Origin of the sequence: Companilactobacillus sp. HBUAS59699 (genome assembly GCF_036913575.1) — a bacterium.
GTDB lineage: Bacteria > Bacillota > Bacilli > Lactobacillales > Lactobacillaceae > Companilactobacillus.
In genome coordinates, this window is record NZ_JAYKTV010000004.1 from 1 (window position 1) to 57,671 (window position 57,671).

Consider the following 57,671-nt stretch of genomic DNA (forward strand, 5'->3'; position numbering starts at 1 on the left):
GAAAAAGGATTGAAAGAAATAGCTTAAATAAACAGTCCGTTCGGCAACTTGCGGACTATAAAGACCTTGGTAATTACCATGTAAGACCTAAGTTAATTAGGCAACGGCGTATCTAGGTAAATCGTAATGTACGATTCTTAGGATTGCGTATTCTTACAAGCTCGTTACTTTAGTGACGAGTAGTTGACGCCACAACTGAATCACCAAATGTTCAAAAGACAACTAAAAACTGGAAAAAATCTTCTACAAAAGTAGAATTTCCAATTTTGATGTATCATTCAATAGCTGCAACTGGTAATTCACTGAATGTTCCCATTGAACAATTCGAAGAGGAAATTTCTTATTTAAAATCTCACGATTATTATTTTTTGAGTCCCCACGAAGCTTATGCTGTTCTAAAAACCAATAAAAAGCCGCATCGAAATATTGTTTGGGTAACGTTAGATGATGGATACAAAAATAACTTTGACGCTCTAAAAAATATTTATAAAAACTATCATGCAAAGGCCACCGTCTTCGACATTATTAACAGTCAGAACGGTGAGAGTTTTTTAAGTCAGTATCAACTCAAACATTTAAAAAACAGTCATATTTCCATTCAAAATCACACATTTCATCACGTTGATCTCGATAAATTAAGCTCACAAAAACAATCTGAAGAAATAAGCACGGGTAAAAACATCCTAGATAAGTTACTACATCAAAAAACTATCGCTGTCGCATATCCGGCCGGACATTACAATCAATTAACTCCTAATTTAGCAGCCAAATCCGGTCATAAATTAGCAGTCACAACTAATGAAGGACTAGCAAGCAAAGATAATGGCCTGCTCTCTTTAAATCGTGTCCGAGTAAATAAAGGTATTACCTTGGATGAATTTCAAAAAATAATTATTAATGGATAATTCACAAGCATAAAACTAGAGTATATTTCATTATCATGGCATAGTATAGATAGATACAAAAGGTATTTGTATCTACCCCCCGTACCAACCTATTACTCAACTGGAAAGAGTCCCTGCCCCAGATACCTGGTAGGAACTTTTTCACTTAGTAGGAGTGATGTCATGCGTAACACGAGGAGAAGATATCAGCTACCAATGTTTTTCTTAATTATTGCTTTGATTCTCCCTTTTGTAGGATTTGAACACACAATGAAACAAGCTACCAGGAAATAATCCTGATAGCTTGTTTTATTTTTTGCGCCAAAACGTGTCACAATCTTTTTTATCTTCAATATTGAATTCAATTACATCCTTAAGTAAATCATAATTGACCTCTTGGTCAAAACCTATTCGGAATATTTCTTTACCATGACTATAACCAGCATCTTCAGCCTTAGTAGCGAATAGTTCCACCCATTTGCCCTCTGGAGCGACTGAAATGTGCTTTTGAGCAACACTGAAACCAATGATAAAAGTCCCATGATCAGTGAACATTGGTTGTCTCCAAGCAAAACGCTTCTTTAAATTAGGAAAATTTTCTTGTACCCAATCAATGATCTCAATCATTCTTTTGCGATGTGATTCATCTTGAATATTTGCTAAAAATTCTTCAAATACATCCATGGCATATTCTCCATATAATTAAATTTTCTTAAGTATATCAGAAATTTAATTTGCATCATATGCTTCTTGATACAATTGAATCAATTCTTCTTTTGTAGCTTTTCGAGGATTGGAAAAAGCATTTCCATCTTTCAAAGCATTCTCAGCCATCATTGGGAAATCTTCGATTTTAGCACCGATTTCCTTGATACTCTTAGGAATACCGACATCGATTGCCATTTGTTTCATTGCTTTGATCGATAACTCTGCAGCATCACGAATTGATAATCCCTCAGTATTCTCGCCCATGATCTCAGCTAATTTGGCGAATCTCTCTGGGCAGGCGATCAAATTGAATTTTTCAACATATGGTAATAATAAGGCACAACATACACCGTGTGGCGCATCGTATTGTCCACCCAACTGATGAGCCATGGCATGAACATAACCCAGATCAGCATTATTGAATGCCATCCCGGCTAACATTTCAGCTTCAACCATCTTTGTTCTAGCTTCGATATTGTGACCATTAGCAACGACTTCACGCAGACTCTCTTCAATCAATTGAATGGATTTCTCACATTGACTGTCAGTAATATCATTACGATTGGTTGAAACATAAGGTTCGATTGCTTGAACAAAAGCATCCATTCCTGTTGCAGCGGTCATACCGCGAGGAACATCTAGCATCAACATTGGATCATTAAATGAAACCAAGGGAATATTGCGCCATGATACAACAACAAATTTTAAATGAGTTTCAGTATTGGTAATAACACAGTGGCGTGTTAATTCGGAACCTGTACCAGCTGTGGTATTGACTGCCATCAGTGGTGGCAATGGATTATCGAGAGTTTCAATTCCCGCTAGCTTAGTAATATCATCACCATTTGTCAAAATAATTCCGGTACCTTTACCAGTATCATGAGCTGATCCACCACCGACAGTAATAATACTGTCACAGCCTTTTTCAATATATAATTTTTTGGCTGCTTGAATATTTCTCACTTTGGGATTAGGTTCTACACCATCATAAACAACAAAATCTACCCCAGCTGTTCTTAATGACTTAGCAGTTTGCTCAAATGGACCATTAGGAAGTTTCTCTAAAAATGTATCTGTTACTATCAATGGACGCTTCATATTCAAAATTTTAGCACGTTCCCCAATCTTCTCAATGACACCAGGGCCGAAGAAATTAACACTTGGCATTAAAAAATCAAAATTTCTCATAATCTCATAACCTTTCGATGACTCTTTTGATGTTTTTAATAATATCATTTATGTAAGCGATTTAGAATACAATGCTTAAATATTGAAAATTTATAGCTATAAAGTGAAAATACCAGAGTTTAGCGCTATATATCATAGTGAGATAAGCATAATTACAGAAATATTATTTTTTAGATTTAAAAATCAATAATTAAATAATATACCGTTGTATTTATGAAAATATAATTATAAATAACAAAAAAATTCAACCTAAAAGATTGAACTTTTCGTATTATTTATCAGAATTAACATTATCAACTCCATCAATGATCTGATAAATATATATATAATCATATTCAGTCGGCGTAACAAATATTGGAACTTCTTCTGAATATGATATGTATCTGTATTTTCTACTATTGAGAAGCGCCAATAATGTTAAGAATACAGTGATCAATGAAATCATCAAACTCAGTCGCTGAATAAAGGTATTAACGTACTGGATCTTGACTGTACCATTGCCTGATAAATAAATATCAGTCAAACCTGATTTGGAGATTTTCGGAACAGTCGACTTACCTGGTCCATAGATTTCCGCCTGATAACCTTTATAGTAAATCAGTGGCAATTCAATCTTTGCTGGCTTCCCAAAAGTATCAAAATTAAATGCAATATACTGACGATTTATCGTTGGATCGGCAATTGAAATATCTGATTTATTATATGCCAGTGTTCTATCCTTATGTTCCAATACTTCCGGATAACTAACCTCACTTGGTAAATACTCGTGACCAGCACCAATATAGTAACTATCAATGGTATTAAAGTTAGCGTACGTCTCTAATTTATTGGATGAATCAGAGACTGTATAACGACCGAGACCAATTGATAATAATAAAACCATTCCTACGAAAGTACATTCAAAAGTTTTATTTTGAAAAATCCGTAAGTCATCATTCGCCAAGAAATATGCGACTATCAGAGAAATAATTGAGAAGAAGCGCCATGGAAATTGAATTACTGCAAAAATAGAATGGTTAAAAAACCTCCAGGGAAAAATATTCGTACAAGCTATAAAAAAGAGTAAGGCAATTAGTGTTAAATCAATATTCTTGTGATTGAACAAATTGTAAAATGAATACACTAATAAACTCAGTAAAATGACCGCACCTATATTTACTGTATCAGCACTAAAAACTTGGTTGGTCAAAGAATTATGCAGTAGTGATTTCAGCGGTAAAATTTCGTTAATAATGTTGATCAAAGGATCTGTAGTCAAAGCATATTTTTGTCCATTCATTTGTTCTAGAATTGGCAAGTAAATACCCGCCGTGATTCCAATAGTCAACCCCGCAGCTTTTACTATTGCCAAAATCTTCTTACCATTCCAAAATGATTTGATATTCAATAGAACATACAGAGCAGAAAAACAAATTATCATAAACAAAGAAATTGTGTGAGCACAACCGATCCCGATCATAGCAAAGGCTAAAACGTACCACTGTTTAAAATTATTATTTTTGAAATTGATCAGTTCTGATAATACCAATGGGAAAAACATCATTCCCATTAGTTCACCAATATCTTGTCTACTGAATAAAGTCTGCAATCTATAAAAATTAAAGGCATATATGAAGGTAAATAATAATGCTCTCGAATTGGAAAACTTCAATCTTTTACCAGCAATGTATCCAATCCATAATGTGAAAAAATTGATCATAATTAATGTGAATAAATACGAAACTGTTGGTGTCGCACCAATTATTCGGAGCAGTGCGGCTGGATATAAAAAGATATCTGGATAAAATAAACTGGAAGCATAACCATAACCACCGATGAAATGGCCGTCAACTTTAGGCCAAAAATTCAAATGTTTGATAGAACCCGCTAACGTTTCAATTCGATCAAGATGATAATGAAAATCACCGGTCGCAAAAATATACCCAAAGTGCCAATCGACCATACCAATCATGAAGACACTAATTATCAAAAATAATATTAAGATTAAATAATTTTTCTTTATCAACTTTTTCATAATTATTCACGCCTTGATTTTTTATCCATTTTCAATGAATTTTAACTATTAAATTACAAGGAAGCGAATAATTAGCCATGAGTAAAATTATTACTATCGCAACAAATGCCTTCATAGCAGCTTTTTAGAAAAAACCTTATACAAAATGTACTATCGTTAATAATATTCAAAAATCGATATTTCTCATGAAATGCCAAACTAATGTTATTCTAGTAAGTAAGAGAAGTCTTACCAAAAAGAGGTCAAAAATGAATTCTACAATTGAAAATATGCTTCAACACGTATCGGTCCGTGATTTTAAAGATCAACCGATCACTCCACAACAAAAAAATGATTTAATTGCTGCTGCTCAACATGGTTCAACTACTGAATTTGTCCAAGCATTCTCAATCATTGAAATTACTGATCCAAAACTACGCAGTAAATTAGCTGACATAACAATTAGTTCGCCTCATGTTAAAAAAGCTGATACGTTTTATGTATTTGTTGCTGATCTTCACCGCCAAGCTAATATTTTGCGTGCCAATCATGAAAGTCTCGACAGTGTTAAGAATATGGAAGCATTACTGCTATCTACTATCGACACAACGATTTCCGCCCAAAATATGGCGGTTGCGGCTGAATCCATGGGCTTGGGAATTTGCTACATTGGCAGTTTACGTAATAATATTGCTCAAGTAGCGGAATTATTGAAATTACCAGACTTCACGATTCCACTGTTTGGTATGACAGTGGGAGTTCCCAAATCAAAGAATCAATTAAAGCCACGTATGTCACCAGCCAATCAAGTTTCAATCAATTCATATGACGAATCACAATTCAACAACTTATCTGAATACGACCAAACTGTCAGAAATTATTATATAAATCGTAAAACTAACCCCGCTAATACATCTTGGACTGAAAAGAACTTAGCCATCTTCAAAGAAGTACATCGTGCAGATGTTGCTGACTTTTTAAAAAAGCAGGGATTCTCATTAAAGTAGTTATAGTACCAAAAAAAGGTCTAGAACAATTAATATGTTCTAGACCTTTTTGATGTATAAACTAAATAATATTAAAGTATAAAACTGCCATAACAATTCCTAAAGTAACAGTAATTTTTGTAAAAACATTAGAAAATGATTCTTTCTTACTTATAGAAATCATTCGCCAACCTGTAAAAGCAATCAGTATCATTAAAATTATCAATGTTAAATTAATAAGCATCCTCATTACTTCCTTATAACATACTAAAAATTCAAGGCAAAATATGGTTCACTGATAGCAATACTTGGAATTGCATCACCATCGCCGTAAGACATATCTACTTCACTAAGTTTGATCCACTCATTATTTGACACGCGTCCCCAAAATACATTCTTACTGTTACGGAATACCTTGCTGACCTTCCATGATGATCCATTTGGTAAAGTTCTTCCCAAAGAATTTGTGGCTGTATCATAAATCTGTTGATTGGATGTTAATGTTACCGTAATAGGATTTTTCACTGGTGTATAAATACGTTTGATCCATTGATTAGTAGCAACACGATAATATCTTGTACTACCGATGACTTTGATTTGATCAACTTTCCAAGATGTTCCTACTGGCAATGTTTGTCCTGTAACAATGCCACTATCATTAACAATCGCTGTTTCATTAGTACCAACTGTTACTGTGCTGTTTACATTTGCGACTTCAACATTGTTATTTGTACTGCTATTTGAACTATTATTTGTAGTCTTGAAAGCAATTGCTAATGCATATTCGTTAGTAGCAACTTTGTAGTAATTATGACCTTGAATACTTACTAGCTTACCCAGTTGCCAAGAGGATCCAGATGGTAATACAACTCCTGTAGCATTGCCATTGGCATCAACAACTTTAACTGTATAACCAAGGGTACCAACTTTGTTAGTCTGAGTATTAGCCGCTGGCGTACTCGGTGTTTGTGGTGACGTCACACCGTCACTCAATGTGGATCCAGAAGCAATAACATATTCACTTCCACTTACTTGGTAATATTTTGCGCCGTTAATTATTACATTAGGATTTAAAACTTTCCAGGCTGAACCAATTGGTAATGTTCTGCCAGTTGCAACTCCATTAATATTATAAACAGTTCCTCCATTTTGTTTGATAGTTACGATTGGATTATCTAACGTCAAATGACTGTCACTATGAATGTAATTTTGAACTTTGCCATCGGGACCAGTAATATCAATTCCGTCTGCTACAACATATTGATTAGTTGCAACTTTATAATACGTAATCCCATTCTTAGTAAATGATGATCCTAACTTCCAAGAAGTAAAATTAGGTAATGAAACACCTTTCAAAAGGTTACCATTACTATCATAAAGAGCGTTTCCTCCACGACGAACGATACCGGTTAAGCCGGTTGTAGCGGCATTAACTGGTACTGACGAATTAGGCATCGATCCAAGAACTGTTGGTGCAATTAAGATTGCTAATGAAGATGCTAAAACTAGTCTCTTCTTATTCATTATTATTTCCCCTTTTATACGACCAAATTATTAATAATCAAAATATTAAATAAATTTTGCCTAAATTAGTACAGAAATCACTCATGTTATGAATACACCCACACTATAACATCAAAATAAATAAGAAATATGGCTTTAAAGATATCTTAAACAATACTTTAAATTCTATTATTTTAGTCACTTACTGATTTCATTTTTTAGATTACTATCTTTTTTATATTAATAATTAACTATTTTATGTTTAAATATCGCAGCATTGAATTCGATCATAAAAAAACTCCTCAGCCTGGATTCATATCCAAACTAAGGAGTTTTTTTATCTTATTATTAAGCCCTATGCCATGCAGCGTAACCAATCGTTGGAAAGAGACTAGTCAATCGGCCAATTTGTTGTGGATCTAATTGGAATTCAATTGCAGGCAACAGTGCATTAACGGCATCTTGTGCCTGATCACTGATCTCTGTAACTCCTAGCAAGTGACCTGATTTATCATGAACTTGCTTACTTTGTGCAATTGGTTCTTTGTCAACTTTGTAATACCAATAATTTGCTAGATCATTTTCGGAAATTTCATAGCCATTTCTTTCAGCCTCTTCGATCGACATTCCCGCTTTGGCAATTCGTGGAGATGTGAAGACAACTGCAGGAATGACAGGCATCTCAATCGGTTTGATTGTTTGACCGGAGAACAACTGCATCAAATATTTTGATTCAAAATACGCTGCTGGTGTAACTTTTGGTAAATCATTAGCGACCACATCTCCAGCTGCATAAATATTCTCAATATTGGTTTGTAGATAGTCATTCGCATAAACACCCTTTTGATCATGTTTAACACCAACATTCTCTAGACCCAAATTATCAACATTTGGAATTCTTCCTGTCGCATCCAAAATCCACTCGGTTTCTAGTGTTTGCTTATCACCATAGAGTATTTGATATCCGTCTTGGTTTTGCTCAAAGGCTTGCACTCTAGCATTTTCGATAAATTTAACACCACGTTTTTTCAAATCAGCCACAACTAATTGAACATATGGTTGATAAAAATCACGTAAAATTTTATCAGAATGCAGCATGACTGTCACATCAGCTCCAGCAGCATTGGCGATTGTTGCAAACTCCATTCCAATATAACCTGATCCAATAATCGTGATATGTTTAAGCAAGTTTTGTAAATTCATGAAGTCTTCACTATCATGTGCATATTCAGTACCCGGAATATCCAAACGATGTGGACGTAAGCCTGTGGCAATGACTATCTTTTCAGCTGTAACTGTTCGGTTGCCATCGATCATAAGAGTATGGTTATCCTTAAACGTTGCATAACCTTTGATAATCGTAGCTCCACCATCTTCTAGGCGTTTAGTTAAATCAGCTGGCAAATCATCGATTATTTCTTGCTTGTGTTCGACATTTTTCGTCCAATCAATTTTTAAATCACCTTTAACGATTCCTTGAAGTCGTTCAGCTGCACGAGTTAATTTAACAGGTTCATCCAACGTGATTTTAGCGTTACAACCGCGATTTGGGCAAGTTCCACCGACTAGTCCACTCTCAACAACACCGACTCTAACGCCAGTCTTGGCTAAAGGTGCCGCCCCGTCAAACGTAGCATGTCCTGCTCCAATATAAAGAACATCGTAATCATACTTTTCAACCATTCTGTTGACCTCCCTAGTTGTTATATATCTAAAGTAAAACATTAAGAAAGTCGTGGCAATTAATTAGAGCTCGTTTGAGAACTACTCGAATACAAATAAAAACGGACCCGACAAAATTGTCAGGTCCATTTATTTGCTCAATTTTCTTTTGAAGTACAACAAGATCAGTAATATCAAACCGATCCTAATTATCTGAATAATCAAATAAGAACTGAAAAAAATCGTGAATAAATGCTCTATTTCAATAACTGTCATATTTCAGAAGAATCCTTCCTTGAGAATGAGTATCCCTCGAAAGAGTTTGCGCTTGAATTACATCCCTATAATCAAACACTTCCTGAATGTAAGAATGCAATTCTCCAGTTGATAACATCTTCAAAAGATTCTGGTAATCACTCGGATAAATATTAGGATGAATAAAACTAAATTGCTTGGAGTTAAAGTTAGTGATTGCTACTGAGATTATTGCACTCGCTGGAAATATATTTGAAACCATCTCCAAAATCCTAATACTTCCGGCCGTATCAATTACTTTAGTTACACTACCAATTTTTTGTAATTGTTGAAAAATATCATCAGTATAATCAACGACCGCATCTGCTCCTAACTGTTCTAGAAATTCAATATTAGAACTGTGACCAACTGCGATTACTTTTGTACTCATTTGTTTCAATAGTTGAATCAAATAAGTACCAATTCCGCCTGATGCTCCAGTTAATAATACAACATCACTTGATTTAATATGGGTTCTGTTAATAATCCCTAGTGCAGCATCTGCTCCTCCAATTATTGTAGCGGCATCTTTTAGTTCCACGTTTTCTGGAACTGGAAACAACAGCGGTGGAATTCGTGAATCAATCAGCGTACTTGCCGACCCACTCATCGAAGCCCCGATAACCTTTTTCCCAACTAGATCACTATTTCTCAAGCCACCGACTTTTTCAACTATTCCAGCAAAACCATAACCGATAACAATTGGTAATTGCACTGGCCTTATTTGTTGCAATTCACCAGTTTCAGTGCGCCAGTCATATGGCAAAACCGGTGTATACTTCGTCCTCACCAAAGTTGACAATGGGCTGATACTTGGATCAGATACTTCTCGAATTTTTAAATCTGAAATTCCATTATATGTATCCTGAATGATTGCTTGCATCTTTTCCTCCTTTAAGGTTTAAAGAAAATATAGCAAGTTTCATTCAATCAAGATAATAAGAGTTCTTATATAATTTAAGAATCAATAAACTTTAATTGTCCTGTAAAGTTGCAGCAATGTCGACTTCACGAATATTAACCTCTTGCGGCATCTCATACATAAACTTGACTGTTTCAGCGACATGCTTAGGATCCAGAGTGATTCCACCCATCGATTGCTTCCAGTCTTCATATTCACTTAAAGCATGGTCATCCGTAACGTGAGTCAGCAGTTCTGTTTCAGCTGCACCAGGAGCAACTAGCATAACGCGAACGTTCTCACCAGCGACTTCTTGACGAACAGTTTCACTCAAACCGTGAACCCCAAACTTGCTTGCTACATAGGCAGCGTGATTTTGAAAAGCCTTGAAACCTGCAATCGATGAAATATTGATAATTGTCCCATGATGATTCTTCTTCATTTCAGGCAACACAATTTGCATCCCATTTAACACGCCCATAACATTAGTATCAAGCATCGTTTGCCATTCTTTAGAAGATTGTTTCCAAACATTGCCTAGTAACATCACACCAGCATTGTTAACAAGTAAATCAGTAGCACCATATTTTGCTTCAGCTTCGGCAATTGCATTGGACAATTCTGATCGATCAGTAACATCAGCGTGGCGAACCATCACTTCACCAGTCAAATTCAAAGCTTCGATCTTTTCCGTACGACGACCTAACAACAATAATGGATAACCATTCTCATTAAATAACCGAGCCATAGCAGCGCCAAAACCAGAACTAGCACCAGTAATAACTATTAATTTTTTCATATTATCTATAAATCCCTCTCCTATTTGATTTCAACGATTTCTTATTATAGACTGAGATAGCAAATTTAAAAGTACGCACTTTTTGGTTACCAGAGAGTGAAAGAAACCGGGAACTCCTGAGCATTACCTAGATTAGTGAATTTGCCACGGAGTGGTGAAGTCACTAATCGTAGTAAGCGCAGGGAGTTGGTTTCTGCAACTCGTTTTAGATAAAAGGAACCGGGAAATAGGAGAAATAAGATGTACGTAAATGAATTCGATGCAACTATGCAATTGATCCGAGGAAAATGGAAAATACGGCTACTATACCAGCTAAATGGTAACGAACATTCCAGATTCAATACTTTGGAACGGAACATGAAACCAATCACTCACAAGATCCTAGCTGAGCAGATCCAACAAATGATTACTGACGGGCTAGTTGAACGTCACGATTTCCACGAACAACCTCTCCATGTAGAATATAGTCTCACCAAAAAAGGCCAATCCTTAATACCAGTCGTTGATGTTATCTGTGACTGGGGATTGGCCAATATTGATCCTAAAGAATTAAAAGAAACTCTCTGCAATTAATCAAAAACAGTCTGCCAAGTTTCACTATGATGACACTCAAATGCCATCTTCAAATCTTCAGGTAAATTACGGTTTAAGGACAAATTAAGTTTTAAAGCTTCATCCAATGTAAAGTATTCAGCATCGTCTGTTTCAGAATTATCGACATCAGTTAATTTGTTGTTATCTGGTACGCATTCAATAATATTCTTATAAATATAACTCAAATTTTTCTTAGCATAATCATGCTTTTGCATATCTCTGACCGCAATCAACTGTTTAGGCGTAACATGAATGCCGGCTTCCTCACGAGTTTCTTTAACTGCAATTTCACCGATCGAATAACCAATATCGGCCCAGCCACCAGGAATAGACCAAGTATTGCCACGCTTCTCATTAACTAGTAAGATTTTATCTTCAGTATTAAAAGTAACAGCACGCACGTCAACTTTTGGTGTAACGTATCCATTATCTGAATCAAAGAATATATCTAACTGTTTGGCATTAGCGCCAGTGTATTTGGCCGTTAATTTCTTAGCCACATCTTCCAGTTGTTCGTAACGTTCCATATCAAAAACATCTTTGGTGTAATGCTTACCAGATTGTGCGATTGCTTGTAATTGTTGAATCAATAATTCCAAATTATCCATACTGAACTCCTTACATTGGTTAAATAACGTTTCATATTCATAGTATCATAATATATTTCATAAATTACTAGCCATATATGTATTCAAATAAAAAAACGTCACCGAATAAATTTCGGTGGCGTTTTGCATATATTCAAATGTTAGTAGATCGCGTAGTTAACTCCTTTAGCAAGGTAATTGATTTTTTCTTCATAATCCTTGCCTTCATCCATTTGTCGTAGTGTTCGTGTAACTTGTGAATCATCTTTTAATCGGCCAAATAGATAATTGTATGAGTAATTTTTGTCTAATAAATTATAAGTCCTCAATACTAAGTTCTTAGTATAATCATCACGATCAAGATCCTTATATTTATTAATGTCCGTGTATAATTCTGATAAAATTTTCTTTGCTTCTGTATCATCTGTCATTTTCATAAATATACACCTGCTTTATATTTTTTTACTGTCCGTCAAACACATCATTAGCTGAAAGTGCGGTAGTGTACTTCTTGTCTATTTCCTCAATTTGTTCATAGAAGTTCTCGCCCTCACCGGTTAACTTGAAATCTTCGAACAATGATAGTCGACCCAAGTACGATTCCAGTGATATCAACGTTCTATCACTCATATCGTTGGAATTATCTAATTCTCTATAGACATTCAATATGGCCTTACCGGCAAGTTTATTGCTTTCTAATGACATGTCAAGAGTTTCGTACAATTTTGAAAGAATTAGTTTCAATTCTTCCAAATTTTCTAACTTCAATGGGCTTCACTCTCCGTCCCTCTAAGATTTATAGCAAATCATACAACATAGCAAATTCTATGTCTATTTATATGATACCGCTTCCACAAAAATACTTAAATAGAGCATTATACTTTCCTTAAATAATTTTGTGTGGCATTATTTTAGTCAAAAGATAAAGAAAATGAGTGGATAAAATGAATAATTTGGGTACGGTTCTTAAAGAAAAAAGATTATCATTAAAAATGTCACAAAAAGAAGTTGCTGATGGAATTTGCACACAACCGATGATATCTTCCATTGAAAAGAATAAATACATTCCTAATTCTCAAATATTAATTTCTATTTGCAAAAAGCTGAAGATAAATCTGAATATACTCAATTTAGATGATAACTATCAAATTAGCTCGGTTGAGAAATTCAACAAAAAGGTCGGTCTTTATTGTAATAACCACGAATATCAAAAGCTAAAAAAGTTTTTACTTCAGGAATCAACTGTCAGCATGATTGAAAATGATCAGCAAACTCAAGCATACTACTACTACCTCGGAGTTTGTCACCTACAAGCTGACAAAGATCTTAAAGCAGCTAAAATGGACTTACAAATGGCTATGTCAAAGATCGACAATCAAAGAGAATTAACAACTCTCGACAGATTGACACTGATATCTATGTCTTTGATCTTCGCTAATAAAAATATTGAGTATGAATCAAAAAAATACCTCAAGTTAGCTTTTACAGATCTCGACAAATCACAATTTGAGACAAATCAAATTGCGTTATTTTATCTAGCAGCATACACAAATATTTTATTAGGTGAGAATATCGATGCAACTAACTGGATAGTTCAAGGGATTGAATTCGCATCTGCTCACGACTCACATTATATGCTTGGAAATATGTATTATTTATTGGCAAGATTAGCAAGCAATGCTCATAAAAATGGTATTGCTAATATTTATCAAAGTAGAGCTAATATCTTCGTTGAATTATTCAACGAGAAGATTTTTAAATCATATTGATCGATAACAAAAAAATATCTTTGGGAAATGTAATATTTCTCAAAGATATTTTTTTGCTTAATTATTTCGATTGTATGCCCAAACCGTCAATGGAGCAAAAACAATTACAATTGCCACTCCAAAAATCAAAACTAATAAAGCATCATATGTCAGTCTACCTGTCGACAATATTTGTCTAATAGCTGTAATTACATAAGTTATTGGGTTCATATAAGCAATTACCTGCATCGTTTTCGAAAGTGTCTTTATGGGTATGAAGGCATTGGAAAGGAATGACAAAGTCAGCATTATCATTAAAGAAAAGCTCTCAACAGTTGTAGCATTTTTGGCTAGCAATCCTAACAGTGCGAAGATCCATGATAATGACCAGCCGATAAAAATGGCTAATAGAGCACTAACAACAATTCCTCCTAAACCAGAAGCCGGACGCCATCCCATCGCGTATCCGGTAGCCAATGAAGTAATAGCGGCAACAGTCAAACGCAGTACATCAGCAAATAATTGCCCTGCTAATGGTGCAATGTGTGATATTGGAAGTGACTTGAAACGGTCAAAGACTCCTGAATCTAAGTCTTCTCTAATCTGTGAACCTGAACCCGATGCCGCGGAAAGCATCGTCTGAATCAAAATACCAGGGACGATTATTGGTAAGTAATTTTTAACATTACCAGAAATAGCTCCCCCAAATAAATAACCGAACATCAACATGAACATAATTGGTTGAATAATAACATCCATAAATCTATCCGGATTATGAATTGTCTTAAGTAAATTTCGAAATGCCATTGTTGCTGTATTCATAAATAAATTGCCGCGATGTGTTTGTAAATCCATAATCAAAGATCTCTTTTCTTTTAATTTTTACCAACAGTCAAATTCATAAAGACATCATCCAATGATGGCTCTTGAATTGTTAAATTACTGATTGTGATTTTGGCCTGTTCAATAGCAACCAATAATGGTGTCAACTGCTCAATATTCTTTAAGTTGATTTCAAATTGTTGTCCCACTCGTTGTATAGCACTAGTTACGCTTGATTGAATTATTTTCGTTACCGATAAAATCTGACTATCATCATTAATTGCAAATTTCAATTTTATACCGCCAATTTGCTGTTTCAATTCTTCTGGTGTACCTATCTTTATCAATTTACCGTGATCGATCACAGCCACCCTGTCAGCCAATTGATCAGCTTCATCAAGATATTGTGTCGTCAATAAAATCGTTGAACCGTTATCAACCAGCTTTCTAATTGTTTGCCACATTTGAGTTCTCGTCCGCGGATCTAATCCAGTGGTTGGTTCGTCCAAAAAAATCAATGCTGGTTGACTGATCAAACTAACAGCTAGATCCAAACGTCGACGCATCCCTCCAGAAAAATCTTTCAATGGTTTGTCAGCTGAATTCACTAATGAGAATTCTTTCAATAGTTCTTCTGTTCGACGCTTGGCATCCGAGTGTGATAAGCCGTTGAGTCGGGAAAAAATCATTAAATTCTCTCTAGCGGAAATATCTTCGTCCACTGATGCATATTGACCAGTTAATCCAAACATTGATTTAGCTAGTTTACCTTCGGTGGCAGTATCGTGACCAAAAATTTTGACACTGCCGCTATCAATTTTTAATAAAGTCGTCATCATTCGCAATGTAGTAGTTTTACCGGCACCATTGGGCCCCAGTAAGCCAAAGATCTCACCTTTTTTAACATTAAAGGAAAGATCATCAACGACTGTTTTGTTATTAAATCTTTTTGTTAAATGATTAACTTCGATTGCATTATTTGTTGTCATTGTTTGTTACCTCGATATTTAATATTAATCAGGTTCCCTGACTAAAGCCAATTGTAAGGGTACCTGATTAATATTGCAAGTATTTTATTCAGGTATCCTGACTATCATTTTTTTAATCATTCAGTATAATAGTTTTTGGAGGTTCAAACCTATGTCAAATTTAATGAAGCAAAAAAATACTACTGGTAAATTATTAGAATTCGATATGGTGCGGCATATCGTTGAGAACAAAGTCCGTAAGAGTTCCAATAATGGTAGACACAACTCCATCTATCAAGGTCAGGGAAAAATTCTACTAGCGTTGTCGCAATCCGATGGTCTATCTCAAAAAGAATTATCTACAAGACTAGATTTAACAGCTCAATCAACGGCTGAATTCGTAAATAAACTAGTTAAGAAGCAACTGGTTACTAAGGAGAAATCAACAAGTGACCGTCGAGTAGTAATTATTCGTCTAACTGATCAAGGACGGCAAGTCATTGAAAAAGAAACGGCCAAGGTACCGGATTATTTGAGTACTCTAACTGATGATGAACTTGACCAGCTTGCCAATATCCTAACTAAGATCAACACCAATCTTTATTCTGAAATAAACGATTCCGAACATTCCAATCTATTAAACAAGTCGCAACAAGCTATTAAAGATACTTTTCGTGATTGGTTTCTTTAAGGTTTGTGATTAGGTGCTGATGGATGCCGCCAACGATGGTCAACAATTCCATCTGCCGTCGGACCGGTCTCAAACTACGTTTTCGACCTCGCTTTGAAGCCTGTAGTCTTCAAAGTCGTCCAGTTTACTAAGCGATAAATCGCTAAGTAAACTATTACGGCTGATTCCATTGTTGACCGTCGTTGGCTAAATTTGTACTACTTTTAAATTAGGATTTGTCTTATTATAGCTGTAAATAGCTATCTTTTTATATCTCTAATAACAAAAAAATATTAAGCTTAGAGGCGTAGAAGTTACCTGACGGGGTGTTCCTATGCCTCTATTACTTTATAGTGGTAGTAAAGACAGGCCGTGGGCTCATTAAGTCCTTGAGACCGTACAAAAAAAGACATCGTGTAACGGCAAAACTGTCGCAATACGATGTCTTTTACTAACTATTAAATTTAGCTGGAGGTCAGCAGTAATGGAATCAGTGGCGATTGTGGTGTTAATGCGGGCGGTTTTACCACATTTACAGCACGGACGTCTTGACTGATTTGCGATTTGTGCAAAGCAGCCAAGCGAAGTTCGAGACCGCTTTTTGGCTCGGACTGGTCCCGCCACAGATGGAATTACTGCTGACCGGAAGCGATTCTCAATATTACAACCACACAACTAAAATAAATGTTCAACCAACCAATCAGCAACTAAATTAATTACTTCTGGTTGATACCATTCAACGGTCGCATGATCAGCGCCCTCAATCGTGACTCGATCAACTGGTACATCATTTTTCTTCAAGCGTGCTTCCATCTCTTCTGCTTGATACGGCGAAACTACCGTATCAGAATCACCGTGCATCAATAGAAATGGTGCCAAGCCTTTCTTTACATGATCGATAGGACTGGCAAATTTAGCATTCTCTTCTACATCAGTAATAGCATTAGCTGTATCTTCACCGAAGGAAACGCCGTTTACTAATAATGCCTCAGTTGAAGTTGTGGAAGCATGAAAATCAGTGTTCAAGCCCTTACCGATCGTCAATAGATCAGAAATTCCATAGAGTGAAACGACTGCCGATACGGTTGTATCAACTACTTCACCTGTGTCAGGCATGAATTCACTTTTTTCAGCAGTAGTTCCTAAAAATTGAGCTAAATAGCCACCGGCTGAATCGCCCAATACTGCGATTCTAGTTGGATCTACTCCGTATTTTTTAGCATTACGTCTTAAATATCCCAATGCATTCTTACCATCATTCAAAATAGCCGGGAAGACATTCGGAACTGCACGATATTCAGCAGCCGCAACGACAATACCGCGTTGAGCAATGGCAGTTCTCATTTGCACGAATTTATGATAATTAGCTGATGTGAAACCTCCACCTGGAAAATAAATAACTGCTGGTTTTGGTTTATCGATCTCAGGTACTAACAATGACATCCGCATCTCACGTACGGTATCATTTTCTTTTATTTGTGAATATCCAATATCATGATATTCATTTACCTTGGGTACTGTAATATTTACTTTCATCTAATCTACCCTTCCTCAATATTCTTTGTTTTAAAATTATGCTTCAAACTTGGCCAAATCAACTTATCTGATTCAGCAATCAATATACCATTTAATAAAATTGAAAATAGCGTACCCACATTAACCGCATAAATGTGATGAGTTGCGATCAATGAAACAACGACAATAATTGTTGGAGGTACAAAGTCAATAATCTGCGCTGCGGTTGAATTACCCTTCAAATATAAAAATCGTAAAATATTAGTCGTATCATCATTAGGATGCATAACGATATTTGCACGTTGATAAAGGGAAATTGCGATACAGAAACAGACAACACCAGAAAATGAAATTAAAGTTCTAACTACCATTGGTAGATGTTGCACCCCTACCATGGTTAATAAATTAGTAAAAATATCAACAAAATAACTAAAGAACAGGATATACAAAACTTCAGCTACGAAACGCTTGATATCCAGCCTTTTTATCAAGATCAAATTTGTCAGTGCATTGGTAACGCCGAAGACAAACAACATTACACCAACATTAACGCCTAGCCACATATTCAAATTGACTGCGGCTGCAGTCCAAATTCCACTTCCCATATTGGAAGTAATACACAATCCATTCCCGAAAGAATTCAGAATTAAGCCTATAACTAAGGCAATGATTCTAGTCTGTAATGAATTTTTAATAAATCTCACTCCTTCTATTTTTAAAACGATACTGATTATCTTACCACTTTACAGAACGTAAAAAAGCAACCATTCGAAACGAATCTTATGGTTGTTTATTTGTCCTATATCCAATTTTATTAATAATAATTGCTAGTAAAATGATCAATACTCCCAACAGATAAACCCAATGCAGTCCACCGTATAAGACTTGTCTCAGTATTGGCAATTTATCGGTTGGTAAATGTAAGGCTGTTTTAGGATTGATCACCAAATTGATTAAATCTAAACTTAATCCTTTATGAATCGAAATACCATGCTGTATACCAGTGTTCAACATTATGCCAAATATTGAGACCATCAAAGTTTGACCGAGCGTTTTGGCAAGCGTATTGAAGCCTGTGGCTACACCAACGTTGTCTTTTGACACTAAGTGCTGGGATTCAACAGTCGTAGTCACAATCGTTATTCCAAATCCGAAACCGCTGATGGCGGTAATGATAAAGAACCATCCAAATTGCGTCGTAATCGGAATGAATGCCAATAAAATACCGGCGAATAATACGATTGACAAACTAAAACGTAATATACGATGTGGCGTCCACCTGATCAGTAAATAACTAGTAGCGAATGAACCCAAGATCCAAAAGATCGAATGCGGAGTAGTCGCATATCCCGCAAAGGAAACTGGGACACCGAGTACTCCTTGTACCCAGATTGGAATATAAACTGTTATCGCCATTAAATATCCATTGATCAGTGCTGCAATAGCATTTTGAACCATGAATGGTTTATTTTTGAATAAGTGTAACGAAACAACTGGTTCCTTTGCGTAGCGTTCATGGCGAATAAAGCGCCACAGAGCAAAGAAACTAATTAACCAGAATACCAAAATATTCGTCCAATTTAATTCTTTATAACTCAAAAATTGAAAACTTAACATTAGCATCAATACACTGAGCATTAACCAAAAGCTACCTAAATAGTCAATATTAACTTTTGAAGTTCTCTTTCCAGCTTCATATAAGAAAAATTGGAAAATAACCATTATCAATAGACGCAGCGGTATATTGATAAAAAATACCCAATGCCAACTGAACGTATTTACTACTATTCCACCGATCAAAGGTGCAATCAGAGTAGCTATACCCCAAATCAAATTGTTTAATCCCAAAATCTGTGGTCTTTTTTCATATGGGTACAAATCTGCAATGATCGTGACAGTGGCGGTGGGTAGCGCTCCAGCCCCTATTCCCTGAACCGCTCTCCAAAAAACTAATTCCATCATAGAAGTGGACAATCCACTCATCAATGATCCGAAGGTAAACAGTGCCAAACCTATTTGTACGATCGGCTTACGACCGATCAGATCGGCTAACTTACCATATATCGGAGTAGTCATAGCAGTAGCTAATAAATAAATGGAAAACACCCAATTCATCAACGACACTCCATGTAAATCCCCAACAATGGTTGGCAAAGCTGTCGATAAAATAGTTCCCTCAATCGCACTGACGAACGTTGCCAAATAAATAGCAACTGTAACAGCAAATGTATTAGTCCTTGATTGCGTCATTATTCAATCCCCTCCTTGAACTGGTAATTAATAAACTAACTTTTTTTAATGCTACCACTTAACCATCATAGAAGTCATCATTTGTCGCAAAAAAAAGGCATTGAGGACTAAACTCAATACCTTAGTTAAATAATTTGTCACTATCTTCATTAACATTGCCACCAACCATTAGAACTTGAAAAGCTATTAATAACATTTGTAATGCCGGCAAATAGATTAAAATCAAAATCCATACAATCAATTCTGCACCAACAAACTTCCAACTAGTTAGAGCCCGATATATTTTCATCTTGCGAATACTTGCTGCAATTTCATGATGACCAGCTAATTCGTTCTCTCTGGCAATCATATATGTCAACAAAGCATACGCAAACGACCACAAAAAATACACTATGGCATAGAAGATTTCTGGACCTTGAACATTTAAACTTCGACCGACCCATGCAGTCGCAACTGGAATAAATGATGTCGTGAACATCCAGGCATTATTGATCCAGAATATTTTTCTAGTGACTAACTTAGTTTTACTAAACATGTAATGATGATTATACCAGGCAATTCCAATAAATAGCCAACCGACCGCATATGAAATCATATATGGAACTTGTGGCAAAATAGCTGTTAATTTATCTGACTCTGGAGTTTTAAATTCCAAAATCATAATAGTAAGAATAATTGCAATAACCGCATCTGTAAATGCTTCAACTCTAGACTTATTCATCTAACCCCTCCCTAAAGACTGGTTAATTATATCAATGAATAAGATCTGATTTGTTTCTATTATTATAATTATATTTTTAAAAAAATAGTAATTTTAATGTTTAAGTATACTTATTCCAACTAATCCCAATACCGAAACTAATGAAAAACTTGCCAACGTAATATAGTAATCCGTATTGGAGTCTGGTACTTCGCCTTGATCTGCACCAGATTGACCAATCGTCTTACTAGTTGAAGCTTCTGGCTTAGTTGTGCTAGTGGAACTTGTCGTACTTGGTTGTGTTAACAATCCTGATTGTTGCAACATATTACTGGATATTGAAGTTGCACCATTACCCTTCAATAAATTGGCAGAATCATCGGCTTCATTATTATTTGAGCTGTCAGAAGCTGTATTTCCAGCTGTCGTAGCTGTCTGTGAATCTGCCTGATCATTGTTATCAGCGACCGAATCACTGTTACCTTCAGCATCAGATGTGCTATCAGATTCAGCAGTTGTTACATTATTCGAACTAACCGAATCTGTCACTGTACTGTTATTGCTTGATTGATTTTGTGATCCAGAATCAGTTGCAGCATCAGTATCATTAGCCTTGTAAACATAGACTACCGTCCCACCAGTGTCCGACAAAGTACCATTGGCTAGCATACTATTCTCACTCATTTTGACAAAAGTGTAGCCATCAATATTCAACTGCTTGGTCGTATAATTCAGATAATCAGAAGCAGCCGGATCACTTGAATGGCTTGCTTCAGTGCTTGCTGCAATTTCGTTACCGTCAGTATCAACGTACTTAACCTTAACATCCCCAACGATTACTTTTCCTTGTAACGTGATTTTTCCATCATTATTCAGTTCATTAGAAAATGTATAGTTGGTATTCTCAGCTGGATCCACTGTGATCGTAATATTTTTTGAACCGACCTCTGATTGACCTTCACTGAAATGGGCAACAACTTGATTGGTTAAATCATCACCGGTAACATCAGGTAACTTAACTGATCCGTCATACCAATAAATATTGGTTCCACTAGATAATGTAGTTTTTACTAGTTTGCTTGCCGTAGTTTGCTCGTCAGCGTGGACAATTGCAGGTTGTGATTCATAAACACCGAATCCCAACACCCACAATCCCATTGACAGCACTGCGTATTTCTTGAAATTCATAACTAAAACTCCCTCTCCGTAAACGAGATCTAAAACTTACATTACAAATTAAATTGTAATAATGATATTTGAATTATTTATGAAGTTTCCGGTTACAATTTTGTTACTATTATATTTCACGCCAAAAAAAGCAGGACAAATTTTAAAATTTGTCCTGCCTGATATTTATAATAAAACAACAATCTTTCCAAAGATTCTGGTCCACCCGGTGATTTAACAACTACTGCTTTCATAATCTACCTTCTATCTATTTAACAAACCATGTTCAACCAAATACTCCCGAGCAACTTTAGCGGCCTTTTCATGCTTAACAGATACACGATAATTCATTTTTTGCATATCAGTTTCACTGATCTTGCCAGCTAACTTATTCAAGGTCTTACGTATGCCTGGATACTTAGTCAACAGCTCTTCAGATACTAATGGTGCACCTTGATATGGTGGGAAGAACTCTTTGTCATCCTTTAACGCCACTAGATCGTATTCTTGAATCTGTGGATCAGTCGTATATCCATCTACCAAGTTAACTTTATCGTTAGCAATTGCCTTATAACGAATGGATGATTCCATCGTTTGCGTATTACCAAATTTCAAATGATATGCCTTACTTATACCAGGGTATCCGTCACTCAATTGATAAAAATCAGGATCGAATCCGGCATTGATTTTTCCTTCGATAGCAATAAGATCAGAGACCGTCTTCAAATTGTATTTTTTAGCAAAACTCTTCTTAACCACTAATGCGTAGCCATTCTCATATTTCATTGGCTTCAAATATTCTAAGTTTTCTTGTGATTTTAACAACTTCTTAGCCAATTGGTAAGTTGCGGCTGGATCATGACTGGCACCCTTTTTAGTCTTCACTAAGGATTCTAAGACTGTTCCTGTGAACTCGGGATAAATATCGATCGAACCAGACTTCAACGCCTTGTATAAGAATGAAGTTCCACCAAAATTGGCCTTGGTAGTCACCTTAATATTAGGATTATCTTGCTCGATCAGATCCTTATACATATTGATCAAGATCTCTGGTTCACTACCCATCTTACCGGCAATCGTAATTGTTGTCTGTGGTTTAACAATCACCCGATAACCAGCCACACCACCGATAAGAATAACTAGCGCTGCGAAGATAACTCCAATTTTTTTCAATGATAACTTTGAGATTCCGCGAATGATACCACTAAATATCAATGCCAAAATTGCTGAAAGAACTGCACCAATAATCAGCAAAGAATTATTGTTAGTTTCAATTCCTAAGAGAATATAAGTACCTAGACCACCGGCACCGATCAAGGCGGCTAATGTAGCCGTACCAATAATCATAACCATAGCAATTCGCAGTCCAGAAATAATCATCGGCATCGCCAAAGGTATTTCAAACTTCAATAGTTTCTTCGAACGTGACAACCCGAAAGCCTCAGCCGCTTCTTCCAAGTTGGGATCGATCGTTGTCAAACCGGAATAAGTATTCTGAAAGATCGGCATGACTGCATAAACTACTAATGCAATAACCGAAGGTACTGTACCGATCCCGACTAGCGGTATTAGAATACCCAAAAGTGCCAAACTTGGTATCGTCTGCAGAACGCTCGTTACATTCAGAATAAACTCTGCTGTCTTCTTATGATTCATCAAAATAATTGCTAAAGGAATTGCAATCACGGCCGCGATCAATAACGAAATCAACGATATAGAAATATGTTGACCGATGGCATTGAGGATATCATTTCCTTGAGTTTTAAAAACATGAACTATTCCTGACATCCTACTCACCATCCCTTGCTAAATAGTTTAAGAGACTTTGGGTAGTAAGCTTCCAAACTCTTCCATCTGCACTTTTTACTAGTGCAAAACTACGCGTCTTTAACAAACTAGCAAGATCAGAGACATTATCTTCTTCGCTTAGATCTGTATCTTGCTCGTCAACTTCCTGACAGTCTTGACTATCGATGATCAATTTTAACTTTTTATCATCATTTTGTTGATTCTTGAAGAATCCGTTAACGAAGTTATTCTTCGGATTATGAACAATTTCATCACGTGTACCAATTTGTTCCAAGTGGCCTAGACGCATGACGGCAATCGTATTACCTAATCGAACCGCTTCGTTCATATCGTGAGTAACAAAAATAAAAGTCATTTTCATTTCGGAATGTAATTTCAAGACTAGTTCTTGCAATTGATTGCGTGAAATAGGATCCAAAGCACTAAAGGGTTCGTCCATTAAGACAACCTTTGGATCAGCTGCTAATGCCCGGACGATGCCGACACGCTGCTGCTCACCACCAGATAATTCACGAGGATATCTTTTAGCGTAATCTTCAGGTTTCAAACCTACCTTATCCAGCAAATCCCACGCCACTTTATGACGTTTTTCCTTTGACCACTTCAATGATTCTGGCTGAATGGTGATATTGTCCTCAATCGTCATATTAGGAAATAAAGCAATGTTTTGTAACACATATCCCATTTGTAGGCGCATTTCTTGAATATCGAAATCATCGATATTTTTACCATCGATCGTTATATCGCCTGAAGTTTGCTTGATCAGACGATTGATCATTTTAAGCGTCGTAGTCTTACCACTACCACTAGGTCCAACCAAGACAAAGAAATCTCCATCTTTTATTTGAAGATTGAGGTCATTGATTGCTGTATTATCGTTATTCTCATATTTTTTGTACACATTTTTAAATTCAATCATATAGACACCCTTTTAAAGCATTCTGTGTAACTCGATAAGTTACAATCAGAATATAATTATTCATACAAATTGTCAATTTATACGCACTGGTTTGGCATGTTAAGTAATAAAAGTTGACTAAACAAAAATTTCCACCTATCATTAATTGTAATTAATACAGTTACAATCAATGGAGGTGAGTCTATGCGTGTCTCTACTCGTTTTAGCGATTCAATACACATCTTAGCTTTTATCGAAATATACAAAAACATTCGGCTATCCAGTGAAGTCATTGCAAGTAGTGTTGAAACTTCCCCAGTCGTCATTCGCCGTCTGATGGGAGTATTGCGAGAAGCAGGTTTAATAGCTACTAAACAAGGTTCAGCTGAACCAAAGCTTGCTCGTGATCCAAAAGACATTACTTTATTAGATATTTATTTTGCAACCGAGGGCAATAAGCCGCTCTTCGAATTGGACAAAAAAACAAACCCTGAATGTATCGTTGGTGGCAATATTCAAGACGTTCTTGGAGATTACTACGAGCAGGCTAAAGTTGCTGCTCAAAGGAAGCTTAACGATACTACTTTGCAGGATTTGATCGAAACTATTCTTGTAAAACAAAAAGCTAAAGAAATTAGTGGATAAGGTGGGGTGTTTTCTGCTGCCGCTGAAGATGGTCAACAATTCCATCTGCCCTGGGACCGGCTGAAGTCTTCGTCTTAAGCCTCGCTCGGAAGCATGTAGTCTTCCGAGTCGTCCAGTGTACTAAGCGATAAATCGCTAAGTACACTATCATGGCGGATTCCATTGTTGACCATCTTCAGCTAGTTTCAAATATACTTCTAGTGAACTAGTAATAACTTATGACAATATATGTGTAAATTACTGTGCTGCAGCAACATTCTACTTTACAAAATTTAGCTGGAGGTCAAAAGTAATGGGATCAGTAGCGTAAGTGGTGTTAATGCGATGACTTTTCGCATTTACAGCGCTGGATGTCTTTCTTGATTTGCGGCCTTGGCAAAGCAAGAAAGCAAGATTTGAGACCGCTTTTTGGCTCAAATCTGTCCCGCCACTGATGGAATTACTGCTGACCGGAAGCGGACAACTAAAAAACACAGGACAAAATTGCCCTGCGTTTTTTTAGTTTAATTTCAAAGTTAAAAATTCTTTTAATCCCATTGCTGGGCGTCCCATTATTGTTTGATAATCATCCGTCACAATGTTCAATAAGCCTTTACCACCAGCATCATACATTGAACTCAACATGTGACCTTCTCCACCTTGATTGTACAAATCTGAGAATTCTTGGAGTGTCACTGGCTGATAGCCGATTTTATGACCAGAAACTTCAGTCAAAACTTCTGCCAATTCTGGCATAGTATAGTTTCTATCTTGAGTAAGAGTGTAAATCTTTCCATTAAGACGCAATACGTCTGTTGTGGCAACTTTGGCAAACGCCTTAGCGCTGTCTTCCAAACTAATAAATGATAGTGCCTCTTTACCAACAGGATAGATCACATTCTTACGTTCAATCAATTCTGGCAAATATGGTACCAACGGATCAGCATATAAAGCATTTTTAATAATAGTATATTTTAGATTTGATTCTGCCAAGCGACGTGGTAAATAACCATAGAAGGCTGATAGATCAAATGGGTTATTCTCTTGATCTGCGATAAAGCCCATCGCCAAAATATGGCCTACTTTAGCTTTCTCTGCCGCTGAAATCACATTCTCTAACTCAGTTACTCGACTGAAACTGTCATGACTCTTACTTGGAACGTAAATAAAAATATCCTTGTTCTTCAAAGCACTGACCATCATATCTTCGTTTAGATAATCGATCGGTAAAACCTCTAAGCCTTCATCGACAAGATGCTTAGCCTTGCTAACAGTGTGAACACCAACACTTATATCAGAGTTAGGTACAAGTTGCATGACTTCTTTTAGAATTTGAGAACCCAAATGACCTGTAGCACCAGTAATAATATATTTCATGTTTACATTACCTCTTTGTAGTTAATACAGACATGCTACTTTATTAGTTACACGTTGGCAAGAACTTAGTTTGTACCAGAAACAACCTCAATTTCATATTTCAAATTAGGCATTATTGACTTTAATATCTCACAAATCCTAGTTAAGGCATTCTTTCGATATTCGACTGTCGTATACTCATTTCCCTGAACAACAAATAAAATATTCTTAGTACTATCATCGATCTTATACAATTCTGAATCACGGCAATCTAAATATGCCAAAATTCCATTGCGATCACGATAAACATAATCATAATCAGCCACCTTCTTATCAGGTGCCATGATTGGTGAGAAAATATCTGGCTTATTAGAAACAGTGAATTCAATTGGGAAATCAATCTTATCCATATCATGAGCCCCAATCGATAAGTACGAACGTAACGATTCGATGTTATAAACATCCACTACTGAATTGACACGTGGAAAACTTCCACGATGTTGAATATTTCCGATTAAAGCTTCAGTTGTAGGTGGATTTTTTTTCAAACTGCGGCCAATTTTTTTAATCATTTCGACATATCCATTGATTATTGAATTGTCACGTAGTTCATCAAGGTCAGTATTGAGTGCCTTTTCTTCATTGGTCTTCAATTCACTTAAAATTTCGTCATTTAATTTTGCAGACAGATCTACACCACTAACTTTGGCAATAACAATATTGGAAATACCAAGATCCATCAAACTCTGATCCAATTTATAATCCATCATATTCACCTCATTTACCCACATTATGACATACAAAAAGACCACTTTTAAGTGATCTTATAATTTCTTTTGTTTCAATAATAATATAGATAAATAAACAATTATTACAGCTGAAATAACGGTTATCCAAATTGCCGGCATAACATGAGCAACCTGTTCTGTCCCCTTCACCAATGACATGTTATCCGTCACTAGTGAGATGGGATTATAACGTTTTGCATCTTTGAACATATTAACTAAGGTCAGCACAATAAAGACAACTACTGCCGTTAAAAATCCCATATAATTACTTTTACTCAAAGTCGATCCCCAAATAATGATTGCCACAAACATCATTCCAAATATCAACAATGGCCACATCCCCGTCCAAACATAGGGACTTTTATCGTCAGGGAAATAATACAAAGTATAGGCCCAATTGATCAAGAATGCCGTAACAATTGCTAGACACCACTGTAGATATGCCACCAAATACTTGGCAATCACAATTGAATGACGTGGCAAACCCTTGGTAACGAGATTTACTAACGTCCCACGTGAAACCTCACCACTGACTGTACCACTAAAAATAACCGCCAAGACATAAATACCGATCTGGGTCATGTTCTTATAATACTGTTGCCAAGAATCAAGACTAGTAGGGTCAGGCATTTTGATCGTTAACCCACTGCTTGATGCCATCTTCAAAATATCTGGCGTCAGCTTGGCCATCAAGGGACCTTCAATTCCAAAGATCACAAAAACAATCGCTATTATCAACAAATGATAATTTCGCCAAGACTCGAGCAATTCCTTACGAATAAAGAACCAAGTATTTCTCATGAAGTCACCTCCATAAAAATATCTTCTAAACTAGTCTCTTGATTATCCATTGATATCGGAATCAAATTGGACTGTAAAAGTTCATTCAAAGTTGTTTTGACAATTGTTTGATAATCGCCTGAATAATTCAAAGTAACCTGACTCTTGTCCATACTTGCACCATTACCAATTATCTTCACGGCTTGGTGGGCAATATCTTCAGTTTGAAATTTAAAAATAATCTGTGGGCTAGAATATTTCTTCTTCAAATTACTCAAACTATCATTAGCCTGCAATACTCCATCATGCAAAATTCCAACATAATCACTGATCCTTTCAACATCACTCAAAATATGCGTAGAAAAAAGAATTGTCGTTTCATGGCGAAGGCCCGCCAACAAATTCAAAAATTCACTGCGACCAATGGGATCAAGTGCCGATGTAGGTTCATCACAGATCAATAACTTAGGACGATTCAACAATGCTTGGGCAATACCCAGACGTTGTTTCATCCCTCTCGAAAAACCATGAATACGATATTTATTGATCGGCAGATCGACTGTCTTTAAAATCTCTTTAATTCGACTAGGCAATTCATCCTTAGGAATACCAGTCAATTGCCCACACAATCTCAAATATTCAGTCGGTGTCATATAACCATAGTATTCTGGAACATCCGGCAAATAACCTACTTTTTGATTGATCACAGAATTACCATAATGTACTTCTTGCCCATCGATCAAGATATTACCGGAATCGATTGTCTCTAAACCCAGAATCATCTTCATAGTAGTAGTTTTGCCAGCACCATTCTCACCTACAAAACCAAAGATGGATCCTTCTGGTACTGTAAAATCCAGTCCATTCAAGACTTGCTTTTCTCCGAAGCGTTTCTTAACATCGTGCAATTCGAGAATCGCCATCAATATGTCTCCCGTCCAATAATAAAATACAAAATTGCTCCAAGAGGATTAACTAACAGAGTCAATAAAACCCACAAAAGACGATTTCCCATACGATAATTTTTGTGACGAAAAATATGGATCAAGGCGGCAATATCTAAGCCCACTTCTAATAAGATCAATGGAATAAATAGTGGCAAATTGTTTGTAATAATATCAGTATTATGCATTTTCCAGACGCTCCTTTATTATATTTAGACGTTTCAATATTGCTTTAAATTTTGGATCATCTTGATATGGTTTCAAAAAAGAATTTTGAAAAACGATGGTAATGAAGTCAGTCTTTAGTTGGTTAGTATCTCTTGGCAATGAATGACCTAGATCTGTTTGATCAAGCCAATCATCGATCTGGTCAAAATATTCATCACCATGAAGCTCGATGGGAAATTTCATACCATCCAATAGATCAGCATATTGTGCTAAACAATCCATCACTTGTTCCGTCCTATTCATTTGAGCATAACCCATTACAGCTGAGATATAAAAGTTAGCCACAACCGTTGGATTAAGTTCCTTCAACGAAAAAGATCGAATCAACGATTTTCCTTTGTCATAAGTTGAATCAAACTTATCTGGTTGATCTAGTAACAATTGCAAGTAATTATTGATCTGACTGAGTATTACGACCACGTATTGAAACAGTGAACTTTGAACTGTGGCAATTGCTCTTTGCTTATCACCCTTCATCTTATAAGCCCAAGCAATCAGACTCTCAGTTGAATAGTATTCTGGTACGTATTCACCCAAGATATCTAAGACTTCATCAGGCTTATTCAACATCAGCGAACAATAGGCAGAATAATTAGTGGCCTTATCTAATAAAACTGAATCATTAGATATCTTTAACACATGAGCAAACAACTCCTGTGCCTTTCCAAAATACTTCTGGACCTTCTCTTCTTTAGATGCACCTGGCAAAAGATCGCCATGATTAAGTAATAATTGACCCATTTCCAAGATCAACGGTGCACAAGAATAGTAGCGATGGATAATATCTTCGATCGAATGCCACACTTCTTCGGGAGTATTGGTCTCAAACTCCTTAGTTATCGAAGTATAAATATGTCGAATTTGTTCAGTAGAAAGTTCGTTACTGTAATTCATCAATGCATCGATCGTTATATTAAAATAGCCTGCCAGCAACGGAATCAAAGTAATATCCGGATAAGACTGACCATTTTCCCACTTTGAAACTGAAGCCTTAGAAACTCCCATAAAGTCAGCCAGTTCCTGCTGTGTGATTTGTCTTTCCTTTCGCTTCTGTGAAATAATCGTCCCCATATTTAATTCCATAACTGCCCTCCTCGTTTCTATAATTCAATTATATGTGGTAAACAAAGTTAAGTATAGCGATACAAAGTTAATTATTGGTGATGTTAATCAACCGGAACGATACAAAACAAAAAAAGCCACATTTCTGTGACTTTAATCAGTTATCTTTATAACCTTAGTGTCTCTTGATATATCTCTTACGATATTCTAGGACGACTAGAATCATTACTAAGAGAATTGCGATGATAAAGGCTATCAATAGATAATTTGGTGTTGTATGTTTTGGAATAGTTGTCTTAGCTAACTTCTTGACAGTTTGAGTAGTGATCGTAAACTTTCTATCAAAGTGCCAACTTGTTGTTCCTGACTTAGCATTCAAAACTAATTCATAGGTACCGGCTTTCAGAGTCTGTTTAGGACTACCAATCAAGTAATTGAAGTCACTATTAGGTGCCATAGACAAATTCTTCTTATCTTGGGTATAGACTTCCTTACCATTCTTATCCTTAACCGTCGCATTGATAGAAATATTATCAATAATTGAAGGATTTGGGTTTATCAAATCAGCCGCAACATAGTTATAATTATTAACTTGTTTTTCAAAAATATTACCAAGTTGGATCTTTGGTTGAATCTTGTCAGAATTCTGTCTTAATTCCAAACCAATTACATAAGCATATTCGTTATTGATGTTAAGGCCCTTTTTCTTGGCCTTAGGTGTTGGTGTGATTTCTTGAACTCTGATTCCACCAAGAATTATGCCGGAAAAGTTATCTTTAGGAGCATTCAAATGTATTGTTACTAACTTAGTAGAATTAGCGTCAACGGTCACATCTTGAGGACTAGTTGTTAAAGATTCAATATTGTATTTCAAACCATCCTTATCAGCAGAACCGTGAGTACTGTAATCGATCATCCCATTGTCGTTAGTTAAACCACGATTGACCGAAACTTCGTAATGATGACTTTCGTTGTCTTTGTTACTGATTTTTATAGTCAAATCTTGACTTTGACCGGGCGTAACTTTGAGATCAAAATATGCGCCGGATTTATCAATTTGATTATCAGGTAAATCTGCACCAACAGTGTAGTTTAGTGTATCGGCTTTTACCGTCGTAGTATTGTTAGTTACTAGAAAGGCGAAGAAAGCACTGAATGCCAAAATTATCGGTAGAAGTATTTTCTTAATCATTATCATCCATCCTTCCAAATTAAGAACGAGATGTTGAGGTGATTGGCCTCAAATTTCGATAAAAGAAAGGCAATACGATTCAGTATTGTCCTTCAAAAAAATTATTGTGCAAATATTTTTTAAGCTGGGGCATCAGACAATGTCCATGTCAATGTTGATTGATATGAACCTGGTAAATTACCAGCTGGTACGTATAATGAAGCTTCATTAGCTGCGTACTGTGTTGTATATGCACCAACACCACCGCCGGCAGCGGCACTTTCAACCTCTGCTGCGGTTGAACTCAATGTTACTGGTGTTACGTATGTTGGTGGAGTTGAAACATTGGTTGAATCGTCAGGAGTGATTGGATCAGTTGTCGTCGAGTCAATTGTCAATGTTGAACCCTTCAATGTTGATGTACTACCCGTGGCTGTATCTGTAAATGGTGTTGTTTGGGCAACAGATACATTCCAACCTGATGCAAATCCTGGGTTAGTTACATGCAATGGTGAAATTGAAGTTGATGCATAAGTAGTTTTACCAAGTGCATAATTTTGACTACCAAAACTGATTGCTGGCACATTATCTAGTGCCAATGAACCCGTTTGTGTAATCGTAGCATCTGACGTAGATGTTACTGGTGCTGGATTTGATTCCGTCGTTGTTGCGGCTCCAGCGGTTAAAATTGTCGAGGCTGCTCCGAGGGCTATAGCTCCCAATACAGCCGTACCCTTAATTAATTTTTTCATAATTTAATCCTCGAATAAAAAAGCTTTCTCGTAAAAATACTATTGTATTTGGATGCCATTACCTGTTTAAACATCCACCTCTTTTATAGTCCCTTTTGATTTCAATATCAAAATTAATGTTCCAAAAAAAATAAACTAAAAGCACTATTAATCTGCTTTTAGTTTATATAATTTATTATTTACCATTTATCGTGATTCCAGAGCCTACCATCCAATTCATGTTGAATTTGATCTGTTCGTATCGACTGTTCAGTGACAACTTTCTTCAGTGCCGTCAAAAACGCTCGTTTTTCATATTCCGGTTGGGATTCTTTTAATTGATCGATTTGATCAACTAACCATCGCGATTGTTCGTCCATGCTACTCATCCTCACCTTCCTTGATCATTTTTAACGTATCACTCACTTGCTCCAAATTTTCTTTGTTTTGAATAAAAGTATCTAGGATCAAATTGCCAGTGAATTGATCTTTTGGACCCAATTCACTTACAAATTGATGCAAATGTTTTTCGAACCACTCCTCACGATTGACTAGTGAATCGGGGAAAGGTTGACTTAAATATCGTTGGTAATCAATTAGTAGCTGCATTTGTTCTTCCTCAGACATATACCAAAATTGCGGTACTGAGAACAAAGGCATGATCTTCATCCTACCCAAATGAGCGATTGCACGATACGGTGCCATTGCCTCATCTAAAGTAATATTCTCAGTTGCCCCCTTTTGGAAATCTTTCAGAGGCATCCCTGTTGTAACAATGAGTCCAAATTCTTTATCTTCCAGTGGAAAAGTCTTGTCTCCATAGATGAAGTTACGAGTCAAAACTTCATCTTCCCATTTTTTTAGACCAAACGGTGCCGCATACCAATATAGTGGGAATTGAAAAATAACTCGATCCGCTTGACGTAACAAGCCTTGTTCTTTTTGAATATCAATCTTATCCAATTCTTCCACATGATGCCAAGTTGCCTGTATATCATCAGCACCCTTTTTGAGAAACTGCTGTGTTTGAGAATTATCGATTTCTGGATGTGAAACGATGACTAAAGTTTTGATAATCCACACCTCCATAATGTTTTTAGAATAACATATTTTGATTCCAACAGCTTCTCACAAGTCTGAATTGAAGTGATATAATTAAATAATATAAACGTATACATAACAATTATTATTAGAATTACTTGGAGGATGAAATGCAAAAAATTATCGTTGATCCAGAATTCTGGGAAATTTTTCCTGATGTTGAAATCGCCTGTATGACAGCACGTGATATCGACAATCATGATGACAGTAATGTACCTGACAACTTGATTCAGCACGCTAATGAGGTAGCTAAAAAATGGGTCCCTGATGATCCCATCAGTGCCAATCCTGTTGTGCACGCTTGGCGTGAAGCTTATCGTAAGTTTAAGACCAAAAAAGGTGCACGTAATGCTGTTGAAAATCTTCTAAAACGTGCTAAAAATGATAAAGGTGTTGGAAACATCAATCCAGTCGTTGATGTATATAATTCTGTATCACTAGAATACGCCTTCCCAATCGCCGCTGAAGATTTGGATAACATCGTGGGGGATGTTCATCTGACAGTAGCCAAAGGTGGAGAACCATTCGTACCAATTGGTGAAGATGAGATGGAAGAAGCACTACCTGGTGAAGTTATTTACCGCGACGAAAAAGGAGTTCTTTCACGTTGCTGGGCATGGCGTGACAGTTCACGTGTAGAGGCTACTGATGACACTAAGAACTTGTTATTCTATATGGAAAATATCCAACCGGATCGTAAAGCTGATCATACTGAGGCCGGAGAACAATTGATCAAACGCTTCAAAGACTACTTGGATATTGATATTAATGATTTAACGATTATCAGTAAAGATAATCCTGAATTCATATTTAATAAATAGCTAAATGGCTAGTAAACTTGTCAGTTTACTAGCCATTTTTAGTTATTCGGTAATGCATCTTTCAAATTCCAAGTTATTTTTCCTTGGTATTTTCCACCCATATTACTATTGTTCAATTTTAAAAATATTCCTAAATTATTAGTCCACTTATCCGCAACATCTATCGTCTGGGGATTATCTGAATCCTTAGTATTCTTATAAATATCTGTTGGTTCAGCCAGCGATAGTATATTACCAGAAATATTTTTATAAACAATTGTTCCATTTAACTTTTGTTTAGTTTTTTCATTGACCAAATCAGATGCCTTGGCACTTAAAATCCATCCTTTGCCCCGACTTCGATCATCAACGACCTCGACTTGCCAACCTTTCTGACGAGATACCAGTTGACCAGGGTAACCCATGTTCACTGGTTGGAAATTCACCTGATCACTTACATTACCGAACCTTAATCCACCACCAATAACAATATTAATAGTGAGCAATTTGGTCGTATTAGTCGCCACATCAGAAGCACCTTTTATATTATCCTGAGCATAAATCTTCAGTGTGTTAGTCCCAATATGTAATTTATTTTTAGGAATATTGAGTTCGTAAGATCCACTAGTATACACATTTGAGCGTATCACATCATTGGGAACATACTTTTCATCATTTAACGAACTAAATACTTTTAAATCACCCTCTTTAATAAAAGTACCATTTCCGTACCACACTGTACCATTGATTACTGTATTTTCAGGCACAGCATCTTGACTAGCATAATTAATCGTTCCACTCGGATCTGAATCTATCATTAAAGTATCCAGCAAAATTTTAAATTGAGGGGTATTGTCATCAATAATAAAATTATCACCCTTAAAGGAAGCATGCTGGATAGATACCGTCGTAGTTGTTGGTATTTTTTTAACTCTCGTATGCAAAACTATCTTGGCGTTTCGATGATCCTTGTTTAAACTTTGTTTTAAAACATGTTCAACTTGATTATCTTTTAATTCATTCTTATTGATTATTTCTTCAGGTTCTGCATCATCATAGGAAATTGTTCCTGATTTAAAATCCACCTGTGACGGCAAATTCATTGTAGCAAGGATTTTTTCCCAATCTTTAGTTCCACTCATGTAATTTAGATTGTAAACAAAATCCAAATCATCACCGATCGATACCGTATTGTCAGTATGCACTTGCTTACCAGTAGTCAAATTTTGAATCGATGCCTTCGATTCCGCGTTGATAAATGAGGGAATGGATTCAAAGACAATGAAGTTGTTCTCAGTAAATCTACCAGTCGTTCCGGTGAATCCCCAATGTAATTTGCGATTATTAGGATCTTTGAAGTGGAAGTTTTTAGTGTCTAACGGGATCGTATAGTTATAACCTGTAATATTGGTTTGGCTACCATCTAGATTTTTATCATTGAACCAATATTTTAGTTCTGATGTATCCGGGTCCCATTTGATGGTTATATGATGCCATCTTTGATCAGTCATAGTTTGAAATTGATTTCCAACTCCATGATTTAATGTAAAGTATCTTTTTTTATATTTATCTTCTACTGAATTGCCATGTAAATCAAGTTTAGTTTCTCCAGGATTATATGTTCCAGGGAGTGCAGGATAATTATTTCCTGTATGTTGTCCCTGACGATCCATATCAAAAGAAACACCCTTACCGTCAATATGTTCCAAGACACTCAATCGATTAACAAAGGTATCAAATTCCAGCGCCCAACTGTTTTGTATTGCCGTTTTAGCAATATCTTCAGCGGTTGTACTCATACTAGTATTAAAATCAGCTCCCCAAACTCCCAAAGTTTCACCAACTGCCGGTTTACCGTTGTACATAGATATCGCCTTATAAGTACGAGGGTCATTTTGAAGTACAAATGCCATTCCGTCACCAACTTCTAGCGGTTCTTTAGGATTGAACGGACGTCCAAAATACAACCACATAGAAAGAGTCTGGGGAATATTCAAGTCAATATAATTATTAGCCTCCATATTGCTCCAGACTGCACCTATTTGATTAATATTATTTGTAACTTGTAAAACTCCAGAATAATCCGCAGGATCACTATTCCTTCGGAAAACTTCAGCCTTGTTATCAGGAAATTCTCCTAATTTAAATGCTGGATCATCAATGTTTAATCCTCGAGGAGCGGTTTTCATCGCATTTTCAAAATCAGCTTTATCATATGAGTCATTTTCATCCGCATAAGCCATAGTGGTATTAAAGCAAGCAATTAAACCATAAAATATAAAAAATATAAATGATATTATATAATATTTTTTATTAAGACGCATATATACCATTCCCCAGTTGTTTTATGTCATCATTTTTCCATAAATATTGTATCAAAATTTTAGACATAAATCTCATGAGCTAGGTATATATCTTAAGCGAATTTGTTATAGCCTTTAATAATTAAAATTATATGATTACATGCTATCTACTAAACACCAATGAATTTTACCGGTATATCTCCCCGCACTAGATGATCCTCCATTCAACCGCAATAAAATCCCATTATCATTTTCCCACGTACTAGCCACATCAATGGTTTGAACATTTTCGCTAGATTTCACGTGTGAAAAAATCGTCGTATATTCATGCAGTTCTTTGGCAATGCCATTGTCATCTTTGTAAACAATATCCCCTTCTAAAATATCATTATTACTGCTTATCATTTTTTCAGCTCTTGCTTGTAATTGCCACGACTGACCCATATCACGACTATCTACTACTTCAATCTTCCACCCCTCTTGGCGTTGTATAAATTGCTTGTCTAATCCGGCCATTATAGGAACAAAGGACACTTCACTATGTACAGTGCCAAACTCTAAACCACCACCGATATTAATTATGATTTCAAATTCCTTCGTTCTGTTAAAGCGACCGTCTTTTGCACTGACAGTTATCACATTCTGTCCAACGTGTAATTTTTCTCGTTCAACATATAGAACAAATTTTGCTCTACTTACATACGAATTACCAAGAGGTATTGCACTAGGATTACCATTAACATCATAATAAACCGTTATATTCTTAGAATTGAATTTTTGACCGCTAGCAAGGCTTATTTCTCCATGAAATTCCATGACATCCGGAACATTTTTCAATGAATTAAATTCTATAATACCTGACGGATTGATAGACATGATCAATGATGGGACATCAATTTTGAATGACGGTGTGTCCTCATCTACAATTAAATTATCACTTTCAAATCGTGCATGTGCCGATAATACTGTCGTGGATCTATCGACCTTAGCAGCTTTGGCATGCAATTCAATGGTGGCCTGGGGTACATTTTCTGACAAAGCACGTGATAAATTAAACTTCAATTTATTATTTTCAACTGAATCGATCGAAATAGCTTCAGGATTTTTTTCATCACCTTTATACGTAACAGTGGCAGAATTCAAAACAACATTCTCAGGAATATCTATATCTGCCAGTATTTGTTCCCAATTCTTTGAGCCTTCTTTATAGTTCAGATTATAAATAAATGTTAAATCATCCCCTACTTCAACACGATTGTCCTGTTCTGATATCATTTTGTTTTTTGAATTATTCCGAATCGAAATATCCAAGTCGGCATTAACGTATGATGGTATCGACTCGAAAACAATTAAATTATTCTCAAATCGCCCACCAGTTGAGCCTGTGAAACCCCATCTCAATTTATTAGAACCGTTTAACTCAAACTTATTTAAATCAACTCTTATTTCATTCCAAACGTATTGAGTGGCTTTTTTTGTTCCATCTAGATTTTTATCGTCGTATTTCATACTTAAAGTCTGTTGTTTAGGATTCCACTGTATCGTGATATGATGCCAATTTGAATCCGTCATTTTCATAAATTCCATACCATATTTATGATTTAATTTAAAATATTGTTTTCTCTTCACGCCGCTTGGGGCCACTCCAGGTTCATAAGATTTCGGAGAACCTGGATAATTAACTGCAATATGTTTGCTGTTGGGATTATTTATGTCAAACGAAACTCCCTCTCCATTTAACTGATCAAAGTTTTTTCTAACATTCAAATAAGTATCAAATTCGATCGCAAAACTTTTTTGAATTGCCGTTTGAGCGATTTCTTTTGAAGATACTATAACTTTATTATTAAAATCAGCTCCCCAAACACCAAGCGTCTCACCATAAGCTGGATTCCCATTATATGTAGAAATGGCATCAGCACCTCTATCGTCATTTTGAAATACCAAAGCCATCCCGTCACCGACTGTTTTATCATCAGCTGGATCTTGAGGATGTCCAAAATAAACCCACATCGACATTGTTTGGAATTTTGTTACATCAAAATAATTATTACCTTCAACATTACCCCAAATAGATCCCAATTGATTCTTACCGTGTGTAACCCGTAATATTCCCGTCCTATCGTCTGAATCTGGGTTACGATGAATCACTTTAGATGCATTTAAATTATATTTTTTATCAACATCTTGAGATTTATAAAACTTCCCTTGAACAAAACTCCGCTCCAATATATCCATCCCACGTGGTGCCGTTTCTAAAGCATGATGAAGATCATCTGGATCCCCAGGCATGGTATCAACTGGTAGTTCGATATTTTGGTTATTATTGTTATTTGACGGCGGCTTCTTGGCAGCCAAGGTAGTTTGAGCAGTAATCAATGCAAAAAGAAAAACGAATAACGTAAGTATAATTACACGTAGCGATTTATACATAACCATACACATACTCTCTTGTTAGTTGTCACTCAACATTTTTAAGTAGTTAGTGTAACAGATAATTGGCCAGATTTGTTATTTAAATAATCGTAATTGATTTAAATAAGATGCTATTTATAAATAAATATTAATCGCTAAAATGCATAATTATCTTCTTGAAAAAGCATTCAATTCGACAATACATTATCAAACGATTTGCTTATTTTAAACATGTCAATATGTATACATTGATGAAAAATAAATAGTTTTAGAAGTATTCTATAATCACTATTAAATACACCTTTATAGCTACTTTATATTTTCAAAAATATATTTTAAAAAACTTTTCTGATATATTCATTAGTGCAAATTATTATTATCCATAAATAAGAAATGTTAGATTGAAGTTGGGCATTAGGGAAAGAAATTTTTTAGTGAAGGGGATGTTACGAAGGAGGTTTTTTTATGAAGAAGATTTTTTCACTGTTATTAGCATCGTTAACAGCCTTTCTTCTAGTACTGGTCACGTCAACGTCCATTAGCCAAGCTCGTGAAGTGACTGAAGCTGTCGGTGTTGATGCTAATAGCGCCGTTATCGTAGATAGTGATGGCAATACAATTTCACATGATGCGGAATTGCCTGAAGATCAACAATATACAGTCAGATATACTTGGTCAATTCCAAATAGCGTAAAAATGTCGCCTGGTGATACTATGACTTTTCAAATTCCTGATAATGTCAGAGTAGATCACAGCAATACTTTTACAATGAAGAATCCCATTGTTGGTTCCATTGGTACTGCAACTATTACTGAAGGATCAAACATCGGTGTTGTTACTTTCAACTCTGCGTTTTCAGTTGCGACTATATCACGTAGAGGTTATATCTATATAACTGTAAATGGTACAGTTCCCGATACAAATCAGTCTCTATCACCTATCACAGTTAATAAGAGTGGTTCCTGGGTCGATGAAAATAACCCTAATACGATTAATTGGCAGGTCAATGTTATCGCTAGTGGTAATGAACTAGTCAACCCAGTATTCACTGATACGATTGGTTCTAATCAGACCTATGTGCCCGATAGCGCAAAACTTACTGATGCTTTAGGATATGAAATACCATATACGTTATCTATGGATAACAACGTAATGACGATCCAAGCTACCGGTAATTATATTGGTGATTTGAATCTTACATATCAAACCACTACAAACAGTCCTACGGGTGCAGATAGCTTTGATAATCAAGTCGATTATACCGATGATAACGGAAATTCTGGTTCGGCCACAGCTACAGTAACACGTCCAGATGTTACTGAACCTGAAGAGCCTGGTACTACAGAGCCCGAAGAACCTGGTACAACTGAACCTGAAGAGCCTGGTACTTCTGAACCTGAAGAACCCGGTACCACAGAACCCGAAGAACCTGGTACCACAGAGCCTGAAGAACCTGGCACTACAGAACCTGAAGAGCCTGGTACTTCTGAACCTGAACAACCTGGTACTACAGAGCCTGAAGAACCTGGCACTACAGAGCCTGAAGAACCTGGTACTACAGAGCCTGAAGAGCCCGGTACTTCTGAGCCTGAAGAACCCGGTACTTCTGAGCCCGAAGAACCCGGTACTTCTGAACCTGAAGAGCCCGGTACTTCTGAACCTGAAGAACCCGGTACTTCTGAACCTGAACAACCTGGTACAACTGAGCCCGAACAACCCGGTACCACAGAACCCGAAGAGCCCGGTACTTCTGAACCCGAAGAACCTGGTACTTCTGAGCCCGAACAACCTGGTACTTCTGAACCCGAAGAACCTGGTACTTCTGAACCCGAAGAACCTGGTACTTCTGAACCCGAAGAACCTGGTACTTCTGAACCCGAAGAACCTGGTACTTCTGAATCAGAAAAACCAGTTATAACAGAACCTGCAAAACCTGAAACTTCTAATTCTGGAGAAGCAGCTACTGAAGGTTCAACAAACACTGAGCCAATCACAGAAAATAGCTTAGATATCTTAAGCGATGAACAATCTGGCCTTCCTGTAACTAACAATAACGATCAAAAGACTATGACTTATCTACCTAGTAACGTAATTTCAAGCAACGTAGCTAAATCAAGTAACCCTGCAGCAATGAACAAATTCCCACAAACTGGTGAGAAAGAAAATCACTCTGCATTACTATTAGGTATCTTATTATTAATTGCCGGATTAAGCTTCATCTTCATTCGTCGTTACAGATTAAAATAAAACACTATAAAATTTAATTCTAAAAATTAAAAACACGTTCAACCACTTACTATTGTGATTGAACGTGTTTTTTTGGTTATTCTTGAAATAACTTAACTAAATCCTCTGAACGTAAATTTTGCTTTTCTTCACCTTTTACATCCAATTTAATCTGACCATCTTGAACCATAACTAGCCGATTGCCATACTTCAAAGCATCCGACATTTTGTGGGTGATCATCATCGTAGTCAACCCTTCATGAGTAACGATATCTTGAGTTATTTTCATTACATCGCTACTAGTCTTTGGATCCAATGCCGCAGTGTGCTCATCGAGTAACAACAGTTTAGGCTTACTCAAAGTTGCCATCAATAATGACAGTGCTTGTCGCTGCCCACCTGACAAATACTTAACTTGCGTCTCGAGTCTATCTTCCAAGCCCATATACAAAGTCTTCAATAATTCATGATACCTATTCCACTTATCGGCTTTTTTATATCGACGAAGACTAATTGTATTCGTATGACTCTGTGCCAAAACTAAATTTTCAGCGACACTTAAATCTCCCGCTGTACCCATCTTGGGGTCCTGAAACACTCTGGACATCCATCGAGCACGATAGGCAACTGATTTTTTAGCTACGTCATGCTTTTCTAAGACGATTCTTCCCGCATCAACTGGTAACGTGCCGGCAATGGTATTTAGTAAAGTTGATTTACCCGCACCGTTATTACCAATAACAGAGATAAAATCGCCGTCATAAACTTTTAAACTGACATTTTTTAAGATATGTTTCTCATTCTCGGTTCCCGGAAAGAATACCTTTTGTAAGTTTTCGACTACTAATGTTTCTGATTTCATCCCGTTGTTCATAATTTTCACCTTCCGATAGTTGTGCTAAATATTGCTTTAATTGTCGCTTAGTTTTGATACGGTTTTGAATAATTGGTACACAGATAACGATTACCAGAATGATTGCTGAAAGAATCTTCAGATCATCTGGTGGGAATCCTAATCCCATAGCTATTGTAAGTAATAAGCGATACACAATAGCTCCAAATACCATAGCTAACAGTCTAACCATAATCTTGCGTCCTCGCAAAAAGATTTCTCCCACTAAGACTGAAGCTAATCCTATAACGATCGTCCCAATACCCATTCCGATATCTGCATAACCGTTACTCTGCGCAATCAAGGAACCTGACAGTGCAATCAAACCGTTTGAGATCATATAACCAAAGATGATCATCCCGTCAGTTTTGATACCATTAGCAGAACTCATGGCCTTATTATTACCAGTTGCCATAAGTGACAAACCTAGTCTAGTCTTGAACAAACTGTACAAGAGTGCCACCACAATTGAGACAATGATCAAGCCAACAATAATTGTTTGAATATCAGGATCTAGGTTTCCTGGTAAATAATTAGTTAAAACCTTCTGATCCAATAACGGAATATTGGACTTGCCCATAATATGCATGTTGACTGAATACAAACCTGTCATAGTTAAAATTCCTGCCAACAATGAAGGAATCTTAAGCTTAGTATCCAAGATCCCCGTGACCACACCTGCTAAACATCCAGCAACAAAGCCAGCCATCGTCGCTACAAAAGTAGATTGGCCGTGTAACATCAAACTGATAGTAACTGCAGCGCCAAAGGGAAAACTGCCTTCGGTCGTTAGATCTGGAATATCTAATATTCTAAATGTAATGAAAACACCGATAACTAACGGTGCCCATAATAAACCTTGTCCCAAACTAGATATAAGCATAGCTGTTTACCTCTCTTTTATGGTTTCGTGATCGAACTTGGATCGATACCGATTGCCTTAGCATTATCCTTATTCACATACAATCTCAAAGTTTTTGAAGTCTCGACTGCCATTGTTTCTGGCTTCTTTTTATTAATCAATACTTGATAAGCCATCTCTCCAGCTTGTTTACCAAGATCCTTATAATTGATTCCGTAAGTTGTTGTACCGCCATCTTGTGCCATTTCAATTGAACCTGTTACAACTGGTAAATTAGCTTCTTTAGCTTTTTTACCGATTGTCTTCATTGAACTTGCCATTAAGTTATCTGTTGGTAGGTATATTCCTGAAACTGTATCTTTCATCCCCGATACAGCACTAGCAACATCATTAGTACTTGTTACGCTGACTGTCTTGATTGAAATATTATTTGCTTTGGCATATTTCTTAGCTCGCTTAACTTGCAAGACTGAATTTTCTTCTGATGAATCATACATAATGCCGATTGGTTTATCATTTTTAGTAATTGATTTTAATAATTTAATTTGTTTTTCAACCGGTGATTTATCACTGGCTCCGGTGACATTAGTACCTGGTTTATCATTTGCTTTGACTAAGCCTGCACCCTTTGGATCAGTTACGGCTGTAATGATGATCGGTGTTGTCTTAGTTTTCTTAGCAAGTCCTTGGGCAGCTTGTGTACCAATTGCCAACATGAGGTCAGGTTTCTTTTGAGTTAATTGCTGACTCATCGAATTAACATTTGACTGATCTCCTTGAGCATTCATATATGTATACTTGACTTTCATTGATTTGTCGTGTTTTTTGACTGCCTCGGATAATCCTGACTTGAAGCCGCTTCTAGCAGCATCCAATGAACCGTGTTGAACAATTTGTAAAATACCAACATTAAGTGTTTTATCGTCTGATTTTGAAGATGAGCAACCGGCTAATACCACCGTTGCCATAATTATTGTAATTAATCCCATTAAGTATTTTTTCATAAGTAATATCCTCCCGATAATTAAAAAAGGTAAATAAAAAACCAGATAGATTTAGAAAAATCCATCTGGTTTAAACATCGGGCCCGAATATTTGTCTCCAGATAGATTTTACCCGTATCTATCTGGCTTCATGACATGTTCAAAAACTTTAGCCAATCAATAGATACGAACGCTACTGCTTCTGCGTTCGCATCCAGTTGACTGAACACAAACGCTATCTAAAGAAAAAGCTAAAGGCAAATTGACTATTCAAATGTTTCGTACTGCAATTCAGTTTTATCATAGCTAATTACCTTTCCTTTCATGTCTTTAATTTACAATGACTAGTAAACCATGTAAAAAATATGCTGTCAACAATTAATTTAATATTTAAATAATATTATGAGTGTTTCTTTAATTTAATTCATTGTCTCAAATACTGATAGTAAGGCTTTTTATTGACCAACAGCATTTTTATAAATATTTGATATTGTTTTTTCATAATCAGCATTAGAAACTCCAAAGACAACTTTCATATCACTGCCTTCTTGAATTACCAATCTGATATTGATCAAACTTTTATCCAAATATTGCATGATTCGTCCTGCAATGGCTGGGCGCTTGCTCAATTCTGTTGAAACTGCCGCAATCAGAGCGATATTGTCATTAAGAAATACATCGTCCAAATTACAATTATTTTTTAATTCTGACAAGACTGAATTAAGAACACCTTTTAATTCCGTCTGTGGCAATAAAAATCTGAATGAATCTGTTCCTGATGGTACTGAATCGACAATCAAATTGTGCTTTTGGAAGATCGATAGAACTTTTTGTAAAATATCGAGATGCTTGTTCAGCTGATATTTTTTTACAGTAATAATTGTGTAATTCTTTTTGCCGGCAATTCCTGTAATCAATTGCTTACTATCCCTTTTGATCCTATCGACAACTAATGTTCCGCCACTGTGCGGGTTGTTTGTATTAAGGATTTTTGTCGGAATATTCTTAACTCTAACTGGTTGCACGGCTTCTTCTTGAAAGACGTTGAAACCCATATATGACAACTCTTGTAACTCTCCGTATGTCAGAGAATCGATTCGTTTGCACTTGCTGACGATTCGAGGATCAGCCATCAAAATTCCTGAGACATCTGTCCAATTCTCATATAAGTCAGCATTCAAGATATTAGCTAAAATAGCTCCAGAAATATCACTACCACCACGCTGCATTAATTTGATATTTCCATTCTGATTACCATAAAATCCTGGTATCACGACTTTATCAGTCTCTGAATACAATTTATGGAATTCCTTTGATGTTGCATTCAAATCAATTTCATTTTTCGAAAACATCATAAAACTAGCTGAATCAATAAACTTAAATCCTAAATATGATGCCATCAATTGGGCTGTTAAATATTCGCCACGAGAAATCAAATAATCACTAGAGCAGTTGGCTAGATTAACCTCGATTTTTCTAATTTCACTTTCAATATCGAAGTTGATCCCTAGTTCACTTTTGATCCTCAAGAATCTTTGCATAATTTTATTCAAAATATTCGAATAATCTGATCCACTAATTCTTAGCTTATCAAGTTCTATTAACAAGTCAGTGATCTTTATTTTTTCATTGCGACTCTTACCAGCAGCACTGACAACAACTACTTTGCGATCACTGTCATCATTGATGATTGCTTTTACTTTTGAAAATTGCTCTGCATCTGCTACAGAGCTTCCACCAAATTTTACAACTTTCATTATGCAACTACCTCCATGGGTAAACTAGCCATAAAGGCTTTACTGTCACAGGAAAGAACTTCTTTCATCAAGTCATGCATCGCACCTGCTGATATTTGCTCAACACGTAGGAAGTTCCCTTCATGATAGACTTTGTAATCTGCAAAAATATCACTAACATCAACTGAGGAACGTACTAAGTAATCGCTCTTTGTCAGATTCGAACAATATTCAACTTTACTATCAAAGTCTCGGATCAAATGATTTTTTGATTCTTTAATATCCAAAATATCTTGAACAACTGCATTGGCTGTGGGTAGCATACCTGCACCCTGTCCGAAGAAGTCAAGCTTACCAATTGTATCACCGTTCAACGAAATCAAGTTGTAATTATCTGGTGTATTTGCTTCGAGAGTATGGCTCAAGAATAGTGTTGGTTCAACAATATAATCGAATTTGTTCTCACGTTGATGAGTTTTACCGATCAACTTGATCGACAGACCTTTTTTAGCAAAATATTCAATATCACTGGCACTGATATTGCGAATTCCAAAAATAGGCATTTTATCTTGATCTGAAATATCAATGTTATAAGCTATATCAGCACTGATCGATAATTTATTAGCAACATCGATCCCGTCAATATCAGCACTCGGATCAGCTTCGGCATAACCTAGTTTTTGAGCCTCTTTAAGAACTTCAGCAAATGACTGTCCGTACTTACTCATCTGATCCAAAATAAAATTACTTGTACCATTGAAAATACCTTCAATAGAATTAACTTGATCGATTCTCAATGCCTTCTCTAAGCCCTGAATCCAAGGAATACCGCCACCGACACTGGCTTCAAAATAAAATTTAACTCCGTTATTTCGAGCTGCCTCTGTGAATTCTTTGAGATAAAGAGCAATAACCGCCTTGTTTGCTGTAATAACATGTTTCTTGTGCTTCAAAGCATTGAGAATATATTCGTGAGCCGGTTCAATTCCACCAATTGCTTCGACAACTACGTCCAAATCATTATCGTTTAAGATATCATCTATATTATCTGTCATTTCTGGCAAGCTGCGTTTTTTGTTCTTGCGAATCAAAATATGAGCAACATGGAGGCTTTCGGTCTTACCATTAGCCTTCTTTACTATTTCATAAACGCCCTTACCAACTGTACCAAATCCCAAAATAGCTATGTTCATGGTAATAACCTCCTAATTTCTGTGTTCATTATTAGTAAACACTTGTTTTTTATTTAAAAACAAGTTATCATAATAACATTCAATTTGCAAGGGGTTAGGACAATGAATAATTTATATACAAGTACAAGAAATGACCAAGTTAAAATTTCAGCTAAAGAAGCTATTCGCAGAGGATTCTCTGACGATGGTGGATTATACGTCTTTCCAAACTTCAATGACTTATCTATTAATATAGAAGAATTGACAAACAAAAATTATCAAGATATTGCCAAACTAGTCTTGAGACAATTACTGCCAGATTTTTCTGATCAAGAGATCTCTAACTGTGTTAATGACGCTTATAGCTCAAGCTTTGATACTGACGAAATAACCCCCGTCACTAAAGTTGATAACTTCCACGTATTAGAATTATTTCACGGACCAACAAGTGCCTTCAAAGATGTCGGCCTACAATTATTACCACAATTAATGAAACACTCAATTGCCGATAAACGAGTAATGATCTTAACAGCCACAAGTGGCGACACTGGCAAGGCTGCTCTAGAAGGATTTAAAAATTCCGATAAAATTGCCATTACTGTTTTTTATCCACATAACGGTGTTAGTAAAGTTCAGCAACTGCAGATGGCATCAACTAACGGCAATAATACTGAAGTTGCCGCTATTGAAGGTAACTTTGACGACGCTCAAAGTAATGTCAAAAAAATCCTCAACGATGCTTCTTTAAAGAAAGAATTGGGCGATAAGATCAGTTTATCAAGTGCTAATTCAATTAACATCGGTCGCTTGATTCCACAAATCGTCTATTACTTCTATTCATATAAGAAGTTAGTCGAGAACAAGCAGATCCATAACGGTGATAAAGTAAACTTCAGCGTTCCAACTGGTAACTTCGGTGATGTTCTAGCAGGCTATCTGGCCAAACAATTAGGACTACCTGTTAACAAATTCATCGTTGCAAGTAATGAAAACAACGTCTTAACTGACTTCTTCAACAGTGGTATTTATGACCGCAACCGTCCCTTCTTCAAAACAGTTGCTCCAAGTATGGACATTCAAATATCGAGCAATTTTGAAAGATTGCTATATTACAAGAGCAACGGCGACACAGAATACGTCAAGAAACTGATGAACCAACTAGAAAAGAATGGAAAATATCAAGTTTCTGATCAATTATTGAAGAACATTCAAGATGATTTCTATTGTGGATACAGTACTGATGACGAAATCAAAGAATCGATCAAAGAGGTCTACAGTGACTATAAATATTTGATGGATCCACACACAGCCGTCGGTTACAAGGTTATGCGTGATTATCAAAAAATCGACGATTCATGCCCAACGATCCTGTTGAGTACTGCCAGTCCATATAAATTTGTCAATGTCGTTGCGGATGCCATTCTTGAAAACAACTCAGATGATGATCTGCAGTTAATGAAGGACATTCAAAAAAATACTGGTGTCCCAATTCCACAAAATTTAGCCAGAGTTTGGGATTTACCGATTCTGCACAAAGATGTAATTAAAAAAGACGACATGCGCGAATATGTCAAAATGAAAGTTGAGGCTGACCTGTATGATAAGAATTAAAGTTCCCGCTACAAGTGCCAATATCGGTGTCGGCTTCGATAGCTTAGGCTTAGCTGTTTCATTCTACGGAATAATTGACTTCGAAAATAGCACTTCAAAACTTGAAATCACTGGCTGTCCCAAAAAATACCAAAATGAAAATAATTTAATTTATCGAGCCTTCATTAGTGGTTGTCGATACATGAAACAAGACATCCCTAATCTCAAAATCAGTATCGACAATGACATCCCTATCGCACGTGGATTAGGCAGTTCAGCCGTTTGTATCGTGGCTGGATTAAAGGGTGCCAGCGCTTGGTTCGATAACAACTTATCAGATGAAGAAATCCTAAACCTGGCAACTGCTATCGAAGGACATCCTGACAACGTATCGCCAGCAATTTATGGCGGACTCTGTGCTTCAATCAATCACAATGGTGATATTCAAGTTGCACATTATAAAGTCAGCGATAAGTTGCAATTTGTAGCAATGATCCCCGACTATCCCATCAGCACTGAAGCAGCACGTGAAGTTCTGCCTGCTAGCATGAGTTATTCTGAAGCGATATATCAGATCGGCCACTTAGGAGTATTAATAAAAGCTTTAGAACTCGGAAATATGCCGATGATTCAATCAGCAATCGTCGATAAAATGCACGAACCTTATCGTAAAAAACTGATCCCTGACTATGATCAAGTCTTAAAAATTTGTCAGGAAGAAAATGTCATTCTCTACATTAGCGGTAGTGGTTCGACTTTGATGGCAATTGCTCAAAAGAATCAAGTCACTGATTTAACAAACAGAATATCCAGTGATTTCCCTAACTGGCAAATCAAGCCTTTGACAGTTGATACTAACGGCGCAACGGCTGAAATAATCTAAATTAAAAGTGCCCATAAGAAACGGCAACCTCCCTGTGTTGTTTCTTATGGGCACTTTTTAGTACCTACTGCACTTTAAAGTACGTAATTGTTTAATTGATCTAACCCCTTATAATGATATTCATGTTCAAAAACACATATAGGGAGTTAAAAATATGAACAACAAAAAAGTATCACCAACATGGATCTTAATGTCATTAGCTATCAGTGCTTTTGCCATTGGATCAACTGAATTCATCAGTGTCGGGATCATGCCGATACTAACTAAGACTTTTAATATCTCTCTAGCAACTGGTGGATTGACTGTTTCCATCTACGCTGCTGGAATAATGGTCGGTGCTCCAATTTTGACTTTGATCACCAATCGTTGGGGAAGAAAAAAATTACTGATCGGCATCATGGTCAGCTTCATTATTGGTAACTTGATCGCCGCCTTGGCACCAACTTTTTGGATTCTATTATTAGGTAGAATCGTAACGGCTCTATCACACGGTATCTTCATGGCAATTGCTTCACTGATTGCTGCTGATGTAGTGGAACCAAATAAACGTGCTTCTGCGATAGCTGTTATGTTCACCGGCTTAACTGTTGCTACTGTGACTGGTGTTCCACTAGGAACTTTTATCGGTCAAAACATCAATTGGCGTGCATCATTCTTCTTCCTAGTAATATTAGGTTTGATCGGATTGATCACTAATATTATCTTAGTACCAAATAACCTACCACTTCCTAAGCCAACTAATGCAAAAGGCTTGTGGAAAATCATCAAACAACCAGAATTACTAATTATCTTAATCATCACTGCTCTTGGATACGGCGCAACCTTCCCCGTATATACTTATTTAACGACTATTTTAAATAAACAAATGGGATGGTCCGAAGCCGCAATCGTCATTATTTTAATTTTTTATGGTGTAGCTGTCGCTATTGGCAATACGCTCGGTGGTCGTTTGGCCAACAAGAATCCACTAAAGGCACTACTAAAAATGTTAGTCGGACTTGGCATTGCCTTGATACTTGTTAGATTAACTATGAACATGCATCTACTAGGCTTGATTTCGATTTTGATCATGGGATTATTTGCCTTCATGAATGTTCCCGGATTACAGCTATATATCGTTCAACTTGCTGAAAAATTCACACCTAACGAAATTTCTCTAGCTTCAGCTTTAAATATTTCAGCTTTCAATGTCGGTATCACCTTTGGTTCATCGATCGGTGGACAAGCTGTCGCTGCTGATCAATTGAGTAATACTCCTTGGTTAGGAATAGCCATGCTGGTCGTTGGAATCGTCTTGATCGTTGTCCTACAAAAGATGGTTGCCGCCAAAGACTTGACACCAAATGATATTGAATTAGAGAATTGCTAAAACTTGAGTAATCTTCGAATGATGGTAAGATATTAATACTAGTTTATGAGGATGGTAATTATTTATGAAACAATCTATTTATAATATTGGCGTTGAAGCTACTATGAGCATTATTGGTGGAAAATGGAAGCCAATCATTCTCTGCCACCTCAAACATCAAACCATGCGTACCGGACAATTACGCCGTGCCATTCCCAATATCACTCAAAAAATGTTGACGCAACAATTACGTGAATTAGAAGACGACGGCATCGTGGCACGTAAAGTCTACAATCAAATACCACCTAAGGTTGAGTACTCATTGACTGAATACGGAGACAGCTTGAATCGCATCCTTGAAGAATTGTGCCTCTGGGGTGAAGACAACATTGCCCGTCGCAAAGCCAAAGGTGAAAACATTATTCTACTAAAAAGCGATTATCTAGATACACAAGACCTATCAGATGTTGAATAACTAAAAAGAACAGTTCATAACGAACTGTTCTTTTTGATTGAACATTAGTTTATTAATCGTGATATACTTTTAAAAGAGTTTATACAATTAATTGCGAGGGGATTTATCGTGGAAAAATATTATATAGTTGATAGTTCTATTCTCCCAGAATCATTTGATAAAGTTATCAAAGCCCGTGACTTGTTAGAGACTGGCAAATCAAACAACGTTAGTGAAGCTGTTAAGATGGTCGGTATCAGTCGTGGCACTTACTACAAATATAAGGACCTAGTCTATCTTCCAGATGAAGATATGAGTGATCGTAAAGCCTTGATTTCAATGATGTTAAATCACGAACAAGGTATCCTATCCAAAGTACTAGGAATTATTTCAGAGACTAACGCTAGTATCTTGACGATCAACCAAAACATTCCGATCCACAATATTGCCAGCGTTGTCATTTCCTTAGATATTAGCCATCTAACCGGCACGCTTGACGATTTAATGGATAAATTACGTGAATTTGATTTTATCAGTAATGTTCAATTGATATCTGTCGAGTAACTATTTAGGCCAAGCAATATACATTGCAATGATCACGCCAAAGGTACCAATACAATAGAAGAATTTTGAAATGTACTTACTTTTGATGTGACTAGCTGACAACAAAAATGACAACCCAATGACAAATGTCAGAGGAATCGTTAAAAAATTCATGCACTGTCCTCCGTTTAATTAGATTAATTATTAATACTAATGTAACGAAAAAATGTGACGAAATAATGAATAACATATGCCTATTTAATGCGCAAACAAAAAACGAGCTCTTGTAAGAAATCCAACCTGTGATTTCTAAACAAGAACTCGTTTTTTTATGGTCACTTATATTCAACAGCGACTAATGAACCTTCTTCATCTCATCTCTAACTTGAGAAATAAAATACAACGAACCAGTAACAAACAATACATCATCTGATCCCATTTTAGACTTAATATCATCAAGCCCATCGTGCCAGTCGTCTACCAACGTTATCTCATTGATATTCTTCAATCCGGCATAATCTTCCAAATTTAATGAACTAGGAAAATCAAAAGTAGTTATCGTGATCTCAATATTTGGCACTTGTTCCAGCATATTCAACATTTCATCGATGTTTTTGGTTGTAATGGCAGAGAACAACACGTTAATATGCTTATCACCAAATTCATTAACCATATTGTCAGTTAAACGACGCATTGCATGCGGGTTATGGGCACCGTCCATAATGATCATTGGATCTTCACTGACCGTTTCCATCCGAGCAGGCCAACGAACCTTTTTTAATCCTGAACGAATGTGACTCTCATTGACACGAATACTTTCATGCTGACAATATAAGGAGAATAATTCCAGGGCCACACCAGCATTCTCAGTCTGATGTTTACCCTTGAGTGGAATCCGTAGATCTTTGAGATCAAATTGGTGATTTCTAAAATTAAACCTCTCATTACGGTTCTTATCAAATCCAATATAATCAACTAAGAAATCTCTATTCTCACCATAAAAAGGAGCGTGGGTTTCAGTAGCTTGATGATCGATCACCGATAAAGCTTCATCCGGAATATCCCCAGCCACGATAGGAACATGATATTTGATAATACCAGCTTTTTGTTGAGCAATCTTTGCTAGCGTATCACCTAAAATATCAACATGATCCAAGCCAACAGTTGTAATTGCTGTAAGCATCGGATGGACAACGTTGGTACTATCCATCAATCCACCGATTCCAGCTTCAATAATGGCAATATCGACTCGATCTTTGAAGTAATAAAATGCCATCCCAGTTAGAATTTCAAATTCAGTTATACCTTGTAAGTGTTCATCTTCATCTAATCGTTCAATCAATGGCATAAACACATTTACTAATTCAACGAAATCATCCTCCGGAATTGGTTGTCCATTTACTGAAATACGTTCATAGAAAGTTTCGATATACGGTGAGGTAAATGTTCCAACTGTCAAATCGAGTTCTTCCAATAGACATCGAAGATACATGACAGTTGATCCCTTCCCATTCGTTCCAGCAATGTGAATACTCTTAACCTCATCTTCTGGATTGTCCAACATCTTTAACAAGGCATTGATCCTATCTAACCCTGGTCTTGATCCAAATTTTCTTCTCGTATGAATCCAAGCTACGGCTTCTTCACCTGTTCTGATCATAATTAACACCCCTTTATACTGATGCGATGATTACCTTTATGCAGCAAATCTCTTAGATAGTGACTTAAATGGAATAACATTGCCAAAGAATACGATCATAACAGTTTGAAGTGGCAACATTATTGATGCTTTGACGATGCGAATCATCCACAATCTACCATCTGTGAACGGAATCTTGTACATAATTGATAACCATAATGGTGTTAAGAACAAACTAATAATCAAAGTATTCAACAATACGCATAAAAAGGCATTCTTCCAACTTATTGGTTTCTTATAGAAGAAATATCCATACAAGACACCCGTAATAAATGAATTGAGGGTAAAACCGATAAAGAATGCACCTTTACCAAGAACTGTACTACCAATCAAATCCGCAATGACTGATCCGATCCCCGTCCAAAGTGGTCCGAATAAACTAGCCATAACAACTTGCGGTATAAAATCAAAAGTTATTTTTAACAATTGTGTTTCAAAACCAAAAACTTGTGACAATACTATCATTAATGCAATTAATAATCCCATTGTTGCTATAAATTGTGCGTTGCTTCTTTTATCCATTCCTAGCATCTCCTTTTAGAGCTGCCACATAAATCTTTATGCAGCGAATGCGTTGGCAAAACCGCAAATGGATCGTCATTTTTCGTTCGGAAAGCACATTCCGTCTCTCCGACACTTAACGCTCTACCAACTACTCTGTCCTATTTGATATTTTTTAATGTTGAAACTTATAACTAAAGTAATAAAATCCTGAAACAAAGATAGAACCACCAACAATATTTCCTAAATAAACTGGTATCAAGTTATTCAAGAAATCTCCCCAAGTAACTGCACCTTCGAAGATGGCTGCAGGAATCACAAAACAGTTGGCAATACTATGTTGGAATCCAATGGCAACAAATATCATAATTGGAAACCAGATACCGATTATCTTACCGGCAGCATCTTTAGCTCCGTATGAGAGCCACAATGCTAAACCGACAAACCAATTACAACCGATGCCCGAGACAAAACTGGCTATGAAGGGTGATGCTACTTTGCTTTGAGCAATATGGATCAAATCATCACGGAAAATTCCAACATGAGTCAATCCCACAATATACCCAAAGAAGTAAGCTACAAAAACGGCACCGATAAAATTGGCGAATGTAATAATAATCAAATTTTTAACAAAATCCCACCAATAAACTTGTTTAGCATATGCTGCCAAACTGACCGCCATCATATTACCAGTCACTAACTCGCCACCAGCTAATAAGATAACGATCAAACCAATGGGAAAGACGGATGCGCCAACTAAGGCGGCAATACTAGCCAAATCAGATGGAATCGATGCTGAAACTCTGATGTAGGCTAAATATCCTAAGGAAATCATGGCACCTCCGATGAATCCTAGAATAAGTTTTGCCAGAAGCGGCTTTTGAATCTTGGCTGTTCCTTTGGTAATACTTAATTCCACAATTTCTTCAGGACTGTACACTTTCTCATCCCCTATTTTCAAACTATATCCAATTCCTCAAACGTCCCCAAGATCTTAATATCTTGCGAAACACTAACGAACGCCTTTGGATCTACTTCTTTCATGATCGCAGCTAAGATTTCCATCTCATAGACGGTGATAACCGTGATCAAAACTGATTGAGTATTAAAATCATATGCACCATAAGCCTGCGGTATAGCAGTTATACCACGCTTTAATTTCTTTTGCAGTGCCGGTATTACAACATCTGGACGACGTGTAATGATCATCACTTGGACCTTTTGATGCTTGACGTAGACCAGATCAGTAACCTTTCCACTGACAAAGATCGAAACCAAACTGTAAAAGGCATATGGCCAGCCGAACAAATAGCCGGCAGTTAAAACAATCACACCATTAAAAGCCATGGAAATCGCTCCAACACTAATACCAGTTGCCTGACGCAAGGTAATGATCAATGCGTCCATCCCACCAGTAGAAATACCGTGTTTAAGAGCTAATCCCATTGAATATCCATTGATCAATCCACCGAAAACTGCACAAATTATTGGATCTTCGATCAACGTCATATTAGGCATTATTTGAATGGCAAATGAAGCAAATGTAACTGCAATGATAGTAAACACAACAAACTTACGATTGATCTTGAACCATGCCAGAATGAACATCGGAACATTAAGCAGGTAATAAATAACTGAGATAGGTATGTTGATGTTATCGGCTCTTTCAGCAAGTGTTGATAATATCTGAGCTATACCAGTTAATCCGCCAGAATAAATATGTCCTGGCTGCCAGAAGAAATTCAAAGCCATGGAATATAAGACAGCGTATATCATAGCAATCGTCAGTTTGGTAACTACATCTTGCCAAAACTTTTCTCGCTTATCATTCAACATGTTTTAAATTTGCATCCCTTCTAAATAACTTTTGATACCACAAAGAGCAAGTAAAAAGGTTCGCAGCGGTCTAAGTCATTCAACACTTTTTTACTTGCTCATATGCTAATTATTTAAATTGAATATCTAAGTCCACTGTCTTTTCAACAGCGTTCAATAAATTACCATTTTCAAGCACTTCTGTGGCTTTATTTAGTTCGTCGTAAATTTCGATATCTTTATCATTTTCGATGAAACTAACTGACTTACGGAATTCTTCGTATGCAGGTTGTGTACCTTTTCCAAGTCCGTATTGACGTGACTTGATATCTAAGGCTTGGCAAGCAGCCATGATTTCAGTAGCAACGATTCTTCTTGAATTGCCAATGATTTCTGCGGCTGTACGTGCAGCAGTTGTACCCATACTTACGAAGTCTTCTTGGTTTTCACATGAAGGAATTGAATCAACACTGGCTGGATGTGCTAAGATCTTGTTTTCTGAAGCAAGTGAAGCACAAGCATATTGTGTGATCATGAATCCTGAATTAAGTCCAGGATGTTTAACTAAGAATGAAGGCATCTTGCTTAATTGTGTATTAACTAAGCGCTCTACACGACGTTCAGAAACATTCCCGATTTCTGAAGCAGCAATTCCTAGGAAGTCAAATGGTTGTGCCATTGGTTCACCGTGGAAGTTACCACCTGAGATAACTTTTCCTTCACGAGTAACGATTGGATTATCAGTAACTGAGTTGATTTCGATTTCGACTTTTTCTTTAACGTAAGCAATTGAATCCTTACTTGCACCGTGAATCTGAGGAATACATCTCAATGTGTATGCATCTTGAACACGGTCCTGTGTTGCTTCAGTTGTGTAGTCTGAACCATCGATCAATCTACGGATGTTACGAGCTGTTGCTAATTGACCACTTTGTGGACGAATCGTGTGTAGATCTTCTTCGAATGGACTTGAAATACCGGAATGAACTTCTAATGATAATGCACCAGCAATATCTGAGAGTTTTAATAATTCGATTGAATCATATGTTGCTAAAGCACCAACAGCTGTTAGAACTGTAGTTCCGTTGATCAAGGCTAGTCCTTCTTTAGCACTCAAGCGAATTGGTTCAAGACCAGCATTTTCCATGGCTGTCTTACCAGGTAGTAATTCGCCTTTGTAATAAGCTCTACCTAATCCTAATAGTGGCAGAACCATATGTGCTAATGGAGCTAAGTCTCCTGATGCACCTAATGAACCTTTTTCAGGAATAAATGGATGTACTCCCGCATTTAACATATCCATCAATGCTTTAACTGTACTCAAGCGAATTCCTGAGAATCCTTTTACAAGTGAATTAACACGAATCAACATAATGGCACGAACAACATCTTCTGGGAATGGATCGCCATAACCTGATGAATGTGTTCTGATCAAGTTCTCTTGTAATTGAGCTGTGTCTTCTTGAGAAATACTTACATTACAAAGTGAACCAAATCCTGTGTTAACACCATAAACAACACGTTTGTCTTCAACAATCTTATCGATGATCTTACGTGAGTCATTAACTGCTTGTTCTGACTCAGGTGCGATACTTACCTTGACGTTATTCCGTGCTACTGAAACAACATCTTCAAGTTTCAAACTGTTACCGTCTAATACGATTGTCTTTTCTTTGATCATTTGTAAAACCCCCATTTATTTTTATAATTCAAAATTTTAAGCTGGATCTACATCATCTGAATCTATATTTGAATTCCCATCAGATCCCAATTTCTTACCTCTAATAAACAAGAAGTACATTGTACTTGCTACAATTACACCCACAAGTCCAGCAATAAGGTTAACCGGATTAGCTGCAGCAACTACCCAAGCACTAACAATAATGGAAATTACAGGAATAACTGGTCCGAATGGTAGTTTGAAGACTGGTTCGTTGTCCATTTTTTTCTTTCTTAACCAAATTACGGCAAGTGCAGTTGGAATGTATTGAAAGAATCTGAAAACAACACTTAATTCA

56 protein-coding genes and 1 riboswitch (1 of these 57 running past the window's edge) are annotated in these 57,671 nt (G+C 36.4%); of the genes, 13 read left to right on the forward strand and 43 right to left on the reverse strand.

Going from position 1 to position 57,671, the window contains the following annotated elements:
* Positions 1-269: 269 nt before the first annotated feature.
* Positions 270-905, forward strand: coding sequence for a polysaccharide deacetylase family protein (locus tag U8519_RS08480; protein WP_334329896.1), 636 nt, complete (start codon positions 270-272; stop codon positions 903-905).
* A 288-nt stretch (positions 906-1,193) separates the two neighbouring features.
* Here the strand turns inward: U8519_RS08480 and U8519_RS08485 are convergent, their stop codons facing one another.
* From U8519_RS08485 to U8519_RS08495, 3 genes are all read right to left on the reverse strand, one after another.
* Positions 1,194-1,568 carry an iron chaperone gene (locus tag U8519_RS08485; RefSeq protein ID WP_334329897.1) on the reverse strand — a complete coding sequence of 125 codons (375 nt, stop codon included), beginning with the start codon at positions 1,566-1,568 and terminating at the stop codon, positions 1,194-1,196.
* 45 nt (positions 1,569-1,613) lie between these two features.
* Entirely contained in the window at positions 1,614-2,783 is a 1,170-nt protein-coding gene (locus U8519_RS08490; protein ID WP_334330122.1) for an iron-containing alcohol dehydrogenase, read from the reverse strand.
* Positions 2,784-3,051: 268 nt separating this feature from the next.
* A complete protein-coding gene (locus U8519_RS08495; protein ID WP_334329898.1) occupies positions 3,052-4,794 on the reverse strand; it encodes a hypothetical protein in 1,743 nt (580 codons plus the stop codon).
* Positions 4,795-5,042: 248 nt separating this feature from the next.
* On the opposite strand from U8519_RS08495, the gene nfsA reads away from it, so the two are divergent.
* The gene (nfsA, locus tag U8519_RS08500; RefSeq protein ID WP_334329899.1) at positions 5,043-5,780 is read left to right on the forward strand and encodes an oxygen-insensitive NADPH nitroreductase; all 738 of its coding nucleotides are present in this window, start codon (positions 5,043-5,045) and stop codon (positions 5,778-5,780) included.
* 246 nt (positions 5,781-6,026) lie between these two features.
* Here the strand turns inward: nfsA and U8519_RS08505 are convergent, their stop codons facing one another.
* From U8519_RS08505 to U8519_RS08520, 4 genes are all read right to left on the reverse strand, one after another.
* The gene (locus tag U8519_RS08505) at positions 6,027-7,283 is read right to left on the reverse strand and encodes an SLAP domain-containing protein (protein ID WP_334329900.1); all 1,257 of its coding nucleotides are present in this window, start codon (positions 7,281-7,283) and stop codon (positions 6,027-6,029) included.
* Positions 7,284-7,610: 327 nt separating this feature from the next.
* Complete coding sequence (locus U8519_RS08510; RefSeq protein ID WP_334329901.1) at positions 7,611-8,945, reverse strand: dihydrolipoyl dehydrogenase family protein; 1,335 nt, start codon at positions 8,943-8,945, stop codon at positions 7,611-7,613.
* A gap of 241 nt (positions 8,946-9,186) precedes the next feature.
* Positions 9,187-10,101, reverse strand: a complete 915-nt coding sequence (locus U8519_RS08515) for a quinone oxidoreductase family protein (RefSeq protein WP_334329902.1) — start codon at positions 10,099-10,101, stop codon at positions 9,187-9,189.
* A gap of 91 nt (positions 10,102-10,192) precedes the next feature.
* Positions 10,193-10,918, reverse strand: a complete 726-nt coding sequence (locus U8519_RS08520) for an SDR family oxidoreductase (RefSeq protein WP_334329903.1) — start codon at positions 10,916-10,918, stop codon at positions 10,193-10,195.
* 240 nt (positions 10,919-11,158) lie between these two features.
* Between U8519_RS08520 and U8519_RS08525 the strand changes: the two genes are divergently transcribed.
* Positions 11,159-11,491 carry a winged helix-turn-helix transcriptional regulator gene (locus tag U8519_RS08525; protein ID WP_334329904.1) on the forward strand — a complete coding sequence of 111 codons (333 nt, stop codon included), beginning with the start codon at positions 11,159-11,161 and terminating at the stop codon, positions 11,489-11,491.
* Here U8519_RS08525 and U8519_RS08530 read toward each other — a convergent pair.
* The 3 genes from U8519_RS08530 to U8519_RS08540 all read right to left on the reverse strand — a co-directional run bounded on the left by U8519_RS08530 (position 11,488) and on the right by U8519_RS08540 (position 12,867).
* Entirely contained in the window at positions 11,488-12,120 is a 633-nt protein-coding gene (locus U8519_RS08530; protein ID WP_334329905.1) for an NUDIX hydrolase, read from the reverse strand. The two genes, U8519_RS08525 and U8519_RS08530, sit on opposite strands and share 4 nt — an antisense overlap.
* A 140-nt stretch (positions 12,121-12,260) precedes the next feature.
* Positions 12,261-12,536: a hypothetical protein gene (locus U8519_RS08535; RefSeq protein WP_334329906.1), complete on the reverse strand. Its 276-nt coding sequence runs from the start codon at positions 12,534-12,536 to the stop codon at positions 12,261-12,263.
* Between the two features lie 25 nt (positions 12,537-12,561).
* On the reverse strand, positions 12,562-12,867 hold the full coding sequence (locus tag U8519_RS08540; RefSeq protein ID WP_334329907.1) for a bacteriocin immunity protein: 306 nt from the start codon (positions 12,865-12,867) through the stop codon (positions 12,562-12,564).
* Positions 12,868-13,043: 176 nt separating this feature from the next.
* Between U8519_RS08540 and U8519_RS08545 the strand changes: the two genes are divergently transcribed.
* On the forward strand, positions 13,044-13,868 hold the full coding sequence (locus U8519_RS08545) for a helix-turn-helix domain-containing protein (protein WP_334329908.1): 825 nt from the start codon (positions 13,044-13,046) through the stop codon (positions 13,866-13,868).
* A gap of 57 nt (positions 13,869-13,925) precedes the next feature.
* Here the strand turns inward: U8519_RS08545 and U8519_RS08550 are convergent, their stop codons facing one another.
* Together U8519_RS08550 and U8519_RS08555 are read right to left on the reverse strand one after the other, a co-directional pair.
* Complete coding sequence (locus U8519_RS08550) at positions 13,926-14,702, reverse strand: ABC transporter permease (protein WP_334329909.1); 777 nt, start codon at positions 14,700-14,702, stop codon at positions 13,926-13,928.
* Between the two features lie 20 nt (positions 14,703-14,722).
* Positions 14,723-15,658 (reverse strand): ATP-binding cassette domain-containing protein, encoded by a 936-nt coding sequence (locus tag U8519_RS08555; RefSeq protein WP_334329910.1) that lies wholly within the window; start codon positions 15,656-15,658, stop codon positions 14,723-14,725.
* Between the two features lie 151 nt (positions 15,659-15,809).
* Here U8519_RS08555 and U8519_RS08560 point away from each other — a divergent pair, with 151 nt between their 5' ends.
* Complete coding sequence (locus U8519_RS08560) at positions 15,810-16,328, forward strand: MarR family winged helix-turn-helix transcriptional regulator (protein WP_334329911.1); 519 nt, start codon at positions 15,810-15,812, stop codon at positions 16,326-16,328.
* Between the two features lie 654 nt (positions 16,329-16,982).
* On the opposite strand, the gene U8519_RS08565 is transcribed toward U8519_RS08560, so the two are convergent.
* The 7 genes from U8519_RS08565 to U8519_RS08595 all read right to left on the reverse strand — a co-directional run bounded on the left by U8519_RS08565 (position 16,983) and on the right by U8519_RS08595 (position 24,667).
* Positions 16,983-17,843 carry an alpha/beta hydrolase gene (locus U8519_RS08565; protein ID WP_334329912.1) on the reverse strand — a complete coding sequence of 287 codons (861 nt, stop codon included), beginning with the start codon at positions 17,841-17,843 and terminating at the stop codon, positions 16,983-16,985.
* A gap of 5 nt (positions 17,844-17,848) precedes the next feature.
* Positions 17,849-18,427: a hypothetical protein gene (locus U8519_RS08570; RefSeq protein ID WP_334330123.1), complete on the reverse strand. Its 579-nt coding sequence runs from the start codon at positions 18,425-18,427 to the stop codon at positions 17,849-17,851.
* 175 nt (positions 18,428-18,602) lie between these two features.
* Positions 18,603-20,072 carry an MFS transporter gene (locus U8519_RS08575; protein WP_334329913.1) on the reverse strand — a complete coding sequence of 490 codons (1,470 nt, stop codon included), beginning with the start codon at positions 20,070-20,072 and terminating at the stop codon, positions 18,603-18,605.
* A 121-nt stretch (positions 20,073-20,193) separates the two neighbouring features.
* The gene (locus U8519_RS08580; protein ID WP_334329914.1) at positions 20,194-20,793 is read right to left on the reverse strand and encodes a TMEM175 family protein; all 600 of its coding nucleotides are present in this window, start codon (positions 20,791-20,793) and stop codon (positions 20,194-20,196) included.
* Positions 20,794-20,886: 93 nt separating this feature from the next.
* The gene (locus U8519_RS08585; protein ID WP_334329915.1) at positions 20,887-21,960 is read right to left on the reverse strand and encodes a MucBP domain-containing protein; all 1,074 of its coding nucleotides are present in this window, start codon (positions 21,958-21,960) and stop codon (positions 20,887-20,889) included.
* A 243-nt stretch (positions 21,961-22,203) separates the two neighbouring features.
* Positions 22,204-23,727, reverse strand: a complete 1,524-nt coding sequence (locus tag U8519_RS08590; RefSeq protein WP_334329916.1) for an ABC transporter permease/substrate-binding protein — start codon at positions 23,725-23,727, stop codon at positions 22,204-22,206.
* Between the two features lies 1 nt (position 23,728).
* The gene (locus tag U8519_RS08595; protein ID WP_334329917.1) at positions 23,729-24,667 is read right to left on the reverse strand and encodes an ABC transporter ATP-binding protein; all 939 of its coding nucleotides are present in this window, start codon (positions 24,665-24,667) and stop codon (positions 23,729-23,731) included.
* 183 nt (positions 24,668-24,850) lie between these two features.
* Between U8519_RS08595 and U8519_RS08600 the strand changes: the two genes are divergently transcribed.
* Positions 24,851-25,291 carry an Rrf2 family transcriptional regulator gene (locus U8519_RS08600; protein WP_334329918.1) on the forward strand — a complete coding sequence of 147 codons (441 nt, stop codon included), beginning with the start codon at positions 24,851-24,853 and terminating at the stop codon, positions 25,289-25,291.
* A 498-nt stretch (positions 25,292-25,789) separates the two neighbouring features.
* Here the strand turns inward: U8519_RS08600 and U8519_RS08605 are convergent, their stop codons facing one another.
* From U8519_RS08605 to U8519_RS08650, 10 genes are all read right to left on the reverse strand, one after another.
* Complete coding sequence (locus U8519_RS08605; RefSeq protein WP_334329919.1) at positions 25,790-26,647, reverse strand: SDR family oxidoreductase; 858 nt, start codon at positions 26,645-26,647, stop codon at positions 25,790-25,792.
* Between the two features lie 65 nt (positions 26,648-26,712).
* Positions 26,713-27,393, reverse strand: coding sequence for a B3/B4 domain-containing protein (locus U8519_RS08610; protein WP_334330124.1), 681 nt, complete (start codon positions 27,391-27,393; stop codon positions 26,713-26,715).
* A 57-nt stretch (positions 27,394-27,450) separates the two neighbouring features.
* Positions 27,451-28,215, reverse strand: coding sequence for an ABC transporter permease (locus U8519_RS08615; protein ID WP_334329920.1), 765 nt, complete (start codon positions 28,213-28,215; stop codon positions 27,451-27,453).
* Positions 28,212-29,117, reverse strand: a complete 906-nt coding sequence (locus U8519_RS08620) for an ABC transporter ATP-binding protein (RefSeq protein WP_334329921.1) — start codon at positions 29,115-29,117, stop codon at positions 28,212-28,214. The genes U8519_RS08615 and U8519_RS08620 overlap by 4 nt, the downstream gene beginning before the upstream one ends.
* The gene (locus U8519_RS08625; protein WP_334329922.1) at positions 29,117-29,326 is read right to left on the reverse strand and encodes a PLDc N-terminal domain-containing protein; all 210 of its coding nucleotides are present in this window, start codon (positions 29,324-29,326) and stop codon (positions 29,117-29,119) included. The genes U8519_RS08620 and U8519_RS08625 overlap by 1 nt, the downstream gene beginning before the upstream one ends.
* The gene (locus U8519_RS08630; protein WP_334329923.1) at positions 29,319-30,449 is read right to left on the reverse strand and encodes a helix-turn-helix transcriptional regulator; all 1,131 of its coding nucleotides are present in this window, start codon (positions 30,447-30,449) and stop codon (positions 29,319-29,321) included. Before U8519_RS08630 ends, U8519_RS08625 begins: the two co-directional genes overlap by 8 nt.
* Positions 30,450-30,603: 154 nt before the next feature.
* Positions 30,604-31,620: a DUF916 and DUF3324 domain-containing protein gene (locus U8519_RS08635; RefSeq protein ID WP_334329924.1), complete on the reverse strand. Its 1,017-nt coding sequence runs from the start codon at positions 31,618-31,620 to the stop codon at positions 30,604-30,606.
* A gap of 119 nt (positions 31,621-31,739) precedes the next feature.
* A complete protein-coding gene (locus U8519_RS08640; RefSeq protein WP_334329925.1) occupies positions 31,740-32,351 on the reverse strand; it encodes a WxL domain-containing protein in 612 nt (203 codons plus the stop codon).
* A 179-nt stretch (positions 32,352-32,530) separates the two neighbouring features.
* Positions 32,531-32,710 (reverse strand): hypothetical protein, encoded by a 180-nt coding sequence (locus tag U8519_RS08645; protein ID WP_334329926.1) that lies wholly within the window; start codon positions 32,708-32,710, stop codon positions 32,531-32,533.
* 1 nt (position 32,711) lies between these two features.
* Complete coding sequence (locus U8519_RS08650) at positions 32,712-33,413, reverse strand: NAD(P)H-dependent oxidoreductase (RefSeq protein ID WP_334329927.1); 702 nt, start codon at positions 33,411-33,413, stop codon at positions 32,712-32,714.
* Positions 33,414-33,541: 128 nt separating this feature from the next.
* Here U8519_RS08650 and U8519_RS08655 point away from each other — a divergent pair, with 128 nt between their 5' ends.
* Positions 33,542-34,252, forward strand: coding sequence for a B3/B4 domain-containing protein (locus U8519_RS08655; protein ID WP_334329928.1), 711 nt, complete (start codon positions 33,542-33,544; stop codon positions 34,250-34,252).
* A gap of 38 nt (positions 34,253-34,290) precedes the next feature.
* On the opposite strand, the gene U8519_RS08660 is transcribed toward U8519_RS08655, so the two are convergent.
* Positions 34,291-36,555 (reverse strand): lectin-like domain-containing protein, encoded by a 2,265-nt coding sequence (locus U8519_RS08660; RefSeq protein WP_334329929.1) that lies wholly within the window; start codon positions 36,553-36,555, stop codon positions 34,291-34,293.
* Between the two features lie 135 nt (positions 36,556-36,690).
* Positions 36,691-38,973, reverse strand: a complete 2,283-nt coding sequence (locus U8519_RS08665; protein WP_334329930.1) for an L-type lectin-domain containing protein — start codon at positions 38,971-38,973, stop codon at positions 36,691-36,693.
* A 441-nt stretch (positions 38,974-39,414) separates the two neighbouring features.
* On the opposite strand from U8519_RS08665, the gene U8519_RS08670 reads away from it, so the two are divergent.
* Positions 39,415-41,196: an Ig-like domain-containing protein gene (locus U8519_RS08670; RefSeq protein ID WP_334329931.1), complete on the forward strand. Its 1,782-nt coding sequence runs from the start codon at positions 39,415-39,417 to the stop codon at positions 41,194-41,196.
* Positions 41,197-41,272: 76 nt separating this feature from the next.
* Here U8519_RS08670 and U8519_RS08675 read toward each other — a convergent pair whose 3' ends face one another.
* From U8519_RS08675 to U8519_RS08695, 5 genes are all read right to left on the reverse strand, one after another.
* Positions 41,273-42,049, reverse strand: coding sequence for an ABC transporter ATP-binding protein (locus U8519_RS08675; RefSeq protein ID WP_442892140.1), 777 nt, complete (start codon positions 42,047-42,049; stop codon positions 41,273-41,275).
* Positions 41,973-42,950 (reverse strand): ABC transporter permease, encoded by a 978-nt coding sequence (locus U8519_RS08680; protein ID WP_334329932.1) that lies wholly within the window; start codon positions 42,948-42,950, stop codon positions 41,973-41,975. The genes U8519_RS08675 and U8519_RS08680 overlap by 77 nt, the downstream gene beginning before the upstream one ends.
* Before the next feature lie 17 nt (positions 42,951-42,967).
* Positions 42,968-43,933 carry an ABC transporter substrate-binding protein gene (locus tag U8519_RS08685; RefSeq protein ID WP_334329933.1) on the reverse strand — a complete coding sequence of 322 codons (966 nt, stop codon included), beginning with the start codon at positions 43,931-43,933 and terminating at the stop codon, positions 42,968-42,970.
* A 434-nt stretch (positions 43,934-44,367) separates the two neighbouring features.
* Positions 44,368-45,669, reverse strand: coding sequence for an aspartate kinase (locus U8519_RS08690; RefSeq protein WP_334329934.1), 1,302 nt, complete (start codon positions 45,667-45,669; stop codon positions 44,368-44,370).
* Entirely contained in the window at positions 45,669-46,841 is a 1,173-nt protein-coding gene (locus tag U8519_RS08695; protein WP_334329935.1) for a homoserine dehydrogenase, read from the reverse strand. Before U8519_RS08695 ends, U8519_RS08690 begins: the two co-directional genes overlap by 1 nt.
* 102 nt (positions 46,842-46,943) lie before the next feature.
* Between U8519_RS08695 and thrC the strand changes: the two genes are divergently transcribed.
* From thrC to U8519_RS08720, 5 genes are all read left to right on the forward strand, one after another.
* Positions 46,944-48,431: a threonine synthase gene (thrC, locus tag U8519_RS08700; RefSeq protein WP_334329936.1), complete on the forward strand. Its 1,488-nt coding sequence runs from the start codon at positions 46,944-46,946 to the stop codon at positions 48,429-48,431.
* Positions 48,418-49,293 (forward strand): homoserine kinase, encoded by an 876-nt coding sequence (gene thrB / locus U8519_RS08705; RefSeq protein ID WP_334329937.1) that lies wholly within the window; start codon positions 48,418-48,420, stop codon positions 49,291-49,293. Before thrC ends, thrB begins: the two co-directional genes overlap by 14 nt.
* A gap of 154 nt (positions 49,294-49,447) precedes the next feature.
* Positions 49,448-50,662, forward strand: coding sequence for an MFS transporter (locus U8519_RS08710; protein ID WP_334329938.1), 1,215 nt, complete (start codon positions 49,448-49,450; stop codon positions 50,660-50,662).
* 64 nt (positions 50,663-50,726) lie between these two features.
* On the forward strand, positions 50,727-51,116 hold the full coding sequence (locus tag U8519_RS08715; protein ID WP_334329939.1) for a winged helix-turn-helix transcriptional regulator: 390 nt from the start codon (positions 50,727-50,729) through the stop codon (positions 51,114-51,116).
* A gap of 108 nt (positions 51,117-51,224) precedes the next feature.
* Positions 51,225-51,659 carry an ACT domain-containing protein gene (locus U8519_RS08720; protein ID WP_334329940.1) on the forward strand — a complete coding sequence of 145 codons (435 nt, stop codon included), beginning with the start codon at positions 51,225-51,227 and terminating at the stop codon, positions 51,657-51,659.
* Here U8519_RS08720 and U8519_RS08725 read toward each other — a convergent pair whose 3' ends face one another.
* The 7 genes from U8519_RS08725 to U8519_RS08755 form a co-directional block, all read right to left on the reverse strand.
* Positions 51,660-51,812, reverse strand: a complete 153-nt coding sequence (locus U8519_RS08725) for a hypothetical protein (protein ID WP_334329941.1) — start codon at positions 51,810-51,812, stop codon at positions 51,660-51,662.
* A gap of 181 nt (positions 51,813-51,993) precedes the next feature.
* The gene (locus U8519_RS08730) at positions 51,994-53,298 is read right to left on the reverse strand and encodes a bifunctional folylpolyglutamate synthase/dihydrofolate synthase (protein ID WP_334329942.1); all 1,305 of its coding nucleotides are present in this window, start codon (positions 53,296-53,298) and stop codon (positions 51,994-51,996) included.
* A gap of 36 nt (positions 53,299-53,334) precedes the next feature.
* Positions 53,335-53,859, reverse strand: a complete 525-nt coding sequence (locus U8519_RS08735) for a folate family ECF transporter S component (RefSeq protein WP_334329943.1) — start codon at positions 53,857-53,859, stop codon at positions 53,335-53,337.
* Between the two features lie 39 nt (positions 53,860-53,898).
* A riboswitch (THF riboswitch) is annotated at positions 53,899-53,999 on the reverse strand.
* Positions 54,000-54,013: 14 nt separating this feature from the next.
* Positions 54,014-54,778: a formate/nitrite transporter family protein gene (locus tag U8519_RS08740; protein ID WP_334329944.1), complete on the reverse strand. Its 765-nt coding sequence runs from the start codon at positions 54,776-54,778 to the stop codon at positions 54,014-54,016.
* A gap of 17 nt (positions 54,779-54,795) precedes the next feature.
* A complete protein-coding gene (locus U8519_RS08745; RefSeq protein WP_334329945.1) occupies positions 54,796-55,674 on the reverse strand; it encodes a YitT family protein in 879 nt (292 codons plus the stop codon).
* A 109-nt stretch (positions 55,675-55,783) separates the two neighbouring features.
* Positions 55,784-57,334, reverse strand: coding sequence for a histidine ammonia-lyase (hutH, locus tag U8519_RS08750; protein WP_334329946.1), 1,551 nt, complete (start codon positions 57,332-57,334; stop codon positions 55,784-55,786).
* Positions 57,335-57,370: 36 nt separating this feature from the next.
* Positions 57,371-57,671: the 3' portion of an APC family permease gene (locus U8519_RS08755; RefSeq protein ID WP_334329947.1), read on the reverse strand. 1,103 nt of this gene lie beyond the right edge of the window; only the last 301 of its 1,404 coding nucleotides appear in the window; its start codon lies off the right edge, out of view; the stop codon is at positions 57,371-57,373.

What these genes read in the sequence shown, in the direction of transcription:
- U8519_RS08480 (WP_334329896.1), top strand. Translation starts at nt 270, where the DNA reads ATGTATCATTCAATAGCTGCAACTGGTAATTCACTGAATGTTCCCATT.
- U8519_RS08485 (WP_334329897.1), bottom strand. Translation starts at nt 1,568, where the DNA reads ATGGATGTATTTGAAGAATTTTTAGCAAATATTCAAGATGAATCACAT.
- U8519_RS08495 (WP_334329898.1), bottom strand. Translation starts at nt 4,794, where the DNA reads ATGAAAAAGTTGATAAAGAAAAATTATTTAATCTTAATATTATTTTTG.
- nfsA (WP_334329899.1), top strand. Translation starts at nt 5,043, where the DNA reads ATGAATTCTACAATTGAAAATATGCTTCAACACGTATCGGTCCGTGAT.
- U8519_RS08505 (WP_334329900.1), bottom strand. Translation starts at nt 7,283, where the DNA reads ATGAATAAGAAGAGACTAGTTTTAGCATCTTCATTAGCAATCTTAATT.
- U8519_RS08510 (WP_334329901.1), bottom strand. Translation starts at nt 8,945, where the DNA reads ATGGTTGAAAAGTATGATTACGATGTTCTTTATATTGGAGCAGGACAT.
- U8519_RS08515 (WP_334329902.1), bottom strand. Translation starts at nt 10,101, where the DNA reads ATGCAAGCAATCATTCAGGATACATATAATGGAATTTCAGATTTAAAA.
- U8519_RS08520 (WP_334329903.1), bottom strand. Translation starts at nt 10,918, where the DNA reads ATGAAAAAATTAATAGTTATTACTGGTGCTAGTTCTGGTTTTGGCGCT.
- U8519_RS08525 (WP_334329904.1), top strand. Translation starts at nt 11,159, where the DNA reads ATGTACGTAAATGAATTCGATGCAACTATGCAATTGATCCGAGGAAAA.
- U8519_RS08530 (WP_334329905.1), bottom strand. Translation starts at nt 12,120, where the DNA reads ATGGATAATTTGGAATTATTGATTCAACAATTACAAGCAATCGCACAA.
- U8519_RS08535 (WP_334329906.1), bottom strand. Translation starts at nt 12,536, where the DNA reads ATGAAAATGACAGATGATACAGAAGCAAAGAAAATTTTATCAGAATTA.
- U8519_RS08545 (WP_334329908.1), top strand. Translation starts at nt 13,044, where the DNA reads ATGAATAATTTGGGTACGGTTCTTAAAGAAAAAAGATTATCATTAAAA.
- U8519_RS08550 (WP_334329909.1), bottom strand. Translation starts at nt 14,702, where the DNA reads ATGGATTTACAAACACATCGCGGCAATTTATTTATGAATACAGCAACA.
- U8519_RS08555 (WP_334329910.1), bottom strand. Translation starts at nt 15,658, where the DNA reads ATGACAACAAATAATGCAATCGAAGTTAATCATTTAACAAAAAGATTT.
- U8519_RS08560 (WP_334329911.1), top strand. Translation starts at nt 15,810, where the DNA reads ATGTCAAATTTAATGAAGCAAAAAAATACTACTGGTAAATTATTAGAA.
- U8519_RS08565 (WP_334329912.1), bottom strand. Translation starts at nt 17,843, where the DNA reads ATGAAAGTAAATATTACAGTACCCAAGGTAAATGAATATCATGATATT.
- U8519_RS08570 (WP_334330123.1), bottom strand. Translation starts at nt 18,427, where the DNA reads ATGGGAAGTGGAATTTGGACTGCAGCCGCAGTCAATTTGAATATGTGG.
- U8519_RS08575 (WP_334329913.1), bottom strand. Translation starts at nt 20,072, where the DNA reads ATGACGCAATCAAGGACTAATACATTTGCTGTTACAGTTGCTATTTAT.
- U8519_RS08580 (WP_334329914.1), bottom strand. Translation starts at nt 20,793, where the DNA reads ATGAATAAGTCTAGAGTTGAAGCATTTACAGATGCGGTTATTGCAATT.
- U8519_RS08585 (WP_334329915.1), bottom strand. Translation starts at nt 21,960, where the DNA reads ATGAATTTCAAGAAATACGCAGTGCTGTCAATGGGATTGTGGGTGTTG.
- U8519_RS08590 (WP_334329916.1), bottom strand. Translation starts at nt 23,727, where the DNA reads ATGTCAGGAATAGTTCATGTTTTTAAAACTCAAGGAAATGATATCCTC.
- U8519_RS08595 (WP_334329917.1), bottom strand. Translation starts at nt 24,667, where the DNA reads ATGATTGAATTTAAAAATGTGTACAAAAAATATGAGAATAACGATAAT.
- U8519_RS08600 (WP_334329918.1), top strand. Translation starts at nt 24,851, where the DNA reads ATGCGTGTCTCTACTCGTTTTAGCGATTCAATACACATCTTAGCTTTT.
- U8519_RS08605 (WP_334329919.1), bottom strand. Translation starts at nt 26,647, where the DNA reads ATGAAATATATTATTACTGGTGCTACAGGTCATTTGGGTTCTCAAATT.
- U8519_RS08610 (WP_334330124.1), bottom strand. Translation starts at nt 27,393, where the DNA reads ATGGATTATAAATTGGATCAGAGTTTGATGGATCTTGGTATTTCCAAT.
- U8519_RS08615 (WP_334329920.1), bottom strand. Translation starts at nt 28,215, where the DNA reads ATGAGAAATACTTGGTTCTTTATTCGTAAGGAATTGCTCGAGTCTTGG.
- U8519_RS08620 (WP_334329921.1), bottom strand. Translation starts at nt 29,117, where the DNA reads ATGGCGATTCTCGAATTGCACGATGTTAAGAAACGCTTCGGAGAAAAG.
- U8519_RS08625 (WP_334329922.1), bottom strand. Translation starts at nt 29,326, where the DNA reads ATGCATAATACTGATATTATTACAAACAATTTGCCACTATTTATTCCA.
- U8519_RS08630 (WP_334329923.1), bottom strand. Translation starts at nt 30,449, where the DNA reads ATGGAATTAAATATGGGGACGATTATTTCACAGAAGCGAAAGGAAAGA.
- U8519_RS08635 (WP_334329924.1), bottom strand. Translation starts at nt 31,620, where the DNA reads ATGATTAAGAAAATACTTCTACCGATAATTTTGGCATTCAGTGCTTTC.
- U8519_RS08640 (WP_334329925.1), bottom strand. Translation starts at nt 32,351, where the DNA reads ATGAAAAAATTAATTAAGGGTACGGCTGTATTGGGAGCTATAGCCCTC.
- U8519_RS08645 (WP_334329926.1), bottom strand. Translation starts at nt 32,710, where the DNA reads ATGGACGAACAATCGCGATGGTTAGTTGATCAAATCGATCAATTAAAA.
- U8519_RS08655 (WP_334329928.1), top strand. Translation starts at nt 33,542, where the DNA reads ATGCAAAAAATTATCGTTGATCCAGAATTCTGGGAAATTTTTCCTGAT.
- U8519_RS08660 (WP_334329929.1), bottom strand. Translation starts at nt 36,555, where the DNA reads ATGCGTCTTAATAAAAAATATTATATAATATCATTTATATTTTTTATA.
- U8519_RS08665 (WP_334329930.1), bottom strand. Translation starts at nt 38,973, where the DNA reads ATGGTTATGTATAAATCGCTACGTGTAATTATACTTACGTTATTCGTT.
- U8519_RS08670 (WP_334329931.1), top strand. Translation starts at nt 39,415, where the DNA reads ATGAAGAAGATTTTTTCACTGTTATTAGCATCGTTAACAGCCTTTCTT.
- U8519_RS08675 (WP_442892140.1), bottom strand. Translation starts at nt 42,049, where the DNA reads ATGAACAACGGGATGAAATCAGAAACATTAGTAGTCGAAAACTTACAA.
- U8519_RS08680 (WP_334329932.1), bottom strand. Translation starts at nt 42,950, where the DNA reads ATGCTTATATCTAGTTTGGGACAAGGTTTATTATGGGCACCGTTAGTT.
- U8519_RS08685 (WP_334329933.1), bottom strand. Translation starts at nt 43,933, where the DNA reads ATGAAAAAATACTTAATGGGATTAATTACAATAATTATGGCAACGGTG.
- U8519_RS08690 (WP_334329934.1), bottom strand. Translation starts at nt 45,669, where the DNA reads ATGAAAGTTGTAAAATTTGGTGGAAGCTCTGTAGCAGATGCAGAGCAA.
- U8519_RS08695 (WP_334329935.1), bottom strand. Translation starts at nt 46,841, where the DNA reads ATGAACATAGCTATTTTGGGATTTGGTACAGTTGGTAAGGGCGTTTAT.
- thrC (WP_334329936.1), top strand. Translation starts at nt 46,944, where the DNA reads ATGAATAATTTATATACAAGTACAAGAAATGACCAAGTTAAAATTTCA.
- thrB (WP_334329937.1), top strand. Translation starts at nt 48,418, where the DNA reads ATGATAAGAATTAAAGTTCCCGCTACAAGTGCCAATATCGGTGTCGGC.
- U8519_RS08710 (WP_334329938.1), top strand. Translation starts at nt 49,448, where the DNA reads ATGAACAACAAAAAAGTATCACCAACATGGATCTTAATGTCATTAGCT.
- U8519_RS08715 (WP_334329939.1), top strand. Translation starts at nt 50,727, where the DNA reads ATGAAACAATCTATTTATAATATTGGCGTTGAAGCTACTATGAGCATT.
- U8519_RS08725 (WP_334329941.1), bottom strand. Translation starts at nt 51,812, where the DNA reads ATGAATTTTTTAACGATTCCTCTGACATTTGTCATTGGGTTGTCATTT.
- U8519_RS08730 (WP_334329942.1), bottom strand. Translation starts at nt 53,298, where the DNA reads ATGATCAGAACAGGTGAAGAAGCCGTAGCTTGGATTCATACGAGAAGA.
- U8519_RS08735 (WP_334329943.1), bottom strand. Translation starts at nt 53,859, where the DNA reads ATGGATAAAAGAAGCAACGCACAATTTATAGCAACAATGGGATTATTA.
- U8519_RS08745 (WP_334329945.1), bottom strand. Translation starts at nt 55,674, where the DNA reads ATGTTGAATGATAAGCGAGAAAAGTTTTGGCAAGATGTAGTTACCAAA.
- hutH (WP_334329946.1), bottom strand. Translation starts at nt 57,334, where the DNA reads ATGATCAAAGAAAAGACAATCGTATTAGACGGTAACAGTTTGAAACTT.